Origin of the sequence: Rhizobium sp. L43 (genome assembly GCF_002531725.1) — a bacterium.
GTDB lineage: Bacteria > Pseudomonadota > Alphaproteobacteria > Rhizobiales > Rhizobiaceae > Rhizobium.
Map to the genome: position 1 here is coordinate 113,489 of NZ_NWSQ01000015.1, position 57,671 is coordinate 171,159.

50 protein-coding genes and 1 riboswitch (2 of these 51 running past the window's edge) are annotated in these 57,671 nt (G+C 62.2%); of the genes, 14 read left to right on the forward strand and 36 right to left on the reverse strand.

What is annotated here, in order from left to right:
* Positions 1-765: the 3' portion of an L-idonate 5-dehydrogenase gene (locus tag CO667_RS20580; RefSeq protein ID WP_097620113.1), read on the forward strand. The gene continues 267 nt to the left of window position 1, outside the view; only the last 765 of its 1,032 coding nucleotides appear in the window; its start codon lies beyond the left edge, outside the window; its stop codon occupies positions 763-765.
* Between the two features lie 12 nt (positions 766-777).
* On the opposite strand, the gene CO667_RS20585 is transcribed toward CO667_RS20580, so the two are convergent.
* Positions 778-1,851 carry a LacI family DNA-binding transcriptional regulator gene (locus CO667_RS20585; protein ID WP_097620114.1) on the reverse strand — a complete coding sequence of 358 codons (1,074 nt, stop codon included), beginning with the start codon at positions 1,849-1,851 and terminating at the stop codon, positions 778-780.
* Positions 1,852-2,031: 180 nt separating this feature from the next.
* Between CO667_RS20585 and CO667_RS20590 the strand changes: the two genes are divergently transcribed.
* Positions 2,032-2,958, forward strand: coding sequence for an SMP-30/gluconolactonase/LRE family protein (locus CO667_RS20590; protein WP_097620115.1), 927 nt, complete (start codon positions 2,032-2,034; stop codon positions 2,956-2,958).
* 62 nt (positions 2,959-3,020) lie between these two features.
* Here the strand turns inward: CO667_RS20590 and CO667_RS20595 are convergent, their stop codons facing one another.
* Both CO667_RS20595 and CO667_RS20600 read right to left on the reverse strand, forming a co-directional pair.
* Positions 3,021-5,141: a VWA domain-containing protein gene (locus tag CO667_RS20595; protein WP_097620116.1), complete on the reverse strand. Its 2,121-nt coding sequence runs from the start codon at positions 5,139-5,141 to the stop codon at positions 3,021-3,023.
* On the reverse strand, positions 5,138-5,662 hold the full coding sequence (locus tag CO667_RS20600; RefSeq protein WP_097620117.1) for an RNA polymerase sigma factor: 525 nt from the start codon (positions 5,660-5,662) through the stop codon (positions 5,138-5,140). Before CO667_RS20600 ends, CO667_RS20595 begins: the two co-directional genes overlap by 4 nt.
* Before the next feature lie 278 nt (positions 5,663-5,940).
* Between CO667_RS20600 and CO667_RS20605 the strand changes: the two genes are divergently transcribed.
* Positions 5,941-6,852, forward strand: coding sequence for an alpha/beta hydrolase (locus tag CO667_RS20605; RefSeq protein ID WP_097620118.1), 912 nt, complete (start codon positions 5,941-5,943; stop codon positions 6,850-6,852).
* A 219-nt stretch (positions 6,853-7,071) separates the two neighbouring features.
* Here CO667_RS20605 and CO667_RS20615 read toward each other — a convergent pair whose 3' ends face one another.
* Both CO667_RS20615 and CO667_RS20620 read right to left on the reverse strand, forming a co-directional pair.
* Positions 7,072-9,075: a CocE/NonD family hydrolase gene (locus CO667_RS20615; protein WP_097620119.1), complete on the reverse strand. Its 2,004-nt coding sequence runs from the start codon at positions 9,073-9,075 to the stop codon at positions 7,072-7,074.
* A gap of 21 nt (positions 9,076-9,096) precedes the next feature.
* A complete protein-coding gene (locus CO667_RS20620) occupies positions 9,097-10,677 on the reverse strand; it encodes an ABC transporter substrate-binding protein (protein WP_097620120.1) in 1,581 nt (526 codons plus the stop codon).
* Positions 10,678-10,799: 122 nt separating this feature from the next.
* Between CO667_RS20620 and CO667_RS20625 the strand changes: the two genes are divergently transcribed.
* Complete coding sequence (locus CO667_RS20625; protein WP_097620121.1) at positions 10,800-11,585, forward strand: helix-turn-helix transcriptional regulator; 786 nt, start codon at positions 10,800-10,802, stop codon at positions 11,583-11,585.
* Positions 11,586-11,644: 59 nt separating this feature from the next.
* Here CO667_RS20625 and CO667_RS20630 read toward each other — a convergent pair whose 3' ends face one another.
* The 9 genes from CO667_RS20630 to CO667_RS20670 form a co-directional block, all read right to left on the reverse strand.
* Entirely contained in the window at positions 11,645-13,276 is a 1,632-nt protein-coding gene (locus CO667_RS20630) for an ABC transporter ATP-binding protein (protein ID WP_097620122.1), read from the reverse strand.
* On the reverse strand, positions 13,269-14,096 hold the full coding sequence (locus CO667_RS20635; protein ID WP_097620123.1) for an ABC transporter permease: 828 nt from the start codon (positions 14,094-14,096) through the stop codon (positions 13,269-13,271). The genes CO667_RS20630 and CO667_RS20635 overlap by 8 nt, the downstream gene beginning before the upstream one ends.
* Complete coding sequence (locus CO667_RS20640) at positions 14,093-15,097, reverse strand: ABC transporter permease (RefSeq protein WP_097620124.1); 1,005 nt, start codon at positions 15,095-15,097, stop codon at positions 14,093-14,095. The genes CO667_RS20635 and CO667_RS20640 overlap by 4 nt, the downstream gene beginning before the upstream one ends.
* Positions 15,098-15,192: 95 nt before the next feature.
* Complete coding sequence (locus tag CO667_RS20645) at positions 15,193-16,782, reverse strand: ABC transporter substrate-binding protein (protein ID WP_097620125.1); 1,590 nt, start codon at positions 16,780-16,782, stop codon at positions 15,193-15,195.
* A 118-nt stretch (positions 16,783-16,900) separates the two neighbouring features.
* Entirely contained in the window at positions 16,901-17,683 is a 783-nt protein-coding gene (locus CO667_RS20650) for a carnitinyl-CoA dehydratase (protein ID WP_097620126.1), read from the reverse strand.
* 6 nt (positions 17,684-17,689) lie between these two features.
* Positions 17,690-19,744 carry an acetate--CoA ligase family protein gene (locus CO667_RS20655; RefSeq protein ID WP_097620127.1) on the reverse strand — a complete coding sequence of 685 codons (2,055 nt, stop codon included), beginning with the start codon at positions 19,742-19,744 and terminating at the stop codon, positions 17,690-17,692.
* Between the two features lie 4 nt (positions 19,745-19,748).
* Positions 19,749-20,909 (reverse strand): acyl-CoA dehydrogenase family protein, encoded by a 1,161-nt coding sequence (locus tag CO667_RS20660; RefSeq protein ID WP_097620128.1) that lies wholly within the window; start codon positions 20,907-20,909, stop codon positions 19,749-19,751.
* A 10-nt stretch (positions 20,910-20,919) separates the two neighbouring features.
* Positions 20,920-22,410, reverse strand: a complete 1,491-nt coding sequence (locus CO667_RS20665) for a carnitine 3-dehydrogenase (protein WP_097620129.1) — start codon at positions 22,408-22,410, stop codon at positions 20,920-20,922.
* 7 nt (positions 22,411-22,417) lie between these two features.
* Positions 22,418-23,320, reverse strand: a complete 903-nt coding sequence (locus CO667_RS20670; protein ID WP_097620130.1) for a 3-keto-5-aminohexanoate cleavage protein — start codon at positions 23,318-23,320, stop codon at positions 22,418-22,420.
* Positions 23,321-23,418: 98 nt separating this feature from the next.
* Here CO667_RS20670 and CO667_RS20675 point away from each other — a divergent pair, with 98 nt between their 5' ends.
* Positions 23,419-24,405, forward strand: coding sequence for a GlxA family transcriptional regulator (locus CO667_RS20675; protein ID WP_097620131.1), 987 nt, complete (start codon positions 23,419-23,421; stop codon positions 24,403-24,405).
* On the opposite strand, the gene CO667_RS20680 is transcribed toward CO667_RS20675, so the two are convergent.
* On the reverse strand, positions 24,392-25,255 hold the full coding sequence (locus CO667_RS20680) for a LysR substrate-binding domain-containing protein (RefSeq protein WP_097620132.1): 864 nt from the start codon (positions 25,253-25,255) through the stop codon (positions 24,392-24,394). The genes CO667_RS20675 and CO667_RS20680 overlap by 14 nt on opposite strands.
* A gap of 112 nt (positions 25,256-25,367) precedes the next feature.
* Between CO667_RS20680 and CO667_RS20685 the strand changes: the two genes are divergently transcribed.
* Both CO667_RS20685 and fdhA read left to right on the forward strand, forming a co-directional pair.
* Complete coding sequence (locus tag CO667_RS20685) at positions 25,368-26,273, forward strand: EamA family transporter (RefSeq protein ID WP_097620133.1); 906 nt, start codon at positions 25,368-25,370, stop codon at positions 26,271-26,273.
* 169 nt (positions 26,274-26,442) lie between these two features.
* Positions 26,443-26,641: riboswitch (cobalamin riboswitch) on the forward strand.
* A gap of 213 nt (positions 26,642-26,854) precedes the next feature.
* Complete coding sequence (gene fdhA, locus CO667_RS20690; RefSeq protein ID WP_097620134.1) at positions 26,855-28,045, forward strand: formaldehyde dehydrogenase, glutathione-independent; 1,191 nt, start codon at positions 26,855-26,857, stop codon at positions 28,043-28,045.
* An 87-nt stretch (positions 28,046-28,132) separates the two neighbouring features.
* Here the strand turns inward: fdhA and CO667_RS20695 are convergent, their stop codons facing one another.
* Positions 28,133-28,939, reverse strand: a complete 807-nt coding sequence (locus CO667_RS20695; RefSeq protein WP_097620135.1) for a transporter substrate-binding domain-containing protein — start codon at positions 28,937-28,939, stop codon at positions 28,133-28,135.
* Between the two features lie 91 nt (positions 28,940-29,030).
* On the opposite strand from CO667_RS20695, the gene CO667_RS20700 reads away from it, so the two are divergent.
* Both CO667_RS20700 and CO667_RS20705 read left to right on the forward strand, forming a co-directional pair.
* Positions 29,031-31,433: an EAL domain-containing protein gene (locus CO667_RS20700; RefSeq protein WP_179874187.1), complete on the forward strand. Its 2,403-nt coding sequence runs from the start codon at positions 29,031-29,033 to the stop codon at positions 31,431-31,433.
* Between the two features lie 79 nt (positions 31,434-31,512).
* Positions 31,513-32,097, forward strand: a complete 585-nt coding sequence (locus CO667_RS20705) for a cysteine hydrolase (protein ID WP_097620137.1) — start codon at positions 31,513-31,515, stop codon at positions 32,095-32,097.
* A 54-nt stretch (positions 32,098-32,151) separates the two neighbouring features.
* Here CO667_RS20705 and CO667_RS20710 read toward each other — a convergent pair whose 3' ends face one another.
* Genes CO667_RS20710 through CO667_RS20730 form a run of 5 tightly spaced genes read right to left on the reverse strand, consistent with a single transcriptional unit; the run spans position 32,152 to position 36,702 of the window.
* Positions 32,152-33,009: a transporter substrate-binding domain-containing protein gene (locus CO667_RS20710; RefSeq protein WP_097620138.1), complete on the reverse strand. Its 858-nt coding sequence runs from the start codon at positions 33,007-33,009 to the stop codon at positions 32,152-32,154.
* Between the two features lie 36 nt (positions 33,010-33,045).
* On the reverse strand, positions 33,046-33,825 hold the full coding sequence (locus tag CO667_RS20715; protein ID WP_097620139.1) for an ATP-binding cassette domain-containing protein: 780 nt from the start codon (positions 33,823-33,825) through the stop codon (positions 33,046-33,048).
* Positions 33,822-34,562: an ABC transporter permease gene (locus CO667_RS20720; protein WP_097620140.1), complete on the reverse strand. Its 741-nt coding sequence runs from the start codon at positions 34,560-34,562 to the stop codon at positions 33,822-33,824. Before CO667_RS20720 ends, CO667_RS20715 begins: the two co-directional genes overlap by 4 nt.
* Positions 34,562-35,281 (reverse strand): ABC transporter permease subunit, encoded by a 720-nt coding sequence (locus tag CO667_RS20725; protein WP_097620141.1) that lies wholly within the window; start codon positions 35,279-35,281, stop codon positions 34,562-34,564. The genes CO667_RS20720 and CO667_RS20725 overlap by 1 nt, the downstream gene beginning before the upstream one ends.
* A complete protein-coding gene (locus CO667_RS20730) occupies positions 35,278-36,702 on the reverse strand; it encodes a M20 family metallopeptidase (RefSeq protein ID WP_097620142.1) in 1,425 nt (474 codons plus the stop codon). Before CO667_RS20730 ends, CO667_RS20725 begins: the two co-directional genes overlap by 4 nt.
* Before the next feature lie 177 nt (positions 36,703-36,879).
* Between CO667_RS20730 and CO667_RS20735 the strand changes: the two genes are divergently transcribed.
* The 3 genes from CO667_RS20735 (at position 36,880) to CO667_RS20745 (ending at position 41,489) form a co-directional block, all read left to right on the forward strand.
* Complete coding sequence (locus tag CO667_RS20735) at positions 36,880-37,515, forward strand: GntR family transcriptional regulator (protein ID WP_097620143.1); 636 nt, start codon at positions 36,880-36,882, stop codon at positions 37,513-37,515.
* Positions 37,516-37,740: 225 nt separating this feature from the next.
* On the forward strand, positions 37,741-38,865 hold the full coding sequence (locus tag CO667_RS20740) for a DNA repair exonuclease (RefSeq protein WP_097620144.1): 1,125 nt from the start codon (positions 37,741-37,743) through the stop codon (positions 38,863-38,865).
* Positions 38,862-41,489, forward strand: a complete 2,628-nt coding sequence (locus CO667_RS20745; protein ID WP_097620145.1) for an AAA family ATPase — start codon at positions 38,862-38,864, stop codon at positions 41,487-41,489. Before CO667_RS20740 ends, CO667_RS20745 begins: the two co-directional genes overlap by 4 nt.
* Positions 41,490-41,495: 6 nt before the next feature.
* Here the strand turns inward: CO667_RS20745 and CO667_RS20750 are convergent, their stop codons facing one another.
* From CO667_RS20750 to CO667_RS20770, 5 genes are all read right to left on the reverse strand, one after another.
* A complete protein-coding gene (locus CO667_RS20750; RefSeq protein WP_097620146.1) occupies positions 41,496-42,293 on the reverse strand; it encodes an ABC transporter ATP-binding protein in 798 nt (265 codons plus the stop codon).
* Between the two features lie 11 nt (positions 42,294-42,304).
* The gene (ntrB, locus tag CO667_RS20755; RefSeq protein ID WP_097620147.1) at positions 42,305-43,198 is read right to left on the reverse strand and encodes a nitrate ABC transporter permease; all 894 of its coding nucleotides are present in this window, start codon (positions 43,196-43,198) and stop codon (positions 42,305-42,307) included.
* A gap of 56 nt (positions 43,199-43,254) precedes the next feature.
* Positions 43,255-44,583, reverse strand: a complete 1,329-nt coding sequence (locus CO667_RS20760) for a CmpA/NrtA family ABC transporter substrate-binding protein (RefSeq protein WP_097620148.1) — start codon at positions 44,581-44,583, stop codon at positions 43,255-43,257.
* A gap of 496 nt (positions 44,584-45,079) precedes the next feature.
* Positions 45,080-46,084, reverse strand: coding sequence for an inorganic phosphate transporter (locus CO667_RS20765; protein ID WP_097620149.1), 1,005 nt, complete (start codon positions 46,082-46,084; stop codon positions 45,080-45,082).
* Positions 46,084-46,728: a DUF47 domain-containing protein gene (locus tag CO667_RS20770; RefSeq protein ID WP_097620150.1), complete on the reverse strand. Its 645-nt coding sequence runs from the start codon at positions 46,726-46,728 to the stop codon at positions 46,084-46,086. The genes CO667_RS20765 and CO667_RS20770 overlap by 1 nt, the downstream gene beginning before the upstream one ends.
* Positions 46,729-46,823: 95 nt before the next feature.
* On the opposite strand from CO667_RS20770, the gene CO667_RS20775 reads away from it, so the two are divergent.
* Positions 46,824-47,357, forward strand: a complete 534-nt coding sequence (locus CO667_RS20775; protein WP_097620151.1) for an NUDIX hydrolase — start codon at positions 46,824-46,826, stop codon at positions 47,355-47,357.
* Between the two features lie 306 nt (positions 47,358-47,663).
* Here CO667_RS20775 and CO667_RS20790 read toward each other — a convergent pair whose 3' ends face one another.
* The 10 genes from CO667_RS20790 to CO667_RS20835 form a co-directional block, all read right to left on the reverse strand.
* Positions 47,664-48,575 (reverse strand): ABC transporter permease, encoded by a 912-nt coding sequence (locus CO667_RS20790; RefSeq protein WP_097620152.1) that lies wholly within the window; start codon positions 48,573-48,575, stop codon positions 47,664-47,666.
* Entirely contained in the window at positions 48,572-49,672 is a 1,101-nt protein-coding gene (locus CO667_RS20795; RefSeq protein ID WP_097620153.1) for an ABC transporter permease, read from the reverse strand. The genes CO667_RS20790 and CO667_RS20795 overlap by 4 nt, the downstream gene beginning before the upstream one ends.
* Positions 49,669-51,192 (reverse strand): ABC transporter ATP-binding protein, encoded by a 1,524-nt coding sequence (locus CO667_RS20800; protein ID WP_097620154.1) that lies wholly within the window; start codon positions 51,190-51,192, stop codon positions 49,669-49,671. Before CO667_RS20800 ends, CO667_RS20795 begins: the two co-directional genes overlap by 4 nt.
* Positions 51,193-51,195: 3 nt before the next feature.
* Positions 51,196-52,293 (reverse strand): BMP family ABC transporter substrate-binding protein, encoded by a 1,098-nt coding sequence (locus tag CO667_RS20805; RefSeq protein ID WP_097620155.1) that lies wholly within the window; start codon positions 52,291-52,293, stop codon positions 51,196-51,198.
* A gap of 25 nt (positions 52,294-52,318) precedes the next feature.
* A complete protein-coding gene (locus CO667_RS20810) occupies positions 52,319-53,695 on the reverse strand; it encodes an amidohydrolase (protein ID WP_097620156.1) in 1,377 nt (458 codons plus the stop codon).
* 1 nt (position 53,696) lies between these two features.
* On the reverse strand, positions 53,697-54,356 hold the full coding sequence (locus tag CO667_RS20815) for a glutathione S-transferase family protein (protein WP_097620157.1): 660 nt from the start codon (positions 54,354-54,356) through the stop codon (positions 53,697-53,699).
* The gene (locus tag CO667_RS20820; protein ID WP_097620158.1) at positions 54,353-55,198 is read right to left on the reverse strand and encodes an aromatic ring-hydroxylating dioxygenase subunit alpha; all 846 of its coding nucleotides are present in this window, start codon (positions 55,196-55,198) and stop codon (positions 54,353-54,355) included. The genes CO667_RS20815 and CO667_RS20820 overlap by 4 nt, the downstream gene beginning before the upstream one ends.
* Complete coding sequence (locus CO667_RS20825) at positions 55,195-55,848, reverse strand: Rieske (2Fe-2S) protein (protein ID WP_097620159.1); 654 nt, start codon at positions 55,846-55,848, stop codon at positions 55,195-55,197. The genes CO667_RS20820 and CO667_RS20825 overlap by 4 nt, the downstream gene beginning before the upstream one ends.
* A gap of 145 nt (positions 55,849-55,993) precedes the next feature.
* The gene (locus CO667_RS20830; protein ID WP_097620160.1) at positions 55,994-56,260 is read right to left on the reverse strand and encodes an acylphosphatase; all 267 of its coding nucleotides are present in this window, start codon (positions 56,258-56,260) and stop codon (positions 55,994-55,996) included.
* Positions 56,261-56,396: 136 nt separating this feature from the next.
* On the reverse strand, positions 56,397-57,272 hold the full coding sequence (locus CO667_RS20835) for a GNAT family N-acetyltransferase (RefSeq protein WP_097620161.1): 876 nt from the start codon (positions 57,270-57,272) through the stop codon (positions 56,397-56,399).
* A 306-nt stretch (positions 57,273-57,578) separates the two neighbouring features.
* Between CO667_RS20835 and argE the strand changes: the two genes are divergently transcribed.
* A protein-coding gene (argE, locus tag CO667_RS20840) for an acetylornithine deacetylase (protein ID WP_097620162.1) crosses the window boundary here: on the forward strand, positions 57,579-57,671 show its beginning. It continues 1,035 nt past the right edge of the window; the window shows 93 of its 1,128 coding nt (coding positions 1-93); its start codon is at positions 57,579-57,581; its stop codon lies beyond the right edge, outside the window.

A 57,671-nucleotide genomic window follows, 5' to 3' on the forward strand; every position in this document is an offset into this window, starting at 1 on the left:
CGGCCGTGCAGCCATTGCCAATATTGCCTGAAGGGACAGCAGAACCACTGCCTCAACATGCGGTTTTACGGCAGCGCCATGCCGATGCCGCATATTCAGGGCGGCTTTCGCCAGCGGCTGGTGGCGGAGCGCTGGCAATGCCACAAGGTCGCCGATGGCATTTCCATCCACGAGGCCGCCTTCGCCGAACCCTTTGCGGTGACGCTGCATGCGGCCAACCGCGCCGGATCGCTGCTCGGCAAACGGGTGCTCGTCACCGGGTGCGGCCCGATCGGCATGCTGGCGATCGTTGCGGCCCGCGTCCTCGGCGCCCGCGAGATCGTCGCCACCGATGTGACCGACAGCGTTCTGGCGATCGCCCGCACCAGCGGCGCCGATCGCACGATCAATGTTGCGACGAATGCTGCCGACCTTGCCGCTTACGGCGCCGACAAGGGATATTTCGACGTCATGTTCGAGGCGTCGGGCAATGAACGGGCGGTGCGCGCGGGCCTGGAGGCGCTGAAGCCCCGCGCCGTTCTCGTGCAACTCGGCCTTGGCGGCGACGTCTCCATTCCGCAGAACATGATCGTTGCGAAAGAAATCGAGATGCGCGGCACGTTCCGCTTTCACGAGGAATTTGCGCTCGCCGTCGAACTGATCAACGCCCGTCGCGTCGATCTGAAACCGCTGCTGACAGGGGTTTTTACCATCGACGAGGCCGTCGCCGCCTTCGAACTGGCAGGCGATCGCAGCAAGTCGATGAAGGTGCAGATCGCCTTTTGATGTTGTCGCCAGCTATCGGGCGCCGCCGCGGTCCGTGCTTTCGCGCAGGACAACCTTGTAGCCGGTCAATGTCATCTCGTCGCCGGTCGCCTCGCCGCTGCCCTGCAGGGCATCCAGCAGGCGGGCGGCGGCCTGTCGGCCGATGCCGTAACAGTCGACATTGATGGTGGTGATGCTGGGATGACAGATCGACGAGATCTCGTAATCGCCGAAGCCGGCAATGGCGATATCACCCGGCACGTTCATTCCCCTGCGCTTGCATTCCATGATCGCACCGAAGGCGGAAAGGTCGGAGACGCAGAGAACCACTTCCGTGTCCGGCCAGCGCTCCAGGAGGCTCACCACCGCCTGGCCGCCCTGTTCCATGGTGATCGGCGGCACGCCGAAGGAAATCGCCCGGCCCGGTCCCAAGCCCAGTTCTTCGACAGTCTTCAGGAAACCGCTTCGCCGCTGGCTGCCGCGCGTATCGCGCGCCGTCGTACCGCCGATATAGCCGAACCTCCGATAGCCCTGACTGGCAAGTGTGCGCACCAGCAGGGACATCGCCTCGCTGTTGGAAAAGCCGACGACGTGATTGATCGGCTCCTCCGGAATTTCCCAGGTTTCAACCACCGGAATGCCGGCCTTATCAAGCATGCGCCGGGCGCGATCGGTGTGCGAACCGCCTGTCAGGATGACGCCTTCGGGGCGGCGGCGCAGCATCGCCTCGATCAGCTTTTCTTCTTTCTCGGCGGAATAGTCGGTATAGCCGAGCAGAAGCTGCAGGCCGGTATTCTCAAGCGCATCGGTAATGCCGCGCGCGGTGTCGGAAAAATTCGAATTGTTGATGGAGGGCACCAGCGCCGCGATGAAGCCGCTGCGCCGCGAGGAAAGACTGCCGGCCGAAAGGTCGAGCACATAACCCAGCGCGTCGACCGCCTCCATGATGCGCTTGCGGGTCTCTTCGGAAACGCTGGCATCCTGCCGAAAGGCGCGCGAAACGGTCATGGCCGAGACGCCGACATATTTGGCGACCTCAGCCATCGTCAGCTTCTGGGCGTCTCCTCCCTTGAGACGCTTATCTTTTGGCTCATCCTCGTTTTTCACTGGGCTCCGCTTTCAATCAGCTTCCGAGTTGGGCAACTCGGGACACGATAAAGTTATCGCTATCATCGCACAATCGATATTATTGCGGCACTGCATCGTTCCACAGTCCGCCGATCTCTGTACGATGAGCGCAAAACAGGGCAGAATGGTATCGATAACAATTCGAGGTGAGGGAGCATCATGTTCGGAGAAATCGAGGGTACGGGGTTTGAGATTCTCGACCCGCGCTTTGAAAACTGCTTCGTCGGCCATGCCCGCGTCGAGCGGCTTTGGACGGGCGGCCGCTGGCTGGAGGGGCCGGCCTGGTTCGCCGCCGGACGGTATCTGGTCTTCTCGGATATCCCCAACAATCGCATGATGCGCTACGACGACACCAGCGGGCAGACCTCGGTGTTCCGCTCGCCCAGCAACAACTCGAACGGCAATACGGTCGATAATCAGGGACGGCTTGTCACCTGCGAGCATCTGACGCGCCGGGTCACGCGGACGGATTTCGACGGCGGGATTACCGTGCTGGCCGATCGCATTGCCGGCAAAAGGCTGAATTCTCCGAACGACGTCACCGTCAGATCCGACGGGACGATCTGGTTCACCGACCCGAGCTACGGCATCCTCCACGATTATGAGGGCGATTACGGCGAAGAGGAAATCGGCGGATGCCATGTCTACCGGCATGATCCGGCAACAGGCACGACCGAGCAGATGACCTCCGATTTCGTCAAGCCGAACGGGTTGGCTTTCTCCCCTGACGAGACCCTTCTCTACATTGCCGACACCGGGGCCTCGCACCTGCCGGGCGGTCCTCGGCATATAAGAAAGCTCGCAGTATCAGGCGATGGAAAGCTGACCGATCTCGGCGTTTTCGCCGAATGCACCTCAGGCTTTTTCGATGGCTTTCGCGTCGACCGGAAGGGAAGGATATGGACGAGCGCCGCCGACGGCGTGCACGCCTATGACCCGGATGGCACCCTGCTCGGCAAGATCCATATTCCGGAGATCGTTTCCAATGTCGCTTTCGCAGGCGAGAAACTGAGCCGCCTCTTCATCACCGCGACCACGTCTCTCTACGCTGTTTATCTCACCGCCAACGGCTCGAGGCCCGGGTAATCGCCGAGGAGAGGCTGCCCTTCCAGGCAGCCTCTCCTCGGGAACTGACGATCGATCAGTCTTCACCGCTGGCTGAGGCCGTCCGCCAGCCTGATGAGGCCGAGGAAATCCGACCGGTAGCCGAAGGTGTCCGTTCCCCGCGATGCCGCGGCGAGATCGGCAATCGCCTGATAGGAATAGGCATCGACGGCGGCGATGCGGCTCAGTTTCTGGCCGAAGGCGGCGACGGCCACCGAGAAACGGACATCCTGCGGCGCCGCATCGACGGTGGCGACCGTGTTGCCGTCACCGACGGGCGTGGTGATGAGGGCGCTCTTGTCTTCGCCCGGCCGCTTGTAGCGCATCTTGACGAAGGCAAGCTCGCCTCCATGCGCACTATCCGATGTCGCGGCGGGCGCCTTGTCGGCCGTGCCGTAACGCAGGTCGTCATTCATCACCGCGGGACTTCCCTTCGGCGTGATCTCGTAGATTGCCGTGACGCTGTGGCCGGAGCCGATATCGCCGGCGTCGACACGGTCATTGTTGAAATCCTCACGGTTGAGCGCCCGCGTCTCGTAGCCGATCAGCCGGTATTCGGCGATCCGTTCCGGGTTGAACTCGACCTGGAACTTGACGTCCTTGGCGATCGGAAACAGCGTCGAGCCGGCTTCTTCGACCAGCGTCTTCTGCGCCTCCGCCAAAGTGTCGATATAGGCCGCACTGCCATTGCCGTTCTGGGCCAGCGTCTGCATCAGCGAATCGTTGAGATTGCCGCGCCCGAAACCGAGAACGGTCAGGAAGATGCCGTCCTTGCGCTTCTCTTCGATGATGCGCTTCAAGTCCTCGTCGCTCGACGGGCCGACATTGAAGTCGCCATCGGTCGCCAGCATCACCCGGTTGACGCCGTCCTTGACGAAGGCCTGTTTGGCAAGATCATAGGCCGCCTCGATGCCTTCGGCGCCGCCGGTCGAGCCGCCCGGCTCCAACTTGTCGATTGCCGATAGGATCTTCGATTTCTCCGCCACCCGCGTCGGCTCGAGCACCGTGCCGGCATTGCCGGCATAGGTGACGATCGAGACGGTATCGTCGGGTTTCAGCCTGTTGACCAGCAGACGGAAGGCGCTCTTCAAAAGCGGCAGCTTGTCCGGCTCGTCCATCGAACCCGAGACGTCGATCAGGAAGACCAGATTGGCGTGCGGCGCAGTCGCCGGCGCGATGTCATAGCCCTTGATCGCCACATGCATCAGTTCCGTGTCGTGGTTCCACGGGGTCGGCATCACGGTCACCGTCGCCTTGAAGGGCTGGTCGGCTTTGTCAGGACCCGGCCAGTCATAGGGGAAATAATTGATCATCTCCTCGACGCGAACCGATTGCGGATCGGGCAGCGCCCCGCCGGTCAGCGACCGGCGGACGAAGGAATAGGAGGCGCTGTCGACATCGGCGGAGAAGGTCGAAACCGGATCCGTCGCCACACTTTTGATCGGATTTGCCGCGGCATTGGCAAAGCGTTCGCGATCAGCTTCGACTTGAATCTCGACGCGCCCTTCCTCAGGTGGAACAGGCGAGGGGGCGACGGCGGCCATCGGTTCGGCCAATAGCTGTCCCTGAGCAGCCATGCCGGGAGCGGCCGGCGCAGCAGGTTTGGCCCCCCCGAGTGCCGCGGCGGAATCTTCCGACTTGCTCTTGAGAGCGGCAATTTCGCCGGCATCGAATTCGGAGAGCTGCTCCGCTGCGGGCTTTGCGGGCTGTGACTCCTTGTCCTGCAAGGCTTGCGCGCCGTTGGCGGCAGACGATTGAGCCGGCCGGTTCTCTTCTGTCTCCGCAGGGTAAAGCCGAGGCGCGGCCGCGACGGGTTCGGCCGGTTTCGGCGCATTGGTTTGCGAAAGGTTGCCGGCGATCTCGGTCTGGTCGACGATCGGTTGGTTGCGGGTCAGCTCGATTGTGAGATAGCCGGCTGCGGGAATGACGAGCAGCGTCGCAAGGGCTGAACCGGCGAGGAATTTCTTATTCATGGCAGGGCTCCATATCCAGTTGATGATGGAGCTTTGACGCCAGCCTTTCGCACTTCCTTGGGGCGCCGGCGCATTATTTTCTGCGGTGTCGAAGGCCTGCATCGCCGCGGCAAGCGCGCGCGCGCGCGCCTCCGGATCGGCTGCCGGCGGTGTGAGGCGGGAGAGCTTTTCCAGTTCCTTGTCCACGGTCATACCTCTTCCTTGCCGAGCACTGTTTTCAGCCTCTTGCGCGCCTCATGGACCTGCCAGGACACGGTCGCCTCCGAACAGCCCATGACATCGGCGGCCGCGGAATGGCTGAGGCCTTCGCCGTAAACCAGCAGCACGGCGTCGCATTGCCTTTCCGGCAAAGCGCGCACGGCGGCCCACAATTCGCTCGACAGCTCGTCGTCATTTCCACCAGGTGCATCTGGCTGCGGTTCGGCGGCGTAAGCGCGGAATGTCTGCTCTTCCCGGGCCAGCTTGCGCCTATGGTCGCGGGCGGCGTTGAGCGTCAGCGTATAGAGCCAGGTCCTGAAGCGGCTGGCGCCGCGAAAGCTGCGGATGGCAGCGCCGAGCTTGACGCAAACCTCCTGGGCGATGTCGTCGGCATCCGTGGAACTGCCCGACCAGCGCCACGCCGTCGCGTGGACGAAATCATAATGGCGCGAGACCAGTTGCCCGAAGGCCTCCCGGTCGCCGCCCTGCGCTCGTTCTATGAGCTCCGCATCCAATTGCGCACCTACCCCCAAGCCATCCCGCACAAAGCCATCCAGCACGATGCTATTTCGAGATTGAGACGTTTCTCCGATGGATTTCCTTGGGTCGGCGACGAAAAAATTATCAGTTTTTTTAAAAGGCGGCGAAGCCTGGAAATGCAGGGGCAAATAATGAAGCGTCGCGACATCCTCGGGTCGCGACCAGACAGATTGCCGCCGACGCGAAGGCGCATGATAAGCGCAGAGTCGGCCAGGGACATGGATCTTCGTGTCCCAAATCGAAAGGACCCTGCATGTCCGCTCCCACATCTGTGCCCACCGAAAAGGGCATCCTGCAATTTCTCGAGATTTGCGATAGCTTCTATCCCGCCGACGCCGTCGAAGCGCCGGTCGAGCAGCAGCGGCATTGGTACGATGCTTTGTGCGCACGCTTCGACCGCCCGCTGCCCCCTGATATGATCTTTGCGGACGGCATGGTCCAGCGCATCCCGATCCGGCGCTACCGGCCGCGGAAAATCTACACGCGGACCGTTCTGCTCTATCTTCATGGCGGCGGTTTCGTCGTCGGTTCGCTGGAGAGCCATCACGCCATCTGCGCCGAGATCGCCGATTTTGCCGGTGCGGAACTCGTTTCCGTCGATTACCGGCTGGCGCCTGAATTTCGCTGGCCGGCGCAGACGGATGACGGCTTCGCGGTGTTGAAGCATCTGCTTTCCGCGGGCAACAAAGTCGTGCTGATCGGCGACAGCGCCGGCGGCAATCTGGCGGCGGGCCTCGCATTGCGGGCACGCGACGAGGACCTATCCGGCATCGTCGGCCAGGTTTTGATCTATCCGGCGCTCGGCGGTGACCTCGATGCGGGCTCCTATCTGGAGATGGCTAAGGCGCCTGGCCTGACGACGGCCGATGTCGCCTATTATCGCGAGATCCTGCAGGCGCCGGCAGGCAATGAGATCGCAGAACCGCTGCGTGCATCTTCGGTTGCCGGGCTGCCGCCGGCCTTCATCACCGTCGCGCATTTCGATCCGCTCCGAGACGATGGCCGGCACTATGCCACCCGGCTTGCAGCGGCAGGGGTCGAGGTCTGGTTTCGGGAGGAGCCGCAGATGGTGCATGCCTGGCTGCGCGCCCGCCACATGAGCGAGGGCGCAGGCGACGGTTTCCGCGCCGTTTGCGAGGCCGTCCGGCACTTCGCGGCGGCTTAGAGCCTTTCCGGGTTAGATTGCAGCATTCTGCCGGAGCAGGTTTTCGTCAGGGCAAAGGCGATTGGCGATGGGCATACCCCTTGGTACGTCCGAGCCGATCGCCTTTGATCCTGGCGGAAGATGCCCGGCCCTTCGGGTTGGCTGAAACGGGCCGGTCGACCACCCGACTCCGTTTGAGCCAACAGAATGCTGCAATCTAACCCGGAAAGGCTCTAACGATCACATTAGGTCACGCGCAATCCGCTTTTCCGCAAAGTCCTTTTCGAAGATCTGCACGTCATCCTCAAAAGCGGTCACCACGGCACTGATGATCCACTCGGTCCTGGTGCAAGCAATCCGCGCGGTCGCAACGGTGCGCACGAACCACTCCGCCCGGCGCATGTCGCAGATCCAGGTCGACGTCCCGGTCATCGACAGCGGATCGTCGGGTGAAATCGACCAGATTTCCTCCCGCAGCTGGCGGGTCGAGAGACCTGTCTCAGGGTGTTCGTAAAGTCCGGTATCCTCGTGGATGTGATAACCCGTTCGATTGGTCGAGAGATGGCGGACGACCTGCCGCTTCGTCGCGGCCGCCGCGTGCTCGATGTATTTAGGCAGGGGATCGGGATTGGCCGGTTCCTTGATGTCGATCTTCTGGTGCTCGCCGAGCATCGGCAGCCCCAGGCCGAGTGCCGCGATATCGACCTCGATGCCCTCGTCATCAGGCGGCGGCAGGATCATCGGCCAATAGGCGGTGGAAAGCGAAAGGCGGATGCGATGCCCCTTACGGAAGCGATAACCGCAGGCATCGAGCACGAGGCGGATCGACACCCTCTCGCCTGGCATCAGCGGCTTGGGATCTGCATTGCCGTCCCGGTGGGTAAGATTGACGACGCCGAAGGCGACACGCGTTGCCGTGCCGTCCGGATGGACGTCGACGAGCCGGGCACAGAGGTTCCCACCGGTTGCCCGGGAGCGTAGCGCAAGCGTCAGCACGGGTCGGCCGAGATAGTCGTAATCGCCAGCAAGCGGCATCGTATCGAAGGTCAGCGAGCCGGCATCGTCCAAGCGCTGATCGACCGCCATTTCGGCGTCGGGCTTCAGCGTGAAATATTCGCCTGATGCCGTCCCGGTGTCGAGCGGAGAGCGGAGATAGACGGAATGTTCGGGCGCATGCGGGATCGGCATGCCTTCCGTCAGCTTGCCGAATTGCTCGACATAGAAGCACTGCATCTGCGGCATCGACCAGACGTCCTTGGCGACCCAGAAGCCCGGATCGCTGTCGCGTCGCGGGGCAGGACGGACGGCGTCGAGAATATAGGCGCGGGCCTGCGGCAAGCCGTCGATGCCGTTGTTCTCGCCTCGCAGCCATCTGTTCCACCAGGCGATCGCTTCGCCATGGAAATCGGTGCGCGGCTTCGGCCAGGCAAAGTGCGGATATTTGTGGACCCAGGGGCCGATCAGCGCCTTGGCTTTGCCGCCCAGGCCTTCAACTGCCATCAGCGGCGTATTGCGGTAGCCGTCCGCCCAGCCGGCAATCACCAGCGCGGGGATCTCCACGCTCGAAAAATCCTCTGAGATCGAGCCATGACGCCAAAAATCATCGCGCCGCTGGTGGCTCAACCACTCTTCCATGAAGAAGGGTTCGCCGGCCAGGCGTTCCAGCCACATCTCCTTCCAGCGTTCGCCGACGAGTGCGGGGTCGGGCGAGCGCGACTGGTAACCGAGCATCGTTGCCGCCCACGAGAGCTGGGCGGAGAGATGGCAGCCGTTCTTGTAGTGGATGTCGTCATTGTAGCGGTCGACGGTCGAGGCGATCGATATGACGGCCTTCAGCCCCGGCGGACGCAGTGCTGCGACCTGCAGGCTGTTGAACCCGCCCCATGAGATGCCCATCATGCCGACCGCGCCGTTCGACCAGGGCTGCGCGGCAATCCAGGCAATGAGCTCGCAGGCATCGGCAAGCTCACGCTCGGTATATTCGCCATCGATGACGCCGTCGGATTCTCCCGATCCGCGGATATCGACGCGCACGCCGGCAATCCCGGCTGCAGCGAAGACGGGGTAGGTGGATTCATCACGCGGGCTTGTCCCGTCGCGCTTACGATAGGGCAGGAACTCGAAGACCGCCGGCACGGGATCCTTCTCCGTGCCGTCGGGCATCCAGATGCGTGCGGCGAGCCGCGTGCCGTCCTTCAAGGTGATCCACTGATTTTCGATGGTCGTGAAGCTGCGGTCTGACATGGTCATATATCCAGAAGAGCTTTAGGCATTAAGCCACACACGGCTGCCGATGTAGCCGTTGGACATATCGTTGCCGATATCGTCGACATATCCCTTCAGCGTTTTCGAAGAGGCCATGATATAGTCGTTGAAGACGGGCAAGATCAGACCGCCATCGTCTCGCACCATCAGCGCCAATTGCCGATAAAGCACTTTTCGCTTGGCCTCATCAAGTTCAGACCTTGCTTGCAGAACGAATTTGTCGAAGTCAGCGCGCTTGAAACGCGTGTCGTTCCATTCTGCGGTCGACAGGTAGGAGGTGGAATAGCGCGAATCCTGAGTCGGACGGCCGCCCCAGAACGAGGCGCAGAAGGGCTGCTTGTTCCAGACATTGGTCCAGTAGCCGTCTTCCGGTTCGCGCTTGACGTCGATCGTGATGCCGGCCTTGCGCGCGCTTTGCTGGAACAGGATCGCCGCATCCACGGCGCCCGGAAAGGCCGCGTCTGATGTGAGCAGCTGAATGGAGCGGTCGAGACCCGATTTTTTGAAGTGGAAGGCGGCCTTGTCCGGATCATAAGGGCGCTGCTCGATATCGGTCGGGGCGAGGGCGTAGTTGGAATTGACCGGATAGTCGTTGCCGATCGTTCCGTAGCCGCCCAGAACCTTGTCGAGGATCGCCTGACGATCGATGGCATATTTCAGCGCAAGCCGAAGATCGGCGTTCTCGAAGGGAGCGGTGTCGCAATGCGTCAGGAAACAATAGAAGCCCTTGCCGGCATTCCGGAGGATGTCGACGGTCGGTGCTCGCTGCAGCATCGGGACGGTCTTGGGGTCGACGTTGTTGACAAAATGGACCTGGCCGGAGGCAAGTGCGGCAATGCGGGCGGTGTTGTCGTTGATGACGAGGATTTCGACGCTGTCGACAAAGCCGCGGTCGGAGCGCCAATCCTTCGGGTTTTTCTCGAAGGCTGCGCGAACGCCCGGTTCGAAGCTTTTCAGAATGTAAGGACCTGTCCCGATGGCCGCCGCAGGCTTGTCGACGCCGCCCTTCGCCTGGATGATCAGGTGGTAGTCGGTCAAAAGCAAAGGCAGGTCCGCATTGCCTTCCGAAAGCGTCAGGATAAGATCGCCCGCTTTTTCTTCGATACCGGTGATCGAGGCCATGAGCCCTAGAGCACCCGACTGCGAATTCTTGTCCGCATGTCGCTTCAGTGTCGCGACGATGTCCGCGACGGTCATCTTGCTGCCGTCGTGAAACTGCACGTCGTTCCTGATCTTGAAAGTCCAGACGGATGCGTCCGCTGATGGCGTCCAGGAAGTCGCCAGCGACGGCAAGGGCGCACCGGTCTTGGGGTCGGATTCGACAAGTGTGTCGCCCCAGAGACGGCCAATGACGAACAACACGGAGGCGCTATAGGTCGCAGGGTCGAGCGCATCACTGGTGGCGCCGCCCTTGAGGCCGAGTTTCAGATGACCACCGCGTTTCGCTTCCTGCGCGTGGGCATCGCGCGGCACCAGCAGGCCGGAGGTGAGAGCAGGCAAAGCGCCCAGCGCGACGGCACCGCCCAGGAAGTGACGGCGGCCGATACTCAGAGGCGAAGATTGATCCTTTTCACGTGTCATTGCAGTTCCCTTTTTCAATTTTACTAGAAGGGAACGTAGAGGTCAGGCTGCTCCACGCAATTTCGCGACTTGACGCATCTTTAAGCGAGTTTACGCTACTAACATTTAAGACGGAGCCGCCGATGCGTCACCTGGTCGAGAACCTCAAGATTGCCTGTGCCACGCAGCGTTCCATTTCGCATCTGTGCCGCGCGATCGATATCAATCGGCAGCAATTCAATCGATATATCAACGGCCAGACGAGCCCGTCTGCCCATAATCTCGCGCGCATAGCCAAGTATTTCGATCTCGACGCAGCCGACTTTGGTCTCGCTCCCAGGCTCTTTCGCGAGCGGCTTCGCAAACCGACTCTGGACCTCAATCAAAGTTCCGAACTGTTAAAGGCGTTCCCAGGAGATCTGACCGCGCTCCGGCGCCATATCGGCTATTTCCAAACCTATCATCGTTCACCGTCCTGGCCGGGAATGGTTGTCTGTTCTTGCAGCCGCATTTTGGAGAAGGGTGGGCTTGCGCATGTCAAATCAATGGAGCGTCTGCGGGACCCCGGAAACGGCATCCAGCAGTTTTCGAAATATGTCGGCCTTGCTGCCTTCTATCGAAACCGGATTTTCATTACGGAGCGGGTGGTCGGCTCGAATCCGATACTGTCACAGACGATCCTCCTGCCATTCGACGAGTACCAGCGCGTCTATCTGCGCGGGACGACAATGGGAGTTTCCTGGCGAAGGGAAAATCTCCCCTATGCGTCGCGGATGATCTGGCGGCATGTCGGCGCCGAGCCCGACCTGCGCGAGCTTCTGTCGCGCTGCGGACCACTGCCGCTGTCTTCACGCCAGCTGCCACCGACGGTGCGCTCGTTCCTCGCAGATCCATCCGCGGAAGTATATGCCGTGCCGGCAGAGTATTGAAGACACCGATTTGCGACTAAGCCATCAGATCCGGATGACTGCCGGAAGATTTGGAGCCTTCAATTTCCAGCGCTTGCCATCTTCCGCGTCGTCAGTACCCGCTCCAGCCAGCCGATCTCCATCTCGGGCACGGATTTCAGCAGCAGGTCGGTGTAATCGTCGAAGGGCGGCGATAGCGCTTGGGATTTGGGACCGAAGCGGACGAGCTTGCCGCGATGCATCACCGCGACGCTGTCGGCGATGGCGCGCACGATAGCGATGTCATGGGTGATGAAGACGTAGGAGAGCTGTTCCTCTTCCTGCAGCTTCAGCAGCAGTTTCAGAATGCCTTCGGCAACCAGCGGATCGAGCGCCGAGGTCGGCTCGTCGCAGAGGATGAGTTCGGGCTTGGCGGCAAGCGCCCTCGCAATCGCTACGCGCTGCTTCTGGCCACCTGATAGTTCGGCCGGGTAGCGATCGACAAAGCCCTTGCCCATTTCGATCTGGTCGAGCAGTTCCTTTACCCTTGCGGTCTTCTCAGCGCCTCTCAGGCCATAATAGAAGGTCAGCGGGCGGCCAATGATGTCGCGGACCGTCTGCCGCGGGTTCATCGCCGTATCGGCCATCTGATAGATCAGCTGGATACGCCTCAAATCGTCATTCGGCCGGCTCTTGAGGCCTGGCATCAGCGGCTTTCCATCAAAGACGATGCGCCCGCTGCTCGGCGGCAACAGGCCGGTAATAACGCGCGCCAAGGTCGATTTGCCCGAGCCGGATTCGCCGACGACGGCGAGGGTCTGGCCCTTCGGCACATGCAGCGAGACATCGTGGAGCACTTTGAAGCCGTTGGAATATTCGGCGCTGACATTCTCCACCTTGAGAAGTGCCGTGGACTGGTCGGCCGCTTCCTCGCGGTAGGCCTGCCTGACATTGACGAGGGCGCGCGTATAGTCCTCCCGCGGCGCCTCGATGATCTGCCGGACGCTGCCATATTCGACTTGCTTGCCATAGCGCAGAACCATGATGTCGTCCGAGATCTGGGCGACGACGGCGAGGTCGTGGGTGATATAAAGGGCGGCGGTGTGCGTTTCCTCGATGGCATGTTTGATCGCCGCCAGCACGTCGATCTGCGTGGTGACGTCGAGTGCCGTCGTCGGTTCGTCGAAGACGATGAGTTCGGGGTTGGAGCAGAGCGCCATTGCCGTCATCGCGCGCTGCAACTGGCCGCCGGAGACCTGGTGGGGAAAGCGCTCGCCGAAGGTTTCGGGATTGGGCAGGCCGAGAACCCCGAACAGATAAAGCGCACGTTTGCGCGCCTCGTCCTTGCTCATCAATCCATGTTTGACCGAAGCCTCGATCACTTGGTCGCCGAGCCGATGCGCAGGATTGAAAGCAGCGGCGGCAGACTGCGCGACGTAGCAGACCCGCGCGCCGCGGATTTGACGGATGCCGTTCTTGCCGAGCGCCAGGATATTGGCATCGTCGAGCAAGACCTCGCCGCCGGTGATTTCGGCTCCGCCCCGGCCATAGGCGAGTGCGGAAAGGCCGATCGTCGACTTGCCGGCACCGGATTCCCCGATCAGGCCGAGAACCTTGCCCTTCTGCAGGTCGAAGGAAACGCCGTCGACGATCGTCACCCGTTTGGGCGGTTCACCCGGCGGATAGCTGGTTGCTTCGATCTTCAGATTGCGAACGGAAAGAAGCTCAGGCATCGCCGCGCCCTCCCTTGAGGCTGGATGTGCGTTTCAGGAGCCAGTCGACGACGAGGTTGACACAGACGGCAAGCACGGCGATCGCCGTGCCTGGCACCAGCGCTGCTGATATGCCGAAGATGATGCCGTCCTTGTTATCCTTGACCATGCCGCCCCAATCGGCCGCCGGCGGCTGAATGCCGAGGCCGAGGAAGGAAAGCGTCGAGAGGAAGAGGATCGAGAAGGCGAAGCGCAAGCCGAACTCGGCCAGCAGCGGCGACAGCGTGTTCGGCAGGATTTCGCGGAAGATGATCCAGAGCTTGCCTTCGCCGCGGAGCTTAGCAGCCTCGACGAATTCCATCACCGCGACATCGAGTGCCACGGCGCGGCCGAGACGGTAGACGCGGGTGGAATCGAGGATCGCCATGACAAGGATCAGGACGATGATGTTCTGCGGTAGGACCGCAAGAACCACGAGCGCGAAGATCAGCGTCGGGATCGACATCATCAGATCGTTGAAGCGCGAAAAGACCGTGTCGATGATGCCGCGCGAGACGGCAGCGGTGAAGCTCAGGATGATGCCGAGCGAGAAGGAGATGACGGTGGCAGCCGACGAGACCAGCAGCGTCGTGCGCGCGCCGTAGATCAGACGCGAGAGGATGTCGCGGCCGAGATTGTCGAGGCCGAAGACGTAATTCGCGTCGGCAGGCGCCCAGACGTCGCCGACGACCTGGGTCTCGCCATAAGGGGCGATCCAGGGCGCGAAGAGGGCGAAGATGAAGGCGACGGCAATGCCGGTCATGCCGATCCAGGCGGTGATGGGAATATCTCTCAATCTCATCGCGGATGCCTCAGCCGGGGATTGGCGATGATCGCAAGGATATCGGCCGTCATGTTGAGAAAGATGTAGACGGCCGCGAAGATCAGGCCGCAGGCCTGGACGACGGGCATGTCGCGCACGGTGACCGCATCGACCATATATTGCCCCATGCCGGGATAGACGAAGACCACCTCGACAACGACGACGCCGACCACGAGATAGGCAAGGTTCAATGCGACGACATTGATGATAGGCGCAAGCGCATTGGGGGCGGCGTGCTTGACGATCGCGCGGAAGGCGCTGAGGCCCTTCAACTCTGCCGTCTCCATATAAGCTGACGACATGACGGAGAGGATCGCCGCCCGCGTCATGCGCATCATGTGGGCAAGCACGACGAGCACGAGGGTCGCCGTCGGCAGCGCGATCGCCTTCAACCGCTCGACGAAACCCATGCTGTCATAGACCGTGGCCGGAAAGGTCGCCATGCCGAACTTCACCGCGAAGAACAGGATCAAGAGGTAGCCGATGAAGAATTCCGGCAGTGAGATCGCCGCAAGCGAGATGATGTTGATGATCTTGTCCGGCAGGCGGTTGCGGAAATGCACTGAGAACATGCCGAGGCCGACCGCGAGCGGCACAGAGATGACAGCTGCGAAACCCGCCAGGAAAAGCGAATTGCCGAGGCGTTTGCCGATCTGCTCGCTCACCGAATTCTTGCTGGCCCAGGAGGTGCCGAAATCCCCCTGGACGGCGTTGCCGAGCCACTCGACATAGCGCGTCGTGACCGGGCGGTTCAGCCCGAGATCCTGACGAATATTGGCAACGGCCTGCGGCGTCGCCGACTGGCCGAGATAGGTTGTGGCAAAATCGCCGGGCAGGGCTTCCAGACCGCCGAAAATCAGGATGGAAACGGCAAAAAGCAGGACGAGGCTGAGCACGAAGCGCTCGAGGATCAGGGCCAGCAGCGGAAAACGCTGCCGGAACCGGAGGCCGGGCAAGATGCCGGGGGCAGGATTGGTCATGGCGAGAACCTCGCGCTAAAACGGCGGGAGGACCGCGGGTTTCATCCCACGGTCCCGGCTTCGTTGGAGATCGGAGGGGCAAGCGCCCCTTGCCATCAGGCGTCCAGCCAGACGCGGGTTGCGACATAGCCGTTCGACATGTCGTTGCCGATGTCGTGGACATAACCCTTCACCTGCTTGGTGGAGGCGTTCACGAAGTCGTTGAACATCGGCAGGATCACGCCGCCCTCGTCGCGCACCATCATCGCCATGGCGCGGTACAGCTCCTTACGTTTGGCTTCATCAAGCTCGGAACGGGCCTCCAGCAGCAGCTTGTCGAAGTCGGGGCGCTTGAACTTGGTGTCGTTCCAGTCCGCCGTCGAGAGATAGGCGGTGGAATACATCTGGTCCTGCGTCGGACGGCCACCCCAATAGGAGGTCGAGAAGGGCTGGACGTTCCAGACGTTGGTCCAGTAACCGTCGCCCGGTTCGCGCTTGACCTCGATCTCGATACCGGCCTTCTTGCAGCTCTCCTGATAGAGGACGGCGGCATCGACACCGCCGGGGAAGGCGACTTCCGACGTGCGCAGTAGGACCGAGCCGCTATGGCCTGACTTCTTGTAGTGGAAGGCTGCCTTGTCGGGATCGTAAACGCGCTGCTCGATACCCTCGGGGAACAGCGCATAGGTGCTGTTGATCGGGAAGTCGTTGCCAACCTTGCCGTAGCCGCCGAGGATCTTCTGCACCATGGTCTCACGGTCCATGGCATATTTGAGCGCCAGACGCAGATCGTTATTGTCGAACGGCGCCTTGTCGCAATGCATGATGAAGACGTAATGGCCGCGGCCGGCGGTCGAGAGGATCTCGACATTCGGGGCACGTTTCAAGAGGCTGACCGTCTTCGGGTCGACGCGGTTGATGTAGTGCACCTGACCGGACGAAAGGGCCGCGATACGGGCGGTCGCGTCGTTCATGCCGATGATTTCGATCGAGTCGACATAGCCTCGGTCGGTGCGCCAGTCGTCCTTGTTCCTTTCGAAGGTGGCGCGGACGCCGGGCTCGAAGCTCGTCATCTTGTAGGGGCCGGTGCCGATCGAGGCCAGCGGATCGTCGACGCCGCCATTCGGCTGGATGACCAGATGGTAGTCCGACAGCAGCAGCGGCATGTCGGCATTGCCTTCGCTGAGCGTCAGCACGAGATTGCCGCCGTCGGCCTTGATCTCCTTGATCGAGCCGAGAACGCCGAGCGCGCCGGATTCCGACTTCGCGTCGGTATGGCGCTTCAGCGTCGCAACGACGTCGTCGATCGTCATCTCCTTGCCGTCGTGGAACTTGACGCCCTTGCGGATCTTGAAGGTCCAGGTGGCCGCATCCTTCGAGGGTTCCCAGGATTCGGCCAGCGACGGCACGGCGGCACCCGTCAGCGGATCGGATTCGACCAGCATGTCGCCCCAGCAGCGGCCGATGCAGAACATGACCTGCGACAGGAATTTTGCCGGGTCCTTGGAATCGGTGGCGGCACCGCCTTCGAGGCCGAGCTTCAGGTGACCGCCGCGCTTCGGTTCGGCGGCTTCAGCGCTTTCGGTGAAGAGCTTGTCGGCGACGGCAAGTGTGATGCCCGCCGCCATGGCGCGTCCCATGAATTCGCGGCGGCTGAGCCCGCCCGCCGTGACGCGGCTTGTCAGATATTTCGTGTAGTCGTTCATTCCCCAGTTCCTTCTTTATGGTGCGTTGACAGAACTTCCGGGCTGGTCGGCAGGCGGTTTCCTCTCCACCTCCGGTGCCCGCATCATGCGGGAAAATGCTGCGGTTGCCGCCGCCTCCCTATTCTCCTTTCCAAATGGGGCTTCGCTTCTCGGCGAAAGCCCGCGCGCCTTCCAATTGGTCTTCGCTCGAATAGAGCCTGTCGACGGTCGCAAACTGCCGTTTGGTGATCTTGTTCATGGCAGTCTGAAACGTCGAACCCTCCGCTTCGCGGACGATTTCCTTGATGGCCGCATAAACGAGCGGCGGCCCGCTTTCGAGCAGCCGGGCAAGCTCCCAGGCTCTCTCCATCAGCCGCTCGGCCGGCAGCACCTCGTTGACGAACCCCCAGCGATGCGCCTCGTGAACGTCGAGCCAGCGTCCCGTCAAAAGCATGTCCATGGCGACGTGATAGGGGATGCGCTTTGGCAGCTTGATCGAGGCCGCATCGGCAACCGTGCCCGAGCGGATTTCCGGCAGAGCGAAGGTCGCATGCTCGGCGGCGAGGATCAGATCTGTTGAAAGCGCGATCTCCAGTCCGCCGCCGCAACAGATGCCGTTGACCGCACAAATGACCGGCTTGTTGAGATCGCGCAGCTCCTGCAGCCCGCCGAAGCCGCCGACGCCATAATCGCCGTCGACCGCATCTCCTGATGCTGCCGCCTTGAGGTCCCATCCGGCGCAAAAGAATTTCTCGCCCGCACCCGACACGATCGCGACACGCAATTCGGGATCGTCACGGAAATCCCGGAAGATCAATCCCAGGGCACGGCTGGTCGCAAGGTCGATGGCATTCGCCTTCGGCCGGTCGATGACGACTTCGAGCACTCCGCCGTCCTGTCGTGTGCGAATGGGATCGTTCAACCTATGCTACCTCCTCCGCCGTATGAGAGCATCGGCTGCGGCAACACCACGCCCCTCGCGAAGAACCATTAAGGGATTAATGTCTAGTTCCTCCAGGCATGCCGCGTTCATTACGACATAATCCGCCGCTGCTGCGATAGCGGCGACCGCGGCGTCGAGATCGCCTTTCGGCCGTCCGCGATAGCCATAGAGCAATTTTGCTAGCTTGAGGCGAGAAATCGCCGCACGAATCTCGGTTTTCGTCGCCGGAAGCGGCAAGATGACGGAATCCTCCAGCAATTCGACGAAGATTCCGCCCGCTCCCAAGGTGAGCGATAATCCGAAGACAGGGTCGCGGGTGGCGCCGACAATGAGTTCGGCGACCGGCGGATCAATCATCTTCTCGACGAGGTACCCGGCATTCGACGGCATTTTCGCCGCCGCGTTCGAGACGGCCTCACTATCCCTGAGGTTGAGCACGACGGCGCCGGCCTCGGTCTTGTGGGCAATGCCGAGAGCCTTCAGCACGACGGGGAAACCGAGCCGCTCGGCCTGCTCGGCGGCTTCCCGGGAAGAAAAAGCCTGCAGCCCCCAGGGAACAGGGAGGCCGCAGGCGGCAAGTTCCGTCTTCGCATCGGCTTCCGTCAGCGTCTCGATTTCGCCGTCCATGGACGGCACGTCGAGCAGCGGCAGGGGAGGCGGGCGATCCCAGACCTTGCCAATACCGGCAGCGACTTCCGCCGCAATGATGGCTTCGTCGATGCCCGAGAAGGCGACGATGCCATTCGCCATCAGCCGATCGGCGATCGGTTCCGGCATATTCTCGGGAAGGGTCGCCAGAAGGCCGGCCAGCGCACCGGTGGCAGTGGCCGCGGCGATAACCGCGTCCGCCGTCGTCGCCCATTCGGCCGCATCACAGCGATCACCGCGCGGAAAATCGAGGACGACGAGATTGAGGGCATAGCCGCCTTCGAACATGGCGCTGAAGGCTTCGGTCTGGCGTTCGAAATCGCCCCAGACGAAGGTGTGGTAGTCGAGCGGATTGGAGAGCGCCACCATCTCGCCGAGGACCCGCCGCAGCCGCGGCAGTTGTCGCAGCTGCAAAGCAGGGAATTCGACATTGCGGCCGACGGCGGCATCCGCCATCAGCGAGGCCTCGCCACCGGAACAGCTCATGGACGAGATCGTATGGCTGGGGAGAGGGCCGGCGACATGCAGCAGCTTCAGGGTTTCCAGCAATGCCGGCAGGCTCTGGACACGGCCGATGCCGAGCCGGGCAAGCACGGCATCGGCCACCACATCGCTGCCGGCGAGCGAGGCGGTGTGCGACACCGCCGCATGTCTTGCCTGCTCTGATCTGCCGACCTTCAGCACGACGACCGGCTTCTTGGACCGGCGGGCAATGGCGGCCAGGCGTTCGAGGCCGGAGAGGTCGCCGAAACCTTCGACATGAAGGCCGACCGCCGTGACGCGCGGATCGTCGATCAATGCGCAGGCGACATCGGCAAGCGATGTCTGCGCTTGATTGCCTGCCGTGACCATATAGGCGATCGGCAGCCCGCGTGTCTGCATGGTCAGGTTCATGGCGATATTGGAAGACTGCGTGAGGATCGCGACGCCGCATTTGGTGCGCTTCATGCCGTGCTGGTCGGGCCAGAGCAGCGCGCCGTCGAGACCGTTGATCAGCCCGTAGCAATTGGGGCCGAGGATCGGCATGTCGCCGGCCGCCGCCAGCAGCGCCTGCTGCAGATCGGCGCCGTCTGCAAGTTCCGCCGTCGCCTCGCTGAAGCCCGATGCATAACAGACCGCACCGCCGGCGCCGGCCCGCGAAAGGCTGCGGACGATCTCGACGGTGAGCGTCCTGTTGACGCCGACGAAGGCGGCGTCCGGCGCCGAAGGCAGATCGGAGACCGAGCGATAACAGGGCCGCCCCAGCACCTCGTCGAGGTGGGGATGGACGGGCCAGATCTCTCCGGCAAAACCCATGCGGTCGCACTGCTCGATCACCCTGCGCGCCTCGCGGCCGCCGAAGACGGCGATCGTTTGCGGTCTGAGCAGGCGGTCGAGCGGGCGAGATATCATCGGCTCACGCTCCCAACGGCCGAAGCAGGTCGCGGCTGATGATATGCCGCTGGATTTCGGAGGTGCCGTCCCAGATGCGCTCGACACGCGCATCCCGCCAGAAGCGGGCGAGCGGCAGGTCGTCCATCAGGCCCATGCCGCCGAAAATCTGGATCGCCTCATCAGTGACCCTCGCCAGCATTTCAGAGGCATAGAGCTTGGCCGAGGCGATCTGCCGGTCTGCAGGCAAGCCGGCATCGAGCCGCCAGGCGGCTGACAGCGTCAGCCAGTCGGCCGCGTCAATCTCGGTGATCATATCGGCGAGCTTGAACGACACACCCTGATTGGCGCCGATCGGCCTGCCGAACTGCTTGCGCTCGGCGGCATAGGGCAGAGCCAGATCGAAGACGCGCCGCGCCCGGCCGACGCAGGTGGCGGCGACCGTCAATCGCGTGCCGTAGAGCCATTGATTGGCGATATCGAAGCCGCGATGCACCTCGCCCAGCACTTGGGCTTCGGGAATGCGGCAATCAGTGAAACTGAGGGTGCAGTTATGGTAGCCGCGATGCGAAACGGAATCATAGCCCTTGAGGATTTCAAACCCCGGCGTGCCGCGATCCACCAGGAAGGCGGTGATCTTCTTCTTGATGCCTTTCGGCGTCTCCTCCTCGCCCGTCGCGGCAAAGACGATGACGAAATCGGCGACATCGGCATGGGAGATGAAGTGTTTCGTACCGTTCAGGACGAAGTCGCCGCCGTCGCGGCGGGCAGCGCATTTCATGCCGCGCATATCGGAACCGGCGTCCGGCTCGGTGATGGCAAGCGCATCGATCTTCTCGCCGCGCACGGCAGGCAGGAGGTAGCGCTCGCGCTGCTCGCCCTCGCAGGCCATCAGGATGCCGGAGGGCCGGCCGAAGAACACCGTCAGCCCCAGCGAGCCGCGCCCGAGTTCCCGCTCGACCAGCGTGAAGGTGACATGGTCGAGACCGGCGCCGCCGACTTCCTCGGGGAAATTGCAAGCGTAGAAGCCGAGATCGATGCATTTGCGCTGGATTTCGCGCCCGAGCTCCAACGGCACAATGCCGCTGCGCTCGACCTCGGTCTCATGCGGATAGATTTCGGTTTCGACGAAGGCGCGAACCGTCTCGACGATCATTTCCTGTTCTTCGCTGAGACCAAAATTCATGCCGATCCTCCTACCGCCTCTGACCGACGTGGCGGCCGACGCCTTCGGGCGCCGCCAAAGTCGCATGTGCTTCGGCGATCGCCTTGACCTTGTCGAACAACGCGGCTGGCGCCGGTGTGGCTTTGCCCGCCTTGCTGTCGACATGCAGCAGCATGTGCTCGGCGGTAGCGAGAGCCTCGCCCCTCTCCGTGTTGTAAAGCGTGTGAAAGACGTGCAGCCGCTTTTCGTCGACACCAAGCACCTGGCAGGTCGAGTGGATCGCCTGGCCGAGCTTCGCCTCGCCGAGATGGCGGATATGGCTTTCCACCGTGTAGTAGCTTTGTCCCGCCGCGACATAGGCAAAGTCGACGCCGATGAGGCGCAGCAATGCGTCTGACGTATCGCCGAAGACCTGCAGGTAGCGGTGCTCGGTCATATGGCCGTTATAGTCGACCCAGGCCGGGCTGACCTTCGTCTCGACGAGCCTTAGCGGCTTCGACGGGTCGAAAGACGTGGTCGCGCCGCCACCTTGTGCCCAGAGCGATTGCTCGAAATCTTTTAACAGCTTGCCGGCGCCCCAGCCGTTGCCGCCATCGCCGCCCTTGAGGGCTTGCAGGATGCCGACCAGGTTTTCGTCGCGGATGCGCTCGAGTTCACGGATCGACAGGCCGGCCGCCTGTTCGTCGGATTGCCGGCCGATCTTTTCGATCAGTGCATCGTCGAGATCGACGACATCGGTCAGCTTGGTCCAGGGCCAGGCGAGGCAGGGACCGAACTGGGCGAGGAAGTGGCGCATGCCAGCCTCGCCGCCGGCGATGCGATAGGTCTGGAACAGGCCCATCTGCGCCCAGCGCAGGCCGAAGGAGTAGCGGATGACGTCATCGAGCGTCTCGACGGTACAGATGTCGTCATGGATCAGCCACAGAGCCTCGCGCCACAGCGCTTCGAGCAGCCGGTCGCCGACGAAGGCCTCGATCTCCTTGGCGATATGGACGCCCTTCATGCCGATCGGTGGCAGCCTGTCCATCGCCGCTTTAATGGTCGCCGCCGAGGTCTTCTGGCCCCCGACGATTTCGACAAGCGGCAGCAGATAGACGGGATTATAGGGATGGGCGACGAAGAGGCGCTCAGGGTGTTTCATGTCCCGCTGCAGATCGGTCGGCAGCAGACCTGAGGTGGAAGAGCCGATCAGCGCGTCGGGTCGCGCCGCGGCATCGATCTGGGTGAGCACACCGCGCTTGAGATCGAGCCGTTCCGGCACGCTTTCCTGGATCCAGTCGGCACCGGCGACGGCTTCCTCCAGCGTTTTGCAGAACCTCAGCCTGCCGCGCGGCGGCAGCGGTGCGCCGGTCAGCATGGCATAGGCTTTTTCGGCATTGGCGATCACTTCGCCGACGATGCGGCCCGCCTCCGGATGCGGATCGAACACGTCAACATCGATGCCGGCCAGCAGGAAACGCGCGATCCAGCCACCGCCAATGACGCCGCCGCCGATACAAGCTGCCTTGTTAATCCGTGTCATGCCGTCCTCAGCGCTTCGTCAGTTTGAGTTTGTTGCGAACGTCTTCCGGACCGATGATCCGCGCACCCATGCCTTCGACCACTTGCACGGCCTTTTCAACGAGCTGCGCGTTGGTGGCGAGCTGGCCCTTGCCGACGAAGAGATTATCTTCCAAGCCGACGCGGACATTGCCGCCGGCCAGCAAGGCTGCGGCCGGATAGGCCATGGCGTTGCGGCCGATCGAAAAGGCCGAGAAGGTCCAGCTCTCAGGCACGTTATTGACCATCGCCATGAAGGTATTGAGATCATCGGGCGCGCCCCATGGAATACCCATGCAGAGCTGGATCAGCACCGGGTCTTCGATCAGGCCTTCCTCGGCAAGCTGCTTGGCGAACCAGAGATGGCCGGTGTCGAAGGCCTCGATTTCGGGGCGAACGCCGAGATCGGTCATCTTCTTCGCCATCGCCCGCAGCATGGCCGGCGTGTTGGTCATGACATAGTCGCCGAGGTTGAAATTCATCGTGCCGCAGTCGAGCGTGCAGATCTCCGGCAGGCATTCGGCGACATGGCTGACGCGCTCAGTGGCGCCCACCATATCCGTGCCTTTGGGATTGAGGGGCAGGGGACTTTCGACATTCCCGAAGATCAGATCCCCGCCCATGCCGGCGGTGAGATTGAGGACGACATCGACATCCGCCGAGCGGATACGGTCGGTGACTTCCCTGTAGAGATCGTTGCGGCGGCTGGCAGCACCTGTTTCCGGATCGCGGACATGGCAGTGAACGACCGCCGCACCGGCCTTTGCCGCATCGATCGCCGAATCGGCGATCTGCTTGGGAGTGATCGGCACGTGGCTGGATTTTGAGACCGTATCGCCGGCGCCAGTGACAGCGCAGGTGATGAAGACATCGCGGTTCATTGCAAGAGGCATGTTTTTGTTCTCCCCGTCTTGTCTGCATTACGCGACAGACGGAGCAGCGATGCTTTGCATTTTCAGATCTATTCGATACATTATCGGAATCATCGGAGGTGAGTTTGCTGGAGCGATCGACGGAACGGCTCGATATCGATCTTCTCGTCCTGCCGGACGCGAACCTCATCCTGATCGCGTCGGTCATCGAGCCGCTGCGCGGCGCCAACCGCATTTCCGGCAGCGAACTCTATCGCTGGCGGCTGCTGACGCCTGACGGGGAGCCGGTCCCGACCACCAGCAATATCGCCGTGCCCGCCCAGGGGACCTTTCGGGCGACGACCGAGGAGACGCCGCTTTTCGTGCTGGCCAGTTACAACTGGCGGAAAGGTGCGACGCCGGCGCTGAAGATGCAGCTCTCCCAGGCCGCCCGTTACCGCAAGATAATTGCCGGCATCGAATCCGGCACATGGCTGCTGGCCGAAGCAAGCCTGCTCGACGGACTGCCGGCGACCGTCCACTGGGAGGACTACGAGGATTTTGCCCTGGCCTATCCGCAGGTGCGGGCAGTCAAGGATCGTTTCGTCATTGACGGCAAACGACTGACGACCTCAGGCTCGCTTCCGACCGTCGATCTGATGCTGGAGGTGATCCGGCAGCGGCAGGGCTATTCGCTGGCGCTCGAAGTCAGCCGGTTGTTCCGTTACGAGCAGCCGTCCTTCCATGCCGATGAGCCGCTTTCCGCGGCTTCGGCCGGGTTGCGTATGCACGATCCCCGCGTGGCGCAGGCGGTGCGGCTGATGGAGGAGCATATCGAGCAGCCCCTGATCCTCACGCGGCTCGCCCGCCGGGTGGGCATCAGTGCCCGGCATCTGCAGGATCTTTTCCAGCAGAGCATCGGTGCGCCGCCGCATGTGCATTATCTCGCGCTGCGCCTGAACGCGGCCCGGCGCAAGGTGATCGAAACGACAGCCTCTTTCGCCGATATCGCCGCGGCGACCGGCTTCAACTCGGCCTCGGCCTTTGCCAGAAGCTACCGGGCGAGTTTTTCCGAAAGCCCATCCGAGACCCGGCGCCGCCTTCACCGCCGCATCACCCCGACGTAGGCTGGAAGGCGTCCCGCAACATATCCGCAAGTTCGCGAACGGCCTCACTGGATCGGTAGGGATTGCGCCGGAGCACGACTTTCGAGGAATCGACCGGCGGAAAACCGTCTTCGGCAGTCAGTTCCCGGCAGCCGGGCGGAATGTTGCTGCGGCAGAGCGTGGTCACGGCAAGGCCCGCGGTGACGGCATTCTTCAGCCCCGAGCCGGTATCGGCAATGAAGGCGATCCGGTAATTGCGGCCGATCTGCTCCAGCGACCGCAGCGCATAATCGCGCGACCAGGTGGAATTGCGATAGGTCGCAATCGGCAGGGGATGGATGTCGTGCAGCCGATGCACCATTGAAGTAACCCAGACTGTGGGGTCAACGCAGAGGACCTCGCCTTTCGTCTGGTCGCTCCAGTCGAAAACCACGGCGAGATCGAGTTCGTCCCGCTCGAGGGCGGCGAGGTTACGCACGGTATAGTCGCAGGACACGGTGACCTCGACGGCCGGATGGCGGACGGCGAAAGCCGCAAGGGCTGCCGGCAGCACCGTCTGGCTGTATTCCTCGGGAATGCCGATGCGCACCGGCCCATCCAGCGGTTTGCTGCGGATCGTCGCGGCGGCCTCGCTCAGCAGATCGATGATCCGGCGGGCATAGGGCACGAGCTGTATGCCCTGGCGCGTCAGCAGCACGCCGCGGGCGCCGCGCTCGAACAGGGTTTCGCCGATCGTCTCCTCGAGCTTCTTGATCTGGCTGCTGACGGCCGATTGCGTCCGCCCGATGCGCTGGGCAGCCGCCGAGAAATTCGACGTCTCGGCGACGACAAGGAAGGTCCTCAGGAGATCGCTTTCAATCGGCTCGTGCATGCATAGCCATAGAAAAAATCGATGATAGCTATCTCTACTATTCGTTTGTCTGATGTCAATTCCTGGCGCACAAAAGACCGGCGTTCGACTTCCTTCTTTGAGACCCATCTGCGTGACCATTGAAAATCCGACCACGCGCCTCGCCGGCAGCGAGCACGAGAAGGGTGTGCTTCTCATCATTGCCGCGACGCTTGCCTGGAGTGCGAGCGGCGTCTATTCGCGGCTGCTCACAACGGACGTATGGACGGCGATCGCCTGGCGGTCACTGTTCGGCGGCCTGTTCCTGCTGATCCCCTGCCTTTTCCTCGAAGGGGGTATTTCACGGCGGCAATGGCGTTCCGTCTTCCATCCGAGCGGCCTTGCGATGATCGCATGCCAGACCTTCAGTCAGGGATGCTTCATCGGGTCGCTTTACATGACCACCGTCGCCAATGTGACGATGATCTATGCAACGACGCCGTTCATCGCGGCGCTTTTCGGCTGGCTCATCCTCAAGGAGAGGGTGGCCAGGCGGACCATGATCGCCGGCGGCATTTCGCTCCTCGGCGTCGCCGTCATCGTCGCCTCGTCGATCGGTGGCGGCACCGGCTGGGGCGACCTGCTGGCGCTCGGAATGACCGCGTCCTTCGCGCTCGTCATCATCATCCCGCGCATCAGCCCCGGTGTGCCGAGCCTGCCGCCGACTGTGGTCAGCGCCTTCCTGACCCTCGTCATCTTTGCGCCGTTCGGTTCGGTCGGCTCGCTCGACCTGCACAACTGGGTCGTCCTTGCCGCCTTCGGCGCTACCAATTTCTCCCTGGCGCTGGTGCTCTTCCTCGCCGGGGCAAAGCGGATGCCGCCGGCGGAAGCCGCACTTATCGGCACGATGGAAATCGTGCTGACACCCTTCTGGGTCTGGCTGCTGTTTTCCGAGCAGCCGCCCGTCGCCACCTATTTCGGCGGGGCGATCATCCTCGGCGCCGTGTTCTGGCACACGGCGATCGACGCCAACCGCAGCCGGCGGCCGCATCGCGCCTAAGCCTAAGCCCACCAGACGGCCATCAAATCTTCCCGGACGGTCCGGAAAACCGCCGTATTCGCGGGATCAATTATTGCCCCTGCGCAGCGCGCTCTTGCGACTTCACCGACTGTCGTCTTTGAGTTGCACCCATGTCGTTTTTTTGATCGCTGTTTTCCGTCAGGCATGGTTTGTTTGTGGTGTTCAAGGCGCTATCTCGCAAACTGGCGAAATGGACCATCGGGAAGCCGGCCTGACGGCGGCGCTGCCCGCAGCGGTAGAAGAACTGAAATCCACACGGAAATCGCCGGAAAGATCCGGAAAGATCTCGGGGTGGATCGAAAGGAGTTTCTGGAGCCGGACACCAGCTCTTGCGCGGCAAATCGACGGATTGCGGCGGGCGATCACGAACGACAGACCAAACCGTGGCGTTCACTCTTCTCCTCCATCCAATCTGTCCCTTTTGCAAAATCCGAATATCGCCCGATGCGGCGCTATCCGGCGTTGTCGACACCGGGCTGCAGAGGAGGCAGGCCGGAGGGAATGTTGCCATCGGCTGCATCGGTTGCAGATCGAGGCATTCAAACATGTGGGAGGAATCCATGAGCAAGAATAGAGGCGTCGTTTATCTCCGGCCGGGCAAGGTCGAAGTGCGCGACATCGACGACCCGAAGCTGGAAGCGCCGGACGGCCGCCGCATCGAGCACGGCGTCATCCTGAAGGTGATCTCGACCAACATTTGCGGCTCCGACCAGCACATGGTCCGCGGCCGCACGACGGCGATGCCGGGCCTGGTCCTCGGTCATGAAATCACCGGCGAAATCATCGAGAAAGGCGTCGACGTCGAGATGCTCGACATCGGCGATATCGTCTCGGTGCCGTTCAATGTCGCCTGCGGCCGTTGCCGCTGCTGCAAGTCACAGGATACCGGTGTCTGCCTGACGGTGAACCCGGCCCGCGCCGGTGGCGCTTACGGCTATGTCGACATGGGCGGCTGGATCGGCGGACAGGCGCGCTACGTCACCATTCCCTATGCCGATTTCAACCTGCTGAAAATCCCGGATCGGGACAAGGCGATGGCGAAGATCCGCGATCTCACCATGCTCTCCGACATTCTGCCCACCGGCTTCCATGGCGCGGTGCGTGCAGGCGTCGGGGTCGGCTCGACCGTCTATGTCGCCGGCGCCGGCCCTGTCGGCCTTGCGGCTGCGGCTTCGGCCCGCATTCTCGGCGCTGCCGTCGTGATGATCGGCGACTTCAACAAGGACCGTCTGGCGCATGCGGCGAAGGTCGGTTTCGAACCGATCGACCTGTCGAAGAGCGACCGCCTCGGCGACATGATCGCACAAGTAGTCGGCACCAACGAGGTGGACAGCGCCATCGATGCGGTCGGCTTCGAGGCGAGGGGGCATTCGGGCGGCGAACAGCCGGCGATCGTGCTCAATCAGATGATGGAGATTACCCGCGCCGCAGGCTCGATCGGCATTCCGGGCCTCTACGTCACCGAGGATCCGGGCGCCGTCGACAATGCCGCCAAACACGGCAATCTGTCGCTCCGTTTCGGCCTCGGATGGGCCAAGGCGCAGTCCTTCCACACCGGCCAGACCCCGGTGCTCAAGTACAATCGTCAGCTGATGCAGGCGATCCTCCACGATCGTTTGCCGATTGCCGATATCGTCAACGCCAAGGTCATCCCGCTCGACGATGCCGCCGCTGGATATGAAAGCTTCGACCATGGGGCGGCGACGAAATATGTCCTCGATCCGCACGGCGTGGTTGCGAAGGCCGCCTAGCGATTGCGACGGGGGAATTTTACCTGACAGGAATGGCCGGGGAAAACCGGCCATTCCGCATTGTCACATGACAATTGGATTGACGAACTACTGGATGCTGAACGGGAAATATTTTGCGTTGATCATGTCATAGGTCCCATCGGCTTTGATGGTCTTCAACGCTTCGTCCAGGCGCGTAAGCCGTTCCTTGTCATCCAGCCGCAGCGCGATACCGGCGCCTTCGCCGAAATATGTGACGTCAACCAGATCCGGCCCTTTGAACTCGCAGCAGCTTCCCGCCTTGGTGTTGGCAATCCAGTCGTAGATGGCGAGTTTATCCTCGAGGATAATGTCGACGCTGCCGTCCGCCAGACCCTTGTATAGTTCCGGCGACGAGCGAAAAACCGTCTTCTTCATCTCAGGATAGAGATGGTTGGCATAGGATTCCTGCGCCGTCGACGATGTCACTCCAAGTTTTTTATCCTTGAGGGCGGCAGGGCTGACATCGCTGATCGAGGAATCTTTCCGAACGATGAACACCGACGGGCTATTGTAATATTTCTCGGTGAAGGCAACCTTTTGACGCCGCTCGAGGCTCATCGACATGGAGGAGATGATGGCGTCGTATTTGTTGGCAACGAGATCGGGGATGATGTCGTCCCATTTCTCGATGATGAACTGGCATTCGAACTTGCCGACTTCGCACAGCGCATTGGCAATATCGATGTCGAAGCCCTGAAGCTTGTTGTTCGCATCGAGATAGTTGAACGGCGGAAATGCACCTTCGACGGCAATTCGCATCGGCGTGCGATCCTGCGCAGCCGCCTGGAGCGGCGAAGTCGCGGCCAGAAGGCTAGCCAACCCGCCCGCCATCAGCGCGCCGCGCAACATAGTCTGAATGGATATGCGCAACATCGCCGGAAACTCCTTGGGGTATGGTCGATCTCAACCGATAGTGCGCCGCAGCCTTTAATTCTACGTGAACGCTTCTTTGTTAGCGTTGGGAATGCGCCCGTGTAGTGGTGTTCTGGGGTTACGCTTGCATATCGTTCTTCCGTCCAGCTCCAATACGTTCCAGAAATCCTGGATCGCTTCGGGGAGAATTCTGTTTCTGATCGCCGTCAGCGGGCTTGGCGCGATCGGGCTGGTGGTGCTTTCGGCGCTGTGGGCCGGAACCGAGAGCGATGCTGCGGCCCTTGATCGACAGCGTAATCTTGTGAATGCGCGCCTGCGGGAACAGGTCGATCAGGTCGCGCATGTTATCGGCCAGTTCGGCAACGGCTACCTCACACGTGTTTATCCTGCCGCCCGGTCAACCGGAGGCTCCTCCAGCCTCGATGCCGTCCTGACGGCGGCGGCCGGGAGCGCGATCAGCCAGACCGCAATGTCCGCCTTCGGCTACGACCAGGCTTTCGTCGTCGACGAGAAGGCGCAACTGCTGATGCTGGCGGACACCCGAACGGAAAAGCGTTATCGCTGGATGAAGCCTCTCTTTTTGCCGCTCCTTCAGGATGCCCGCCTCGGCGTGAGACAGGGGACGGTTTCCGAACGAACGCCGTCCTCGATGGAAACCCGCCTCGCGAATGCCGCCCGCCCCAACCGTGCGCTCGCCAATCTGATGCGGCTGGAAGGCCGACCGACCATCGTCGGCGTCGTCGCCATCAACGAAGCGTCCGAGGGGCAGCAGCAGCCGATGCGGCAATTCCTGATCGTCGTGCGGTTTCTCGATGGTCCGGCGCTGGACGAATTGAGCCGGCAGCAGGGCCTCAACGGCGCGCGCTTCGCGCGTACCGCCGATGCCGACGAAAACGAAGTCGCGTTTCAGATCGACGCCACGGCGAACGGCGAACCGATCGGCTTTATCGTATGGCGGCCGGATCTTCCGGGCTCGAGGGTGATCGGCCGGTTGATGCCGGCGCTTTCGATTGCCGCCCTGGTGATCGCGATCCTGTTCTCGGTCCTGCTTGTGCGCCTGCGCAGCAGCCTCGGCGAATTGAGGAAAAGCGAGCTGCATGCACGGCAGCTAGCCTTGCATGATGTGCTGACCGACCTTCCCAATCGCGCCTTGTTCGCGATGCGGTTCGACGAGTGCCTGGCCGAGACCGAGAACTCGACCGAGCGCTCGGCGGTTGCGCTTCTCGATCTCGACCGCTTCAAGGCCGTGAACGACACCTTCGGCCATGCCGCCGGCGATGAACTCATCAGAATGGCGGCGGAGCGGATCCGCTCTGTGCTACGTCCAGGCGACACGCTTGCCCGGCTCGGAGGGGACGAATTCGCTCTGCTTCTCCGGGACATCAAGGATGATGATCAGGTTTTGCCGGCAATCTGCGCAGCGATCGTTGCCGAACTTGGCAAACCCTTCCCGCTTTTGCGCGGTGAGGCGGTCGCCCGCGTCGGCGGCTCGATCGGCGTAACCGTCGTGCCGGATGCCGGCCGGAATGCCGACGACATCATGCGCTATGCCGACGTCGCACTCTACGAAGCGAAGATGGGCGGCAGAGGTCAATGGCGCGTCTATTCGCCGTCCATGGACGGCGGCAGGAATGCGCGCGACATTCTCAAAAACGAACTCCGGGAGGTTCTGGCCAAAAGCACGGCCTCATCCGGCGACGGTCTACGCGCCGATCCGGCTGTAAACAGACCGGACTTCGGCTCGCTCGAGGTCTATTACCAAACGGTGCATCGGGCCGAGGGCGGATACGCGGCGTCGGGCGCCGAGGCGCTGGTGCGCTGGCGTCACAGCCGGCGTGGACTGTTGACGCCGGCCAGCTTCATCCCCGTCGCCGAGGAGGGCGGCCTCATCGACGCGCTCGGTTTCTGGGTGTTGCGCGAAGCCTGCCGAGCCGCCTGCAAATGGCCTGAGAATACATTTGTTGCCGTCAACGTGTCTCCCGCCCAGTTGAGACGGCCGAATTTTGCCGAGGAAGTCTTCGCCGTGCTGCAGGAGAGCGGGTTGCCGCCATCGCGGCTCGAACTCGAACTCACCGAATCTTCGCTGATCGAAGATAACTCGGACATCTATTCGGTGCTGGGTTCGCTGCGTAGCCAGGGTGTTCAGATTTCGCTCGATGATTTCGGAACCGGCTTTTCATGCCTCAGCCACCTGATGCGCTTCGAGATCGACCGCATCAAGATCGACCGTTCGTTCGTCTCGCTGCTCGGCACAAAAGCCAACGGGGCCGCCATCATCGGCGCCATCGTCGCGCTCAGCCGCAACCTCGGCATCTCGACGACGGCGGAAGGGGTCGAAACCGAATATCAACGCGATTTTCTGGCCGCCCTCGGCTGCACCGACCTGCAAGGCTATTTCTTCTCCAAACCGGTTCCGCTGCGCGACCTCGATTGTTTCCGCAAACCCGAAAACGCCGCCGAATTGCTGGCGATCGCTCCCGGAGCCATCGCCTGAAAGGCTTTTGATCGTCCGCCGATCCGGGAACTTTCGCCGCAGGCGATGGTTGACGCCCGAAGACCGAACGGAGGATGTGATGGGCGAGATCGGCGAGTGGCGGCACCTTTGCGTCGACATGCAGCGGATGTTTGCCGAGGACACGCCGTGGCACGTTCCCTGGATGGCGCGGGTCTGTCCCCAGATCGAAGAATTGGCCGGGCGGCACCCATTCAGAACGATCTTCACCCGCTTCCTGCCACCCGAGCATGCCGACGACATGCCGGGGAAATGGCGGGACTATTATCAGAAATGGTGGATGATGACGGGCGAACATCTGCCGCCCGGCTTCATCGATCTCGCGCCATCGCTGGCATCGCTGGTTCCACCGGCAAGGCACTTCGACAAACGCACCTATTCCCCTTGGATCGACGGGCGCCTTCATCCGATCCTTCAGTCGGAGCGGGTCGACACACTTGTCATATCAGGCGGTGAAACGGATGTCTGCGTGCTCGCCACGACACTCGGCGCCATCGATCTCGGCTATCGCGTCATCGTCCTGAAGGACGCCGTCTGCAGCAGCGCCGACGACACCTACGATGCATCGCTGGAACTTCTGCACGATCGGTTTTCCGTGCAGCTCGAACTGATGGAGACCGAAGAATTCCTGAGTGGCTTAGACTGAGAATGCCACCCGGCGAGACGGCTCGCCGGGCCTGACGTTTGGAGGATCAGCCGCTCATTTCGGCGTCACATCGAAGCCGAACCACTTTTCCGAAAGCGTCTTGATTGTGCCGTCGGCCTTTGCGGCAGTGATTGCATCGTTGAACATCGCCTTCAGCTTGGTGTCATCCTTGCGCAGCCCGACGGAGCTGCCGCGGCCGAGGAAACCGCCCTGGAAGCGCGGACCGGCCGTCGTCATGTCTTCGTTGCCCGGCTTCTGCGCAGCAGTGGTGAGATAGGCCATGGAGGCCATCACCAGGTCGACACGGCCGGCTTTGAGATCCAGGTCGTGTTCTTCGGTCGTCTTGTATTCGCGGACCTCAAGCACACCCTTGAGATATTTATCGACGAAGGCGGCGCCGGTCGAGGCGGTCTGCACGCCGATCGTCTTGCCCTGCAGCATCGGCTTGATCTTGTCGATCTCGGCGATCGCCCCGGCTTCGTTGCTACCAAGCGAAAAGACCTCGCCCTTTTCCGGCAGGTTGACGAGGTCGCTTTCCCTAGAGGTTGCGAAGGCCTGGCCGGTGGAGCCGTAGGAATCGCTGAAGGCGATCACTTCCTCGCGCTTGGCCGTTGCCGACATGCCGGAGATGATGGCATCGAACTTGCCGGCATTGAGCGCCGGGATCATGCCATCGAAGTTCTGCACGACGATCTTGCACTCGACTTTCATATGGTCGCAAAGATATTTCGTCAGCTCGATCTCATAGCCGTCGAGCGTGCCGTCCGGCTTGGTGAAATTGTAGGGCTTGAAGGCGCCTTCGGTGGCGATCGTCACCGTCTTCCACGCCTTGTCTTCCGCATGCGCGATGCCTGATAGGGCCAGTACCGCGGTCGCCGACAGGGCGGTCATAACCCGTGAAATGAATGTCATGTTTTGCTCCCCTTTTCTTCGTTTGAGCTGATGGAATTATTGGCTGATGAACTGCCGGAAACGGTCCGACTGCGAATGGGCGAAGACATCCTGCGGCCTGCCGTCTTCCTCGACGACGCCCTTGTGCAAAAAGACGACGCGGCTGGAGACGTCGCGGGCAAAGCCCATTTCATGGGTGACGACCAGCATGGTGCGGCCTTCCTCCGCCAGCGCACGCATGACCCGCAGCACTTCGCCGACGAGCTCCGGATCCAGCGCCGAGGTCGGTTCGTCGAACAGCATCAGCTTCGGCCGCATCGCCAGCGCGCGGGCGATTGCGGCGCGCTGCTGCTGGCCGCCGGAAAGATGCGAGGGATAGAAATTACGCTTTTCGGCAATGCCCACCTTGGCAAGCAGGGCTTCCGCCTCTTCGATGCATTCGCTCCTGGAGCGGCCGAGCACGTGAACCGGCGCTTCGACGACATTTTCGAGCACGGTCTTGTGGGACCAGAGATTGAAGCTCTGGAAGACCATGCCGAGCTGCGATCGAATGCGGTCCACCTGTCTGCGGTCGGCCGGGCGGCTGCCTCCTCTCGCGTCGGGAAGCATGCGGATCGTTTCACCGGCGACGGTGACTTCCCCTGAATTCGGTGTCTCCAGCAGGTTGATGCAGCGCAGGAAGGTGGATTTTCCCGAACCCGAGGAGCCGAGGATCGAGACGACATCGCCTTCATGCGCGTCGAGCGAGATGCCCTTCAGCACTTCGACCGGGCCGAAGCTCTTGTGCAGGTCCTTGACGCTGAGCGCGATCGGGGAGGAGGCATTGGCCGCAGTCATCGGGCGTTTCCTTCAAGTGGAGATACGGACGCGGCCGCCGGATGATATGGAACGGGCTGGCGCAAATGCGGGCTCAGCCAGTATTCGGCGAGATGGACGAGACGCGTCAGCAGGAAATTGATCGTGAGATAGATGGCGCCGGCAACGATGAACACTTCGATCGCCCGATAGCTTTGCGAAATGATCTTGGCGGCAACGCCGGTGACCTCCATCAGCGTGATGATCGAGGCAAGCGAGGTCGCCTTCACCATCGCGATCATTTCGTTGCTGTAGCCCGGCAATGCCTGGCGGATGGCAAGCGGCAAGATGATGCGTCGGAATTGCATCAACCCAGGCATGCCGCAGGCGCGCGCCGCTTCGATCTGGCCGAAGGGCACCGACAAAAGCCCGCCGCGAATGATTTCGCCGGCATAGGCGGCCGTATTCATGGTGAGCGCCAGAACCGCGCACCAATAGGGCTCACGCAAGAATGGCCAGAGGAAACTGTGGCGCACCTCCGGAAACTGGCCAAGCCCGTAATAGATCAGGAAGATCTGGACGAGCAGCGGCGTTCCGCGGAAGACGAAGACATAGGCGCGGGCGAACCATTCGAGCACCAAGATGCCGGAAAGCCGGCAGAGGGCGAGGCCGAGCGCCAGAACAGCGCCGAGCGCAATGGAGGTGGCAGCAAGTTCCAGCGTCAGCGGGATGGCGGAGATGAGGCTTACGAAGGTTTCGAACAGGAATTGCCAGTCCATCAGCCCCTCCTGACGCCACGGGAGAAGTGCCTTTCGGCGCGCCTGAGAAAGAGGCCGGAACCGGTCGAGACGATCAGATAGATCGCCCCGGCAATGACGTAGAAGTCGAAGGGCAGGCCCGTTGAGCCGGCCGCCACCTGCGTCTGCCGAAGCAGCTCGGCAACGCCGGTGATCGAGACGAGGGCGGATTCCTTCAGGACCACCTGCCAGACATTGCCCATCCCCGGCAGTGCGTGGCGCAGCGTCAGCGGCGCAGTGATGCGGCGAAAGCGCAGCAGACGGCCCATGCCGCAGGCAATCGCTGCCTCGATCTCACCTGCATGGACGGCTTTGAAGGCGCCGCGAAAGACTTCGGTGAACTGAGCGCCGGAGGTGACGCCGACGGCGAGCGAGCCGGCAAGAAAGCCTGGAAAACCGAGGAAACCCTCGGCCCCCAAAAGCCGGCCGACCGCCGTGACAACGGCGCTGCCACCGAAATAGAAGAGGTAGATGACCAGGAGATCGGGGATGCCGCGCAGCACCGTCGTATAGGCATCGGCAGCGACCCGAAGGCTACGGCCGCCCGAAATTTTCGCCCAGGCGCCGAATGAGCCGATCACGGCGCCGATCGTATAGCCGGCCAGAGCAATCAAAATCGTCATCCACGCGCCGGCAAGCAGCGCCTTGCCCCAACCATCGGGGCCGAAGCTTATGAGCTCGAGGATGCCGGGCTGGTTCATGGCGCCTGCCTTTCCGGCAGCGGCGGCTTGATATCGTCCGGGATCGGATTAACGAAGGGTGTGCCGTCGAGGCGGTCCTTAAGGTCGACCTTGGCGGCCTCGATAAGGTCAGGATTGCGGATCAGCTCTATGGCCGTGCTTGCCATGACCTTCGCCGCATGTTCGGTGCCCTTGTGCGCTGCCGGAAGCTTGCCCTGTGCAACCAATTGCCAGGAATGACCCGACGTGCCGATCGCATAGGTCGCGCCACGCATCTGCACGGTCGGCACGACCCAGCTGACGCTGCCGACATCGGTCGAGCCGACGATCGTGCTGTCACCAGCGTAGAGCGGGAAGATCTCTTCGCAGAGCGGTTGATCCTTCTTCCGCTTCAAGCCGAAGCGCGCATAGGAAGAGGCAATGTCTTCAGCACTCATCGTCGCCTGGAACTTGCGGGCGGTTTCGCGGTCGATGTCGTCGAAAACGGGGGCGCCGAGGCGCTGAAGGTTGGCAAACATCAGCTCTTCGAGCGGTGCGTTGCCGACCAGGTTTGCGTCGCCGCTGATGACTTCGCTGCGCACCGAAGTCTCGGTCATCAGCGCAGCGCCTTCGGCGACCTTCTTCACCCGGGCAACGAGCGACAGCAGTTCCGGCAGGTTGCGCGCACGGATGAGATAACGGACGGTAGCGCGCGCCTGCACGACATTCGGCGCCGAACCGCCGGTGTCGGTAACGGCATAATGGATGCGGGCTGTGGAGGGCATATGCTCGCGCATATAGTTCACGCCGACATTCATCAGTTCGACGGCATCGAGCGCGCTGCGGCCAAGATGAGGTGTTGCCGAAGCATGCGAGGCGCGCCCGGTGAAATGGAAATTGAGCTCGTTGCAAGCGAGCGAAACCGGGTTGTTGACGCCGGCAAAGGCGGCCGGATGCCAGGAAATGGCAATGTCGACATCATCGAAAACGCCTGATCGAACCATGAAGCCCTTCGAGGAGCCGCCTTCCTCGGCAGGGCAGCCGTAATAACGAATGCGGCCCTTCAGGCCATTTGCCGCCAGGAAGTCCTTGACCGCGGCTGCCGCCAGCATCGAGCCGGCGCCGAGCAGATTGTGCCCGCAGCCATGACCATTGCCGTTTGCCGTGACTTCACGCTTTTCCGCGATACCGGCCTGCTGGCTGAGACCTGGCAGGGCGTCGAATTCCCCGAGGATGGCGATAACGGGACCGTCTTCTCCGGCTTCGCCCATGATGGCGGTCGGTAGGCCCGCAATGCCGCGCTCGACGCGAAAACCTTCGGCTTCGAGCTGGCGCGCATGCTCCTCGACGGAGCGATACTCCTCGTAATTCGTCTCCGGCATGTCCCAGATCCGGTCGCTCAGCGCAAAGAAAGCCTCGCGCTTTGCCTCGACGATATCCCAGACGGCTTCGGTATTTTTCATGGCTTCCAAAACAGCTTCGGTTCACATAGTATCCAAAATTGGCGCCAATTTAGGATACAAAATTTTTCTGCGCAATCCATGTGCATGAATAAATTTTGGACATTTTTCTAAGACGTTCGAACGCCTACAGAAATTCGATCGGGCGTGCTAACGGTGATGCGAAACAGGGGATTTTGAATGGCAGACGTCGTGATAGACCAGGAGCAGGAGGCTTCCGACACGCGCGATGTGACGGACCTTGTCCTGCAGGATATTCTGGCGGGCGTTCTGTTGCCGGGAACCTGGCTGAAGCAGATCGATCTCGAGCGGCGCTATAAATGCACCCGCCCGGAAGTGCGCCGCGCGCTCGATCGCCTCGCGCAGAAACGGCTGGTCGAGCATGTGCCGAACCGCGGCTACCACGTCTACGAGCCGGATGGCCGGCGGGCACGCGAGGTCAGCGAGATCCGCATCATTCTCGAAACGGCCATCGCCGGAACCATCGTGCAGAATGCCTCGCCCGAGGACATCGACACACTCGGGAAGCTTGCCGAGCATTTCGATCTGATGGTGCTGAACGGCACGATGCTGGAGCTCTACGAGGCAAATCTTGCCTTCCACCGCCGCCTGCTTGTCCTGGGCGGCAATCTGGAACTGATCGACCTCATCACCGAAATCCGCCAGCGCACCTCGTCTGCCCCAGTATCCCAATGGCGCACCCGCGCCCGCATCGAGCAATCCGGCCGCGAACACCACATGATGATCGACGCCATCGCCGCCGGCCAACCAGAGCGGCTGAAAGAAGTCGTGCGGCAGCATATCCTTCAGAACTGACGGCGATCCTCCTTCCTCGTTCTGACGGGTGAAGCGTCACGAAAGCACGAATCCGAGCGCTCGGAAGGGGACAAGCATTGGATAAGAGCCTGCTCGACCAGGATAGGCTTGCCTAGCCCTTTGCCGGGAGGCATGGTCGTCCCGGATTAACGGAATCACGACACGGCGGATGGTGCTCTTGGCCATGCTCGGAGGCTCGCGGCGCATCGTAGACATGGCTGGCTAATGTTTTCCTTCCTGCACAGTTCGGACCTTCACATCGGCAAGCGGTTCGGCAATCTTCCCGAGGATTTGAGAGGGCGTCTGCGCGAGGCGCGGCATGGCGTAATCGCCAGGCTTGCCAATGCGGCGCGTGAACATGGGGCGGATACCATCCTGCTCGCCGGCGACACGTTCGATACCGAGACGCCGACGCCCGCCGTGCTCAGGCAAGCGCTTGGCGAGATGGCCCGGAACAGACCGCTGCGCTGGGTGCTGCTTCCGGGCAATCACGATTCGCTGCTGGCCGATCAGCTCTGGAGCGCGGCACGCGGCGTGCTGCCCGACAATGTCATTCTGGCGACGGAACCGGCGCCGATGATACTGGCCCCTGATGTCGTCCTCCTGCCGGCGCCTTGCACGACCAGGCGGCCGGGCCGTGACCTGACCGAATGGATGACAGGCGCCGCGACGCCGGACGGCGCCATCCGCATCGGCCTCGCCCATGGGCCGATCCAGGAGTTTTCCGAGGATGCCACGGCCACGAACGTGATTGCGCCGAATCGCGCGACGCTGGCCGGCCTCGATTACATGGCGCTCGGCGATTGGCACGGGCCGGTGGCCGTGGACGCCAGAACATTTTACAGCGGCGCGCCCGAGCCGGACCGCTTCAAACATGACCGGCCGGGGCAGGCGATGGTCGTTTCCATTGCCGGGCCAGGGGCGATGCCGACGACGACGGCGGTGACGACCGCCAGCTTTTCCTGGCAGACATTGCAGCTGCCGCTGCTGGCGTCGGAAGACGGTGTCGAAGCGCTGAAGGCCGCGTTGCCGGAACCCTTCGCGCGGCGACAAACCCTGTTGCGCGTCGCGCTGTCCGGCCGTGCGCGATTGAACGGGCGGACGGCCATGATCAGCCTGCTGGAGCGGGTGGCGCCGGAATTTGCGTATCTGGAGATCGATACCGACCTGCTGGGGACCGACTGCGAGAGCGATGATCTCGAGATCATCGACCGAGCCGGTGCGCTGCGCGATGCTGCGGAACTGCTGCTTGCCGAAAGCCTCGACGAGGCCCGCTCGGGCGACGACAGAGGCGTATCGCGCGAAGCATTGATCCGCCTGTTTTCCTATTGCGAGACGATCGATCGATGAAGCTCACCGCCCTTCGCCTGCACAATGTCAAACGCTTCGCCGGCCGCGGCATCGCCGTCGAAGGCATCACCGACGGCGTCAATGTGCTGAGCGCTGCCAATGAACATGGCAAATCGACCTGCTTCGAGGCGCTGCATGCGCTGTTCTTCCAGCCGCACAGCGGCACGCCGAAGAACGTGCAGATGCTGCGCCCCTATAGCGGCGGCAATCCGATCGTCGAGGCCGATATTTCAATCGAAACCGGCCGCTACCGCCTGACCAAACAGTTCTATAGCGGACGGCGCGCCAGCGTCACTGATCTCGGCAGCGGCCGGATCGTCGCCCAGGCCGACGAGGCCGAGGCTTTCATCGGCGACCTCATTTCCGGCGGAACATCAGGCCCGGCCGGCTTGCTCTGGGTGCGCCAAGGCGTGACCGGCATCGAAAATCGCAGCAAGGGCGAGGAAGAAAACGACAAGCGGGTGCGCGAAAGCCTGCTGTCTTCGGTGCAGGGCGAGGTGGAGGCGCTGACCGGCGGACGGCGCATGTCGGCGGTGCTCGAAGCCTGCGAGGAAGAACTCAATCGCCTGGTCACCGCAACGCTGCGGCCAAAGACCGGAGGCCGCTTTGCCGCCGCGCTCGAGGAGGGTGACCGTCTGCAGGCGGAGGAGGCGCGGCTGGCCAAGGAGGTGGAGATGCTGCACGGCGCGCTCGACCGCCGCCGCTCAGCGCAGGCGAGACTCAACGAATTGGAAAATTCGGACGAGGAGGTCGGCCGGAAGGCGGCGATTGCCAATGCCGAGGCAGTGCTCGAAGCCGCCAAACTGCACGAGAGGGAACTCAAGGCGCTCGATGCCGAAGCTGCCTTGGCCGCCAGCCGCCGCGATGCGGCGCAGCAGACATTCGACCGCTTCCACACGGCATTGAGCCGCAGCGGCGAGCTAGCGCGGCGTTTCGCCCTGGCGGAGAAAGAACTCTCCAATGCAGCCGAGCGACGCACCGCATCGCTTGCTGAAAGCGAGGCCGCAACGGCGGAGGTGCAGGCGGCCGAAGAGGAGGAGCGGGTGAACCGCGAATGGCTCGCGCGGCTGGAGGCGGCGCTGCGTTCGCGCCACGCCGCCGAGCGTCTGGCCGAGCTTCGCCAGCGTCTCGAACAGGCGGAAGCAGCGCGGCAGCAGATCGAGGACGGGGAGGCGGCGCATGCATTGCTCGCCATTCCAGCCGATGCGATCGAACGGCTCGAAGCGCTGGATCTCAAGATCGTCGGCCTGCGCGCGGCCGCCGAGGTCGGCCTTCCCACACTCCGGATCGATTACCTGAAGGACGCCTCAGGATTGGTGAGCATGGACCGCCAACCTTTGCCCGGGGGCGAGGATAAAAGCTTTGCCGGGATGGCGAGGCTCGACATAGCAGGCGTCGGCACGCTGACCATCCATTCCAGCCGGCAGGCGGAACAGGACGGGGCGCTGGAGACCGCGCAATCCGCCCGCCAGACATTGCTCGCCAAGCTCGGCGTCGACAATCTGCTCGCAGCGCGACAGCGCGATATCGCCGCGCGGAACAAGCAAGAGGAGCTGGTGCGGGCACGCCAGCGGCTCGCTGAACTCGCCCCGAAGGGCATCGACGCGCTCCACCTCGACGCCGCCCGCTTTGCCGAACTCAGCCAGGGCCCGGTCAAACTCGACGCCGATCCGGAAGAGGTGCGCGCCCGTCTCACGGAGGCAACGCGGCGCATCGAACTGGCGCGGAACCGGGCGCGAGAAGCGGCGATGATGCGCACCGAGGCCGGCGAGGCCATATTGCGCGCGCAGACCGAGCATGCCAGGCTTAGCCAGGAACTCGAGGCGATCGAGGCGATCATCGGCCCCGAGGCCGGTCGGAATGAAGTGCAGCAGAACCTTGTTGTCGAACTATCCAGCGCCAAAGAACAATTCGATGCGATCGAACTCCGGGCCGGGCCGTTGCGCCGGACAGGGCGCGACCTCGCAGGCGCGGAGGCCGCCCTTGCCCGGGCGCGCTCGGTCGCCGACGCCGCAGCACGCGAAATTGCCAGGCTGCGCGAGGAGCTTGCCGATCTCGGCGGTCAGATCCGCACCCGCTCGGACAGCGCGGTGGAAGAAAATTGGTCCGAAATCCGCGATTTGCTTGCCGCGGCGCGCGAACAGGTAAAGCGTTTCGAGACGGAGGTCGCCGTGCTCGATCGCCTGCGCAAGGCGCTGACGGCGACGCGGGCGGCAGCGCGCGACCTCTATCTCAAGCCGGTTATGAACGAACTCGCCCCGCTGGTCGGCCTGTTGTTCGACGACATCTCGATCACCTTCGACGGCGACACGTTGCTGCCGCAGATCGTGCGCCGCAACGGCCTGGACGAGGATGTCGACCGGCTGAGCGGCGGCATGCGGGAGCAGCTCTCGGTGCTGACCCGCCTTGCATTCGCCCGGCTGCTCACCCGCGACGGCCGGCCGGCCCCCGTCATCCTCGACGATGCGCTTGTTTATTCCGACGACGACCGGATCGAGCGGATGTTCGATGCCCTGCACCGCCAATCGCGCGACCAGCAGATCCTGGTCTTCTCCTGCCGCCAGCGCGCCTTCGCCAGGCTGGGCGGCAACGTGCTCGCCATGCAGCCATGGCAGCCGGATTGACGGCATCTACTCCGCGGCTTCGACGAAGCGGTGACGTTCGTAGAGGAACTTCAGCACGGCTTCGCGGCATTTGAGATAGGTCCGGTCGGAGGCGAGTTCGATGCGATGCCGCGGACGGGACATGGTTACATCGAGCACTTCGCCGATGCGGGCCGCCGGGCCGTTGGTCATCATCACGATGCGATCGGACAACAGCACCGCTTCATCGACGTCGTGGGTGATCATCACCATCGTATTGCCGAGCCGGGCGTGGATTTCCATCACCGCATCCTGAAGATGGGCGCGGGTCAGCGCATCGAGCGCGCCGAAGGGCTCGTCGAGCAGCAGGATCTTCGGCTCCATCGACAGCGCACGGGCAATGCCGACGCGCTGTTTCATGCCGCCTGAAATTTCCGAAGGCCGCTTGTCCCTGGCATGCGCCATCTGCACGAGGTCGAGGTTGGTCATGACCCAGTCGTGCCGCTCGGCCTTGGTCTTCGTTCGGCCGAAGACCTTGGAGACGGCGAGATTGACGTTCTCGTAGACTGTCAGCCAAGGCAGCAGCGAATGGTTCTGGAAGACGACGGCGCGTTCCGGGCCGGGTTCGTTGACCTCGCGGTTTTCCAGGAGCACGGCGCCTGCGGACACCGGCGTCAGGCCGGCAATGAGGTTGAGCAGGGTGGACTTGCCGCAGCCGGAATGGCCGATGATCGAGACGAATTCACCCTCGGAAATCGTCAGGTTGATGTCCTTCAGCACCTCGGCGCGCACGCCGCCCCGATCGAAATGTTTGTCGATATGGTCGAGTTTGAGATAGGCGTTCATCGGTGCGTTCCTCAGTTGGCCATGGCGCCGCGGGTGATGAGTTTGCCGAGCGCGGCCACCAGCTTGTCGAGGGCGAAGCCGACGATGCCGATATAAGCGAGCGCGACGATGATGTCCGGAAGACGCGACGAATTCCACGCGTCCCAGATGAAGAAGCCGATACCGACGCCGCCCGTCAGCATTTCGGCCGCAACGATGGCGAGCCAGGAGAGGCCGACACCGATCCTGAGGCCGGTGAAGATATAGGGTGCCGCCGAAGGCAGCATGATCTTCCAGAAAAATTCGAACTGGTTGAGCCGCAGCACCTCGGCGACGTTGCGGTAGTCCTGCGGGATATTGCGGACGCCGACGGCGGTGTTGATGATAACAGGCCAGATCGAGGTGATGAAGATGACGAAGATCGCCGAAGGATTGGAATCCTGGAAGGCTGCGAGCGACAGCGGCAGCCAGGCGAGCGGCGGGACCGTGCGCAGCACCTGGAAGATCGGATCGAGACCACGCATCGCCCAGACCGACTGGCCGATGATCGCCCCGATGATGACGCCGGCGACCGCGGCAAGGCCAAAGCCGTAAACGACGCGCTGCAGCGAAACGAGCACGCGCCAGCCGAGCCCGATATCCTGGGAGCCGTAGTTGAAGAACGGATAGGCGATCAGGTCATAGCTTTCCTGCCAGACCCGATGTGGCGAGGGCAAAGACGCATCCGCCGATGAACAGAGCACCTGCCAGACGAGCAGGATGAGCACCAGCACGACGGCGGGCGGAAGGACATTGCGAAATGCGGCCAATCCCGCACGGCGAAAGTCGATCCGCGATCCATGCTTGCCGGAAAACGGCAGAACCTTTGCCACCGGTTTGGCGGAGGCGGCCGTGGAGGGATTTTGTTTATTTGCCAGGGCGGACATCGACGCGCTCCTCACGTGAATGAAAGGCCGGCGCGCCGATCGCGCGCCGGAGCGGGTCAGGCGACGGCCTTGATCGAAAGGCTGTCGAGATAGGCGGAGGGATTTTCAGGGTCGAAAACCTTGCCGTCGAAGAAAGTCTCCTTGCCGCGAGACGAGGATGCGGGAATATCGGCTGCCGCGACGCCGAGATCCTTGGCGGCCTCGCGCCAGATATCTTCGCGGTTCACCTGGTTGACCAGTGCCTTGATATCGGTGCTTGCCGGCAGATTTCCCCAGCGGATGTTTTCCGTCATGAACCAGGTATCGTGGCTCTTGAAGGGGTAGGAGGCGCCGTCCTTCCAGAACTTCATATAGAGGTCCGTGGCTTTGGCCTCGCGGCCGTTGCCATAATTGATGTCGCCCTTGAGGCGGCCGAGCACGTCCTTCGTCGGAACATTGAACCATTGGCGCTTGCCGAGGATGTCAGCCATCTCCGCCTTGTTGTCCATGCTTTCGCACCACTGCTGAGCCTCCATGACGGCCATCAGCAGCGCTTTGGCAGCATTGGGGTTCTTTTCGATCCATTCGGCGCGCAGTCCGAGCGCCTTTTCGGGATGGCCCTTCCAGAGCTCGCCGGTGGTGGCTGCGGTGAAACCGATGCCCTGGTTGACGAGCTGCTCGTTCCACGGCTCGCCGACACAGAAGACGTCCATATTGCCGACCTTCATATTGGCAACCATCTGCGGCGGCGGCACGACGATGGTCGACACGTCCTTGTTCGGGTCGATGCCGCCGGCGGCAAGCCAGTAACGGATCCAGAGGTCGTGGGTGCCGCCCGGGAAGGTCATGGCGGCCTTGACCTCCTTGCCTTCCGCCTTCTTTTTCTCGAAGGCGGCCTTCAGCTTGGAGGCATCGAGCTGCACGCCGGTTTCGGCATATTCCTTGGCGACGGAAATGCCCTGGCTGTCGAGATTGAGCCGGGCAAGGATCGCCATCGGCACCGGCTTATTGTTCTGCGTCACCTTGCCGGTGTGCATGAGATAGGGGAGCGGCGAGAGGATATGGGCACCGTCGATACCGTTGGCGGCGCCACCCAGCACCAGATTGTCGCGGGTCGCCCCCCAGGATGCCTGTTTGGCCACATCCGTTTCCGGCAGGCCATGCTTGTCGAAAAAGCCCTTTTCCTTGGCGATGATCAGCGGCGCGGAATCCGTCAGAGCGATAAAGCCGAGCTTGACACCTTTCACCTCAGGCCCGGCTCCGGCCGCGAAGGCGCCGGACGGAAAGGCCGTCTTGACGGCGCCGATGAGAGCAGCCGCCGCAGTCGTCTTGAGCATGCCGCGGCGGGTCACGCCGGTTGTAAAAATCCCAGTCGTCGCATTCCCAGTGTTTGAATTCTTTGTCATGCGCAGGTTCCCTCTGCTGGCTGAACTTGGACACAAAAAAACGCCGCCGGACATTGCGTTCACGGGATGGGAGATCCCGGGAGCAAAGACCTTGCGACGTCGGTGTCTTGTAGGCGCTTATGCCGCGCCTATCCGCCCCGGTCGCCGTTGACCGGTGCGGATAGGAACCTGCAATCAGCGTGCCAATTTTGAGATGGTTGGATAACCGTATGACGCAAAAGGAGAATTTACTCAAATCGGCAAATGCTCATTTATTGAGCACTGTTAGAACTTGGTGATGTTTTGTGCGATTACTGCGGCAGCCAAGGGCGGAAGCGCTCTATTTGTGCAGTGCACGCGGCAGGAAAGTGGCTGTGAGAAGGGCGGATGGCGGGATTCTGACCACTTGAGCTACCTTCCCAAGAGCGTTTGCCTTGATGATCCGGCTGCGAAAACCCTCGCAAGAGCGGGCCGTATTGATCGCCGAATACGTGGCGATCATTTCTCCGCCCCCATCTCACTGCAACAAAGAGGCGAGGCCGTAGAACGCCGCGGATATAGCTGCAGCCGCCGGCATCGTGACGATCCAGGCGATCACGATGTTGCCGGCCAATCCCCAGCGCACGGCTGAGACACGACGAGCCGCACCCACGCCGACGATTGCTCCGGTGATGGTATGCGTCGTCGAGACCGGAATGCCGAGCCACGTCGCCCCGAACAGCGTCAACGCTCCGCCCGTCTCGGCGCAGAAACCTTGCATGGGGTTGAGCCGAGTGATCTTCGACCCCATGGTATGAACGATCCGCCATCCGCCGAAGAGCGTACCGAGAGCCATTGCCGACTGGCAGGAAATGACCACCCAGAAAGGCACGTAGAATGTCGGACCGAGATATCCCTGGCTGAACAGGAGCACCGCGATGATGCCCATCGTCTTCTGTGCATCGTTGCCGCCGTGGCCGAGCGAATAAAGCGAGGCGGACACAAACTGCATGATGCGAAAGGTCCGATCCACCGCAAACGGCGTTTGCCGGACGAACAACCAGGAGACGGCGAGCACCAGCACCAGGGCAAGCAGGAAGCCGATGGCTGGCGAAAGGAAAATGGCGCCGACCGTCTTTAGAAGGCCGTTCCAGACGATCGAGCTGAAACCCACCTTTGCCAGACCGGCCCCTACCAGCCCGCCGACAAGCGCATGAGACGAGCTAGATGGAATCCCGAGAATCCAGGTGAGAATATTCCAGATGATGGCGCCCATCAGCGCCGCGAAGATCAGTTGAGGCGAGACGATCGCAGGATCGATGATGCCGGTCCCCAGCGTCTCGGCCACATGCAGGCCGAAGAACAGGAATGCGATGAAGTTGAAGAACGCCGCCCAGGCGACCGCATATTGTGGCCGCAGCACCCGGGTCGACACGATCGTGGCAATGGAATTGGCCGCATCATGCAGACCGTTGAGAAAGTCGAAGAACAGAGCGACGACGATCAGGCCGGCAAGCAGCGGCAGAGCGAGGGAGGCATCCATCAGACGTTCTCGATGAGAATGCCGCTGATCTCGTTGGCGACATCCTCGAAGCGGTCGACGACTTTCTCCAACTCTCCGTAGATTTCGCTGCCGATCATGTAGGCCATCGCATTGCCGCCAGGGCCGTGACGTAGAAACAGATCCTTCAAGCCCTGGTCGTGGAGCTCATCGGAACGTCCCTCCACGCGGGTGACTTCCTCCGCGATGGCCGCGAGACGCTGCGCATTGGCTCCCAATCTGTCGAGGAGGGGTATCGCTTCCGCGACCAGGTTTGCTGCCTTGACGATTTCGCTGCCCATTTGCTGCATGAGCGGATCGAAGCTGGATTGCTCGAACAAGCGGATCGTCTTGACTGTCTTGTGCATCATGTCGATCGCATCATCCATCGACTGGATAAGGTCCTTGATGTCACCCCGGTCGAAGGGCGTGATGAAGCTTCGCCGAACGGCAAGAAGAACCTCACGCGTGACGTCGTCGGCCTCGTTTTCCAATGTGACGATGCGTTCGCAGTTTTTCTCAACGTCATTGCCCTTCAGGAGTTGATCGAGGGCATACGCCGCGGCAACGACGGTCTTCGAGTGCTTGGAAAACATTTCGAAGAATTTGTCTTCCCGTGGCATCAGCTTGCGAAAAATACTCATCATGCGCACGGACCCTTCAGTGTGGCTAACTGTCATAAATCTGTCATAAACACGCTCAGGCAATTGAAGCAACAAGCAAATTCGGTAATTCATCTACCATGACGCCGAGCAAAAAAAGCAGGAAACCCCGATCGGACAAGTCCCAGCCACTGCTGCGGCAGCTCGCGGCTGTTCCTGAAATGCTGTTCGCCGGTGCATTCCGTCAACAGTACGGCGCTCTTTGCTTTCGCTACGGCAATGCCGGATCCGCGATCGAAATCCTGGTGATCACATCGCGCGAGAGCGCGCGCTGGGTCATCCCGAAGGGGTGGCCGATGAAAGGAAAAAAACCTTTCGAAGCGGCAGCAATCGAGGCCTGGGAGGAGGCAGGCGTGCGCGGGGTGGCGAATAAGAAGCCGGTCGGCCGCTACACCTATCTGAAAGAACTCGACAATGGCGATGTGGCCCCCTGTATCGTCGACATGTTTCAGATTGAAGTCACGGAAATCAGCAGCGATTTCAAGGAGCGGGGCCAGCGAATCCTCGAATGGGTCAGCCCGGATGAAGCCGCACGCCGCGTTCGCGAGATCGAACTCAAGTCGCTGCTCGTCCAATTTGAAGCGCCTGGCCGAAAGAAGCGTGATCGCGGCTGACCGTCTTCGCCGGCGCGTTGCAGCGCCGCGTGTCTCTAGAGCCTTTCCGGGTTAGATTGAAGCATTCTGTTGGCTCAAACGGAGTCGGATGGTCGACCGGCCGGCGCGCGTCGTAGCCCAGTTCTACGGCCAAGCCGGCCGGTCGATCAGCCGGCCCGTTTCAGCCAACCCGAAGGGCCGGGCATCTTTCCACCAGGATCAAAGGCGATCGGCTCGGACGTACCAAGGGGTATGCCCTTCGCCGATCGCCTTTGCCCTGACGAAAACCTGCTCCGGCAGAATGCTTCAATCTAACCCGGAAAGGCTCTATCGCTCGAATGGTTCGCCGAGCGAAGCGACGCCGTTGAGTTTCAGCAGGCGGCGATCGGCGGAGATGATGCCGAGCACGATGATGGTGACGAGGTAGGGCAGGCTCGACAACAGCTGCGAGGGAACGTCGAGACCGGTTGCCTGGGCGGCAAGCCCCATCAGCGAGACCGCGCCGAAGAGGCAGGCGCCGAGGAAGATGCGGCCGGTGAGCCAGGTCCCGAAGACGACGAGGGCGATGGCGATCCAGCCGCGCCCGGCGATCATCCCGTCGGCCCAGAGTGGGGTGTAGACCACCGACGCATAGGCGCCGGCCAAGCCGGCCATCGCGCCGCCAAAGGCGATGGCGAGGACGCGGACCGAGATCACCGAATAGCCGATGGCATGGGCGGCTTTGGGGTTCTCGCCGACGGCGCGGACGATGAGGCCAAGCTTGGTGTAGGCAAATATGGCCCAGAGCGTAAGCGTCGCGGCGAGCGAAATCCACACCACGATATCCTGGACGAAGAGGCCGCCGACAACAGGCAATTCCGAAAGCCCGGGAAGCGCGAGTTTTGGCAGTCCCTTGACCGTCAGGCTTTCATAGGTCTTGCCGAAAAGGGCCGAGAGGCCCTGGCCGAGAATGCCGATGGCAAGGCCTGCCGCCACCTGGTTGGCCCGGAATCCCAGGGTGACAAAGGCGAAGATCAGGGAAAGGGCAGCACTGCCGAACCCGGCGGCGACGAAGCCCAGGAGATGTCCGCCACCCTGGTAGACGACGATGAAGGCGAGTACGGCGCCAAAGGCCATCAATCCCTCGACCCCGAGGTTGAGGACGCCGGCGCGCTCGGCCACCAATTCGCCGAGTGCGGCGAGAAGAAAGGGTGTCGCAGCCGCAAGCATGCCGGCAAGAATGAACTCGATGGCGTTCATGAGGGGCTCCGGTGGGCGGTGCGGGGCCATTCGAGACGGTAGCGCACGAAAGCGATGGCGACGAGATAGGCGAGCAGCAGGCTTCCCTGGAAGACCCGGACGGCAGCGATCGGCAGGTTGGCCGAGACCATGGCATTGTCGCCGCCGATATAGATCACCGCCATGACCAGCGCCGAGACAATGATGCCGAGCGGGTGCAGGCCGCCGAGATAGGCGACGATGATCGCCGCATAACCGTAGCCGCTCGCAACCGAACGCTGCAGCTGGCCGAGCGGACCGGCGACTTCGGCGGCTCCGGCAAGACCGGCGGCAAAGCCGCCGATCAGCAATGACAGCCAGATCGCCCAACCTTCCCTGAAACCGGCGTAGCCGGCAGCCCGTGGCGCCAGGCCGCCGACCTGCAGCTTGTAGCCGATGAAGCTCTTCTGCATGAAGACCCATGCCGCAACCGACAAGGCGAGCGTGATGAGGAACGAGACATTGAGGCGGGTGCCGGCAATCAAGGTCGGCACCATCGCATCATACTGAAACATCACCGACTGCGGGAAGTTGAAACCGTTCGGATCCTTCCAGGGGCCGAGCAGCAGGTAGTTCAGCAGCTGCGCCGCAACGAGGCTCAGCATCAGCGAAACGAGAATCTCGTTGGCGTTGAGGCGCACGCGCCAGAAGGCGGTCAGAGAAGCCCAGAGCGCGCCGCCGATGGCGCCAAGCAGCAGCATCGCCGGCCAGATCCACTGGCCCGTCGCCTGCGGAAACCAGACCGGAATGGCAGAGGCGAAGATCGCGCCGAGAATGAACTGGCCTTCGGCGCCGATGTTGAAGACCTTGGCGCGAAAGCCGATCGCCAGTCCCTGGGCGATCAGTAGCAGCGGGCCTGCCTTCAAAAGCACTTCCGAAAATGACGCCCAGGAGAGGAAGGGCTCGAACAGCATCGCATAGACGACCGCGACGGGATCGCGGCCCATCAAGACGTAAAGGCCAAGGTTGAGAACGACGGCTCCCCCGAGCGCTATAACCGGCGCAAGGAAGGCCGCGGCAAGCGAGGCGCGTTCCCGGCGGACAAGGGTGGGGAGGAAAGCAGGAGACCAAGCGCTCATCTATGGACTTTCTCGGGCGAGACTTGTGCCCCGATCATGTATCGGCCGACCTCCTCGGGCTTCGTGTCCCGCGTGACGAGCGGCGGACTGAGGCGGCCGTGATACAGCACCTGGATAGAATCGCAGAGCTCGAACAGTTCTTCCAGCTCCTCGGAAATGACCAGGATCGCCATGCCCTGATTGCGCAACGCGACCAGACGGCTGCGGATGGCGGATGCGGCGCCGATATCGACACCCCAGGTCGGCTGCGCCACGAACAGCAATTTAGGACCCAGCATGATTTCGCGGCCGACGATGAACTTCTGCAGATTGCCGCCGGAAAGCGTCCCGGCTTCCGCATCCGGGCCGGGCGTGCGCACATCATACTGACGGATGCAATCCTCGGTGAACGCCGTTGCCCGCGCTTTGTCGACGAGACCGCGCCGCAACAGCTTGAGCGGGTGAGCCGTCAACAGGCTGTTGAGGACGAGCGACATTTCGGGCACGGCGCCGCGTCCGAGCCGGTCCTCCGGAACGAAGGCAAATCCGAGCGCGCGGCGCGCGGCGGCATCGAGCCTGCCGACATCCGTTCCCATCATATAGATCCGGTCGCGCTGTTCGCGCCCCAGCACCGTTTCACCCGAGATCAACGCGGCAAGCTCGCTCTGGCCGTTGCCCGAAATACCGGCGATGCCGAGGATTTCGCCGGCGCGCACTTCAAGGCTGATGCCGGAGAGCGGCACCGCAAACGGATCGTCGGGCCGATAGTCCAGACCGATGATCTCCAGCCGCTTTTCCCCGCCGGACAGCGGCAGCGCCGAGATGGGTGCGGGCATATCGCGGCCGATCATCATGCCGGCAAGGTCATGGGCATCGTGTTCACGCGGGTCGACATCCCCGGTGACACGGCCGCCGCGCAGGATCGTCGCCCGGTCGCAGACCGCCCGGATTTCCTCGAGCTTGTGGGAAATCAGCAGGATGGAAACGCCGCCGTCGCGCAGCCGGCGCAGGGTGTCGAAAAGCTTTTCCACCAATTGCGGCGGCAGGACGGAGGTGGGTTCGTCGAGAATCAGCAGCTTCGGATTGGTCATCAGGCTTCGGATGATCTCCACCCGCTGCCGCTCGCCGACGGACAGCGCATGCACATGGGCGAGCGGATCGACTTCAAGGCCGAATTCCCGCCCAAGCGTCCGAATGCGTTCCTTGAGCTCAGCCTTCCCACCCGGCACGACCAGCCGGATATTCTCCAGGACGGTCAGGGTTTCAAACAGCGAAAAGTGCTGGAAGACCATGCCGATGCCGTTGCGCCTTGCCTCCGCGGGAGAGGCGAGACGCAAAGACTTTCCTTCCCAAATGACGTCACCGTCATCCGGTTGCTCGACGCCGTAGATCAGCTTCATCAGCGTCGATTTTCCCGCGCCGTTTTCGCCGAGGATCGCATGGATCGATTGCGGAGCCACGTCCAGATCGATTGCCTGATTGGCATGGATCTGGCCGTAGCTCTTCGAAATGCCGCGCAGTGACAGCAGCGGGGTGATCATGACTTATTTCGGCAGCGGCGTCGACACGCCCTTGACGTGCCAATTCATGGCGATGATCTCGGGGTCGGCCAAGGTCGCGCCCGATGCGACACCTTCGCTGCCGTCGGCCTTGGCGATCGGCCCGGTGAAGGGCGAGAAGCTGCCGTCGGCGATCTTTGCCTCGATCGCCTTGATCTTGGTCATCACCTCGGCCGGAATATCCGGATTCCAGTCGACCACCTCGACGACCTTGTCGGCGACGCCGAGGAAGGTATTGGCCCCCTTGAACGAACCGGCGAGATGGGCATCGACCGAAGCCTTGAAGAACGGCGACCAATCCGTCGAGACGCAGCCGAGATAGGTCTTCGGCGCATATTTCTTCATCGACGAATTGAGGTTGAAGGCATAGACGCCGGCCTCCTCACAGGCCGAGATGACAGAAGGCGTGTCCTGGGCGTTGGAGAAGATCACGTCGCACTTCTGCGCAATCAGCGCCTTGGCGGCTTCCTGCTCCTTGGCCGGATCGAACCAGGAGTTGACCCAGACGACCGAGACTTCAATGTCGGGTTTGACCGCCTGGGCGCCGAGCGTAAACGCGTTGATCGAGGTGATGAGTTCAGGGATGGCAAAGGCCGAAACCGAGCCGAGCTTGCCGGTCTTGGAAAGCGCTGCGGCGGCCATGCCGAGCAGATAGGTGCCCTGGAAATATTTGGCGGCGAAAGGCGAGAAGTTCGGAGCAACCTGGAAGCCGGAGGCATGCAGAACCGTGACCTTCGGATCGCGGCGGGCGATCTGCAGGGCGCCGTTCTGATAGCCGAAGGAGCCGGCGATCAGGAACTTGTTTCCGTCGGCAACGGTCTTGGTCATGATGCGGTCGGCATCCGGGCCTTCGGCGATATTCTCCAGTACGGTGACCTTCACCTTGTCACCGTAAGCGGCCTTGATCGGCTCGAGACCGGCGGCGAGTGCATGCCCCCAGCCGACGTCGCCGATCGGCGACGGGACGACGAGCGTGATGCCGAGCGGCTCGTCGGCAGCGAAAGCCATGCGGCTGCCGAGGACGCCGGCAAGGCCGGTGGCGGCAGCGGCCGTCATCAGGTTTCTGCGGGTCAGTTTGGTCATGGTCTCAGTTCCCTCTTTTGGTTTTTTAGAATTTCACGGCGGATAGTGCAGCCTCGGCATCGGCAGCCAGCCTGGCCTCGTCGAGCCCGATAAACTCGCCCTTCTGCCAGACGATGCGGCCATTGATCATGGTCATATCAGTCGCCATACCGATGCCGACACGGGCAATCAGGCTCAGCGGGTCGTGGCGCGTGCCGACATAATCCATACGGCGGGTGTCGATCGCAAACAGGTCGGCGGCCATGCCGGGGGCGAGCCGGCCGATATCGCGCCGGCCGAGCAGGCTGGCGCCGCCTGTCGTGCCGTAGCCGAGAAAATCGGCGGGCGGCGGCACGGGATGAGCGCGGCTGGCGGAGACCAGGCACTGCAGCATATAGGCGGAGTGCAGGCAGTGCATCAGGTTGGAATTGTCGTTGGAGGCTGCACCGTCGCAGCCGAGGCCGATGCGCAGGCCAAAGGCGGCCATGGCGGGAATGTCGGTGACCTCAGCGCCGACCAGATAGACCGGTTCCGGGCAATGCGCGACACCGGTGCCGCTGGCGGCCATCTTCCTGAGTTCGTCGTGGTTGAGCTCCCAGCAATGGGCATAGAAGGTGTTAGGCCCGGCAAAGCCGAGTTCTTCGAGATAGTCGACCGTGCGCATGCCGTGACGTGCCTGAATGACCGGGCTTTCGCCTTCGCCGACATGGGTATGCATCACCACACCGCGATCGCGCGCCAATGCCACCGATTCCACGAAAGTCTCGCGATAGCAGTTCACCGGCTGGCAGGGCGCGACCAAGACTTGGCGCATGCTGAAGGGGCTGGTATCGTGATAGGTGTCGATCAGCCGGGCGCAGTCGGCGATGAATTCGTCCGTCGTTTCCAACATCTCGTCGGGAATGGTCGAGCCTTCCGACTTCGGCAGGGTATTGCCGCCGCGGCCGGCATGGAAGCGCATACCGAGCAGCTCGGCCGCTTCGAACTGGCGATCGATCAGCCGCTTCCCGGCATGCCGGGGAAAATTATACTGATGGTCGAGGGCCGTGGTACAGCCATGCTTGATCATCTCGGCCATCGCCGTGACGGAGGCGTGGTAAAAACATTCCTCGTTGAGCTGCGAAAAGATCGGATAGATGCGGTCGAGCCACTCGATCACCGAAAGCTTCGTCCAGTCGAGGTCAGCGCGGTTGCGCACGAAGCACTGGAAGAAGTGATGATGAGTGTTGACGAGGCCCGGATAGACGAACCAGCCGGCGGCATCCTGAACGGTCGTGCCGGCAGGCAGCGCGTCGGCCAGATTTTCGCCGATCGCCACGATCGCCGGGCCGTTGGTTAGCAGATCGACATTGCGATGGACGACCAGCCCCTTGCCCTCGTCGGCGATCACGGCTGCGCAGTTCTTCAGGAGATAGCCGGCCATCTCACGCCTCGCCCGGTTCGATCTGGGGTTCGGGCTTCAATTCGTGCAGCCGATGAATACCGGGCATCTCGATGAAGTTGCCAAGGGCGCGGAGCGCTCGGGACCAGAGCCGGATCGCAGGATAAGCGTCCAGCGTGACGCCGCCATCGGGCGCCAGCGCCACATAGGGAAAGCAGGCGATATCGGCGACCGTCGGCCGGTCGGCGGCGAGGAAGCGCATGCCGCGAAGGTCCTGCTCGACGAGGCCGGCCTCAAGCTCGCGAAGGGCGGCGATGCCCTGGGCCTGCAGCGCATCGATATCGCCAGGGCGCTGCAGCATCTCATGCAGCCGCGCTGCCCCGAGGCTTGCCGTCAGCCGGCCGGAGAACGACAGCCATTGCTGCACCCGCGCCGCTTCCTCGGCCTTGCCGCTGCCCAGCCATTCCGGTGCCGCCTTGGCGGCGAGATAGACGAGAATGGCCGAGGATTCGGTCAGGATCAGGTCGCCATCCTCCAGGATCGGAATCGAGCCCGCCGGGTTGAGCGCAAGCAGCTCGGCGCCGCGATGCTCGGCGCCGGGATGGAAATCCACCGGGCGCAGTTCCAGCTTGACACCGGTCAGCGCCGCCATCAGACGCACCTTGTAGCAACTCGGGGAGAGAATGTAGTCGTAGAGCTTCATTGCGCCACCAGCTGTGCGCCGTAGGTATAATTGTGGCGCTTCAGCCAGCGCCGGTAGGCGATCGATGTCAGATCGGCTCGCGTCGGGATTTCCATGCCGGGGTCGAGCGGCAGCAGCCGCGGGATCTGGTTTTCGAGGATCGAACGGTCCTGCAGGAAGATCGTCTGCTGGAAATGGATAAGATCGGTCATCGCGGTCTCGTCATCGAAGAGCGCCATCCATGGCCAGACGTCGCAGAGGTCCTCGGCCAGCGGCTGCACGAAGAGGGTGATCACATCCCATTCGCTCGGGCGCGGCGGGCAGGTCTTGTAAAGCACAGAGCAGGTGGGCGCCGGCACGCGGTACATATATTCGGTGGTGATGCCGCCGCTTGCCGACTTGGCCGCCTGCGGCTGGTAGAATTTCACCTGCGTCGCCCAGACCTCGTCTTCTTCCTCGCGGATCTCGACCTTGTAATTCTGAACCTCGGTGTGCGGCTCGGCGCCGAGAATATCGGTGTGGACGAAGGGGAAATGGGCGATGTCGAGAAAATTCTCGACGGCACGCAGCGGCGAGCAGCGCACCCGCACCACGCCGACATCGACGAAGCGGCGGCCGGGCTGATCGGCCTCGGGAATCGGGAAAAGCTCCTTCTTCGGCTTGCCGAGGGAGGACCAGACATGGCCGTAACGTATGCGGACCGGCAGAACACGACCGTCGTCACCCGTGACCCTCGCATTGCCATCGGCATCGCATGCGACGTCGATCGGTTCGCCCATCAGCGCCGTCTTGCGACCGGCGCGGTCGAGCTGACTGAAGAGCCCGACCGGATACCATTCGTCGATCATCGCCTGGGTGCTCACCGCGCGATCTCCTCTTCCTGAAGACCCTCAGCCCGGCGACGCAGGCTTTCGGCGGCCCGTGAAGCGCCGATGCCCGCCGCGGGGCCAGTGTCCGCCTTCAACAGCACATGGATCAGCGTCTGTCCGTCTTCTTGAGCGGATAATAGCAGACAGATGGTTCCGGTGGATGCGTCGATCTCGACGATACCGTCAGGGCTCGCCTTCGTGCCGGCCGCTGCCTCGATCGCCGCGATGCCGGCGAACGCCGTCAGGGAACGCAGGGGAACAAGGCCGTCAAGCCTCGGCGGCTTCGACGCCGGCGCGCCCGTCGCCACCCAGATCACATTGCCGGCTTCCTCGACATCATGGGTGGCGACGCGGATGGTCTCCGGTGGCGCCAGCCCCGGATGGGCGGGAATGCGCAGACAATGTCCGGCCCGGTCATAGCTCCAGCCGTGATAGATGCAGGAAATCGCCTCGCCGCGCACGAAGCCGTGAGACAGGCGCATGCCGCGATGCGGACAGCGATCGGCCGATGCCGATAGGCGCCCCGAGGCACTGCGCCACAGGGCAATCGATCCAGATGCCGTCCGCGCCGGCATCGCGGTTCCGGCCGGTAGATCCCGGGAGAGGGCGACTGGCGTCCAAAAGCCGGTCGTATCGGAGGGCATGACGAGACTTCCTGAACCTATCTGTTTTGCCGAGCACGCTTCCACCCCAGGGGCATCGCGCTCAACGGCCTCACGTTTGCATAATTATTTCGCATTGGCAACGTTGATTAAATTATATGCACACACCAAAAGATTGCGGTCGGCGCTAGGCCGTTTCGCCGCTCATCGCCGTGCGTTCTATGCTCTCGACCCAGACGTCGATGGGCCCGAGAGAGCAGCCCACCTCCATCATGTCGATCAAATCCTCCGGTCCCGAAACCTCAACCTCGATCCGCATCGAACTCGTATGGGATATGCTGTGCGAGAGCCCGAGCTTGGTGGCGTGGCGCCGGATCCAGGGGACAAAGGAGGCGGCCTTGAGATCGCCGACAATCGTCATCCGCTCCTGGAGGTGGCTTCTATCTTGTCCCATGCTTCGTCCTTGCTTTCCCTCACCATAGTGCCTGAACGAAGGTGAGGAAGGGTCATCCTCGAAGCGAGGATAGGGCGTTTAAGTTTTCTTTGCAAAAACTCTGCGGTCTTGCCCGGCAGTTCCGTTCCGCGGCTGCCTAGCTTAACGCATGGCCGGCCAGACCATAAACCGCCGGTTCGCCGCTCTTCCCGTTCAGGAAACTGCGCCCCCTGGACATGGTCGTAACGGTGTCCGCGACTGTGAGCCGGCTCTGTTGAAGGAACTCGGCGAACAGGCCTTTCTCCCGCGTATCGACACGTGCGAACCCGCCTGCCAAATCCCTGAGATGCACGGCGGTAAGATTGATCGCATCCTGATCATTGCTCGCCACGATCGGACCAACCACATGGCCACGTCCGAACTCGCGACACATCGAATAGCCGACGATTTCGCCGTCGCGCCGGAGCGTGCAAATGGAAGCACCCTCCGAAAGCAACGCGACCAACTTCTCGCGATCGGTGCCGAAAGCGCGCGCATCGAGGGCGTTGATCTCCTCGATCCTGTCGCTGGACAGCTCGCTCAACTGCCCGTTCAGCTCCGGCAGGGGAGGGAGCTCAGGCTGAACATTTCCCTGGTATTGATAGACGATTGCTTCTTTGGTGAAACCGAGCGAAACGTAAAGTCTGTAAGCTGCATGGGTCGAATTCAGGCTCAGATTGCGGTCGCCGCACTTCTCGAACACCTGTTCCATCAGCCATCGCCCGGTCCCTTGCGCCTGGGTGCGCGGCGACGTGATCACCAGCCCGATCGTGGCGAAATCATCCCCATGCGGAAACCACATCGCGCTTCCGAAGACGCGTCCGATGCCATCGACGGCGACGATGCCCCGGCCGGCGCGCCGCAGGAAATCCCAGTCCTTGGGCCGGTGCGGCCAGCCGACGCCGATCGACAGTGCGTGAAGCAGGCCGACATCGACACTGTCTATATCCTGCGCAATCAATTCGAACGATTTCAGGCGCACTGATTTCTGCATTTTCGGGTATCCGCTCCGCTCGCCAGATCACCAAACCCCACCAGAGGTAGACAGTGCCATCGATCCTGCGTCGATTGCAACCAAGTCGCAGTATTGCACGCCAAGGCCGGCAGGATTGGCTTGTTCGTCGCATCAATTCGAAATCTTCCGCTGAAGCGAGGCCCCACTCAGCAGGCAAAACTCCTGCCTTTGCTTAGGCTAACCAGCAGCTAAAACCTCTTGTTTTTATGCATGTCGTCACGCCGGAACCGCTGCACACTTCCAGGCGACCTGCATCAGACCACTCCAACGGCAACTTGGTCACTCATGGACGTCAAAGAAATTCTCGCGAGGCTGATCGCATTCCCCTCCGTTGTCGGCACGCCGAACGGCGCAATTGCCGACTGGATAGGTGACTAT

Coding starts and splice junctions, on each gene's coding strand:
- CO667_RS20590 (WP_097620115.1), top strand. CDS start 2,032: ATGTTCGGAGAAATCGAGGGTACGGGGTTTGAGATTCTCGACCCGCGC.
- CO667_RS20595 (WP_097620116.1), bottom strand. CDS start 5,141: ATGACCGTGGACAAGGAACTGGAAAAGCTCTCCCGCCTCACACCGCCG.
- CO667_RS20605 (WP_097620118.1), top strand. CDS start 5,941: ATGTCCGCTCCCACATCTGTGCCCACCGAAAAGGGCATCCTGCAATTT.
- CO667_RS20615 (WP_097620119.1), bottom strand. CDS start 9,075: ATGTCAGACCGCAGCTTCACGACCATCGAAAATCAGTGGATCACCTTG.
- CO667_RS20620 (WP_097620120.1), bottom strand. CDS start 10,677: ATGACACGTGAAAAGGATCAATCTTCGCCTCTGAGTATCGGCCGCCGT.
- CO667_RS20625 (WP_097620121.1), top strand. CDS start 10,800: ATGCGTCACCTGGTCGAGAACCTCAAGATTGCCTGTGCCACGCAGCGT.
- CO667_RS20630 (WP_097620122.1), bottom strand. CDS start 13,276: ATGCCTGAGCTTCTTTCCGTTCGCAATCTGAAGATCGAAGCAACCAGC.
- CO667_RS20635 (WP_097620123.1), bottom strand. CDS start 14,096: ATGAGATTGAGAGATATTCCCATCACCGCCTGGATCGGCATGACCGGC.
- CO667_RS20640 (WP_097620124.1), bottom strand. CDS start 15,097: ATGACCAATCCTGCCCCCGGCATCTTGCCCGGCCTCCGGTTCCGGCAG.
- CO667_RS20645 (WP_097620125.1), bottom strand. CDS start 16,782: ATGAACGACTACACGAAATATCTGACAAGCCGCGTCACGGCGGGCGGG.
- CO667_RS20655 (WP_097620127.1), bottom strand. CDS start 19,744: ATGATATCTCGCCCGCTCGACCGCCTGCTCAGACCGCAAACGATCGCC.
- CO667_RS20660 (WP_097620128.1), bottom strand. CDS start 20,909: ATGAATTTTGGTCTCAGCGAAGAACAGGAAATGATCGTCGAGACGGTT.
- CO667_RS20665 (WP_097620129.1), bottom strand. CDS start 22,410: ATGACACGGATTAACAAGGCAGCTTGTATCGGCGGCGGCGTCATTGGC.
- CO667_RS20670 (WP_097620130.1), bottom strand. CDS start 23,320: ATGCCTCTTGCAATGAACCGCGATGTCTTCATCACCTGCGCTGTCACT.
- CO667_RS20680 (WP_097620132.1), bottom strand. CDS start 25,255: ATGCACGAGCCGATTGAAAGCGATCTCCTGAGGACCTTCCTTGTCGTC.
- fdhA (WP_097620134.1), top strand. CDS start 26,855: ATGAGCAAGAATAGAGGCGTCGTTTATCTCCGGCCGGGCAAGGTCGAA.
- CO667_RS20695 (WP_097620135.1), bottom strand. CDS start 28,939: ATGTTGCGCATATCCATTCAGACTATGTTGCGCGGCGCGCTGATGGCG.
- CO667_RS20700 (WP_179874187.1), top strand. CDS start 29,031: ATGCGCCCGTGTAGTGGTGTTCTGGGGTTACGCTTGCATATCGTTCTT.
- CO667_RS20705 (WP_097620137.1), top strand. CDS start 31,513: ATGGGCGAGATCGGCGAGTGGCGGCACCTTTGCGTCGACATGCAGCGG.
- CO667_RS20710 (WP_097620138.1), bottom strand. CDS start 33,009: ATGACATTCATTTCACGGGTTATGACCGCCCTGTCGGCGACCGCGGTA.
- CO667_RS20715 (WP_097620139.1), bottom strand. CDS start 33,825: ATGACTGCGGCCAATGCCTCCTCCCCGATCGCGCTCAGCGTCAAGGAC.
- CO667_RS20720 (WP_097620140.1), bottom strand. CDS start 34,562: ATGGACTGGCAATTCCTGTTCGAAACCTTCGTAAGCCTCATCTCCGCC.
- CO667_RS20725 (WP_097620141.1), bottom strand. CDS start 35,281: ATGAACCAGCCCGGCATCCTCGAGCTCATAAGCTTCGGCCCCGATGGT.
- CO667_RS20730 (WP_097620142.1), bottom strand. CDS start 36,702: ATGAAAAATACCGAAGCCGTCTGGGATATCGTCGAGGCAAAGCGCGAG.
- CO667_RS20735 (WP_097620143.1), top strand. CDS start 36,880: ATGGCAGACGTCGTGATAGACCAGGAGCAGGAGGCTTCCGACACGCGC.
- CO667_RS20740 (WP_097620144.1), top strand. CDS start 37,741: ATGTTTTCCTTCCTGCACAGTTCGGACCTTCACATCGGCAAGCGGTTC.
- CO667_RS20745 (WP_097620145.1), top strand. CDS start 38,862: ATGAAGCTCACCGCCCTTCGCCTGCACAATGTCAAACGCTTCGCCGGC.
- CO667_RS20750 (WP_097620146.1), bottom strand. CDS start 42,293: ATGAACGCCTATCTCAAACTCGACCATATCGACAAACATTTCGATCGG.
- ntrB (WP_097620147.1), bottom strand. CDS start 43,198: ATGTCCGCCCTGGCAAATAAACAAAATCCCTCCACGGCCGCCTCCGCC.
- CO667_RS20760 (WP_097620148.1), bottom strand. CDS start 44,583: ATGACAAAGAATTCAAACACTGGGAATGCGACGACTGGGATTTTTACA.
- CO667_RS20765 (WP_097620149.1), bottom strand. CDS start 46,084: ATGGATGCCTCCCTCGCTCTGCCGCTGCTTGCCGGCCTGATCGTCGTC.
- CO667_RS20770 (WP_097620150.1), bottom strand. CDS start 46,728: ATGATGAGTATTTTTCGCAAGCTGATGCCACGGGAAGACAAATTCTTC.
- CO667_RS20775 (WP_097620151.1), top strand. CDS start 46,824: ATGACGCCGAGCAAAAAAAGCAGGAAACCCCGATCGGACAAGTCCCAG.
- CO667_RS20790 (WP_097620152.1), bottom strand. CDS start 48,575: ATGAACGCCATCGAGTTCATTCTTGCCGGCATGCTTGCGGCTGCGACA.
- CO667_RS20795 (WP_097620153.1), bottom strand. CDS start 49,672: ATGAGCGCTTGGTCTCCTGCTTTCCTCCCCACCCTTGTCCGCCGGGAA.
- CO667_RS20800 (WP_097620154.1), bottom strand. CDS start 51,192: ATGATCACCCCGCTGCTGTCACTGCGCGGCATTTCGAAGAGCTACGGC.
- CO667_RS20805 (WP_097620155.1), bottom strand. CDS start 52,293: ATGACCAAACTGACCCGCAGAAACCTGATGACGGCCGCTGCCGCCACC.
- CO667_RS20810 (WP_097620156.1), bottom strand. CDS start 53,695: ATGGCCGGCTATCTCCTGAAGAACTGCGCAGCCGTGATCGCCGACGAG.
- CO667_RS20815 (WP_097620157.1), bottom strand. CDS start 54,356: ATGAAGCTCTACGACTACATTCTCTCCCCGAGTTGCTACAAGGTGCGT.
- CO667_RS20825 (WP_097620159.1), bottom strand. CDS start 55,848: ATGCCCTCCGATACGACCGGCTTTTGGACGCCAGTCGCCCTCTCCCGG.
- CO667_RS20830 (WP_097620160.1), bottom strand. CDS start 56,260: ATGGGACAAGATAGAAGCCACCTCCAGGAGCGGATGACGATTGTCGGC.
- CO667_RS20835 (WP_097620161.1), bottom strand. CDS start 57,272: ATGCAGAAATCAGTGCGCCTGAAATCGTTCGAATTGATTGCGCAGGAT.